General features: G+C 68.5%; 40 protein-coding genes and 3 pseudogenes. 21 read left to right on the forward strand and 22 right to left on the reverse strand.

Features of this window, described 5'->3' with window-relative positions:
* A pseudogene (locus ABDV68_RS03190) lies at positions 1-153 on the forward strand (L-rhamnonate dehydratase); the annotation flags it as partial.
* Positions 154-165: 12 nt separating this feature from the next.
* Here the strand turns inward: ABDV68_RS03190 and ABDV68_RS03195 are convergent.
* On the reverse strand, positions 166-1,599 hold the full coding sequence (locus ABDV68_RS03195; protein WP_343518206.1) for a glycosyl hydrolase family 28-related protein: 1,434 nt from the start codon (positions 1,597-1,599) through the stop codon (positions 166-168).
* A 111-nt stretch (positions 1,600-1,710) separates the two neighbouring features.
* Between ABDV68_RS03195 and ABDV68_RS03200 the strand changes: the two genes are divergently transcribed.
* From ABDV68_RS03200 to ABDV68_RS03210, 3 genes are all read left to right on the forward strand, one after another.
* On the forward strand, positions 1,711-2,376 hold the full coding sequence (locus ABDV68_RS03200; protein WP_343518207.1) for a DUF6250 domain-containing protein: 666 nt from the start codon (positions 1,711-1,713) through the stop codon (positions 2,374-2,376).
* A 177-nt stretch (positions 2,377-2,553) separates the two neighbouring features.
* Entirely contained in the window at positions 2,554-4,443 is a 1,890-nt protein-coding gene (locus ABDV68_RS03205; RefSeq protein WP_343518243.1) for a rhamnogalacturonan lyase, read from the forward strand.
* A 31-nt stretch (positions 4,444-4,474) separates the two neighbouring features.
* Entirely contained in the window at positions 4,475-7,228 is a 2,754-nt protein-coding gene (locus ABDV68_RS03210) for a Tat pathway signal sequence domain protein (protein ID WP_343518208.1), read from the forward strand.
* A 332-nt stretch (positions 7,229-7,560) separates the two neighbouring features.
* Here the strand turns inward: ABDV68_RS03210 and ABDV68_RS03215 are convergent, their stop codons facing one another.
* From ABDV68_RS03215 to ABDV68_RS03245, 7 genes are all read right to left on the reverse strand, one after another.
* Positions 7,561-9,087: an MFS transporter gene (locus ABDV68_RS03215; protein WP_343518209.1), complete on the reverse strand. Its 1,527-nt coding sequence runs from the start codon at positions 9,085-9,087 to the stop codon at positions 7,561-7,563.
* A 62-nt stretch (positions 9,088-9,149) separates the two neighbouring features.
* Positions 9,150-10,268 carry a glycoside hydrolase family 88 protein gene (locus ABDV68_RS03220; protein WP_343518244.1) on the reverse strand — a complete coding sequence of 373 codons (1,119 nt, stop codon included), beginning with the start codon at positions 10,266-10,268 and terminating at the stop codon, positions 9,150-9,152.
* Positions 10,261-11,532 (reverse strand): glycosyl hydrolase 53 family protein, encoded by a 1,272-nt coding sequence (locus ABDV68_RS03225; protein ID WP_343518210.1) that lies wholly within the window; start codon positions 11,530-11,532, stop codon positions 10,261-10,263. Before ABDV68_RS03225 ends, ABDV68_RS03220 begins: the two co-directional genes overlap by 8 nt.
* Entirely contained in the window at positions 11,529-11,822 is a 294-nt protein-coding gene (locus tag ABDV68_RS03230; protein ID WP_343518211.1) for an L-rhamnose mutarotase, read from the reverse strand. The genes ABDV68_RS03225 and ABDV68_RS03230 overlap by 4 nt, the downstream gene beginning before the upstream one ends.
* Before the next feature lie 113 nt (positions 11,823-11,935).
* Positions 11,936-12,895, reverse strand: coding sequence for an alpha/beta hydrolase (locus tag ABDV68_RS03235; protein WP_343518212.1), 960 nt, complete (start codon positions 12,893-12,895; stop codon positions 11,936-11,938).
* A complete protein-coding gene (locus ABDV68_RS03240) occupies positions 12,895-14,115 on the reverse strand; it encodes a rhamnogalacturonan acetylesterase (RefSeq protein WP_343518213.1) in 1,221 nt (406 codons plus the stop codon). Before ABDV68_RS03240 ends, ABDV68_RS03235 begins: the two co-directional genes overlap by 1 nt.
* 64 nt (positions 14,116-14,179) lie before the next feature.
* Entirely contained in the window at positions 14,180-14,926 is a 747-nt protein-coding gene (locus ABDV68_RS03245) for a FadR/GntR family transcriptional regulator (protein WP_343518214.1), read from the reverse strand.
* A gap of 142 nt (positions 14,927-15,068) precedes the next feature.
* Between ABDV68_RS03245 and ABDV68_RS03250 the strand changes: the two genes are divergently transcribed.
* Positions 15,069-18,128, forward strand: coding sequence for a DUF4982 domain-containing protein (locus ABDV68_RS03250; protein WP_343518215.1), 3,060 nt, complete (start codon positions 15,069-15,071; stop codon positions 18,126-18,128).
* A 43-nt stretch (positions 18,129-18,171) separates the two neighbouring features.
* Here ABDV68_RS03250 and ABDV68_RS03255 read toward each other — a convergent pair whose 3' ends face one another.
* Together ABDV68_RS03255 and manD are read right to left on the reverse strand one after the other, a co-directional pair.
* Positions 18,172-18,972 (reverse strand): sialate O-acetylesterase, encoded by an 801-nt coding sequence (locus ABDV68_RS03255; RefSeq protein ID WP_343518216.1) that lies wholly within the window; start codon positions 18,970-18,972, stop codon positions 18,172-18,174.
* Positions 18,969-20,177: a D-mannonate dehydratase ManD gene (gene manD, locus ABDV68_RS03260; protein WP_343518217.1), complete on the reverse strand. Its 1,209-nt coding sequence runs from the start codon at positions 20,175-20,177 to the stop codon at positions 18,969-18,971. The genes ABDV68_RS03255 and manD overlap by 4 nt, the downstream gene beginning before the upstream one ends.
* A 245-nt stretch (positions 20,178-20,422) precedes the next feature.
* Here manD and ABDV68_RS03265 point away from each other — a divergent pair, with 245 nt between their 5' ends.
* Positions 20,423-21,193: an IclR family transcriptional regulator gene (locus ABDV68_RS03265; protein ID WP_343518218.1), complete on the forward strand. Its 771-nt coding sequence runs from the start codon at positions 20,423-20,425 to the stop codon at positions 21,191-21,193.
* 221 nt (positions 21,194-21,414) lie between these two features.
* Here the strand turns inward: ABDV68_RS03265 and ABDV68_RS03270 are convergent, their stop codons facing one another.
* The 4 genes from ABDV68_RS03270 to ABDV68_RS03285 are packed head-to-tail and all read right to left on the reverse strand — an operon-like array spanning position 21,415 to position 27,151.
* Positions 21,415-23,010, reverse strand: coding sequence for a family 43 glycosylhydrolase (locus ABDV68_RS03270; RefSeq protein WP_343518219.1), 1,596 nt, complete (start codon positions 23,008-23,010; stop codon positions 21,415-21,417).
* 24 nt (positions 23,011-23,034) lie between these two features.
* Positions 23,035-24,060 (reverse strand): alpha/beta hydrolase, encoded by a 1,026-nt coding sequence (locus ABDV68_RS03275; RefSeq protein WP_343518220.1) that lies wholly within the window; start codon positions 24,058-24,060, stop codon positions 23,035-23,037.
* Positions 24,061-24,074: 14 nt separating this feature from the next.
* The gene (locus tag ABDV68_RS03280; protein ID WP_343518221.1) at positions 24,075-26,957 is read right to left on the reverse strand and encodes a TonB-dependent receptor; all 2,883 of its coding nucleotides are present in this window, start codon (positions 26,955-26,957) and stop codon (positions 24,075-24,077) included.
* Between the two features lie 14 nt (positions 26,958-26,971).
* Positions 26,972-27,151 carry a hypothetical protein gene (locus tag ABDV68_RS03285; protein WP_343518222.1) on the reverse strand — a complete coding sequence of 60 codons (180 nt, stop codon included), beginning with the start codon at positions 27,149-27,151 and terminating at the stop codon, positions 26,972-26,974.
* Between the two features lie 148 nt (positions 27,152-27,299).
* Between ABDV68_RS03285 and ABDV68_RS03290 the strand changes: the two are divergent.
* From ABDV68_RS03290 to ABDV68_RS03305, 4 genes and pseudogenes are all read left to right on the forward strand, one after another.
* Positions 27,300-27,962 (forward strand): annotated as a pseudogene (locus ABDV68_RS03290) (ThuA domain-containing protein); the annotation flags it as partial.
* Positions 27,963-27,995: 33 nt separating this feature from the next.
* Entirely contained in the window at positions 27,996-28,349 is a 354-nt protein-coding gene (locus ABDV68_RS03295; RefSeq protein ID WP_343518245.1) for a cupin domain-containing protein, read from the forward strand.
* Complete coding sequence (locus ABDV68_RS03300; protein ID WP_343518223.1) at positions 28,346-29,926, forward strand: pectate lyase; 1,581 nt, start codon at positions 28,346-28,348, stop codon at positions 29,924-29,926. Before ABDV68_RS03295 ends, ABDV68_RS03300 begins: the two co-directional genes overlap by 4 nt.
* 18 nt (positions 29,927-29,944) lie before the next feature.
* Complete coding sequence (locus tag ABDV68_RS03305; protein ID WP_343518224.1) at positions 29,945-31,321, forward strand: DUF4861 family protein; 1,377 nt, start codon at positions 29,945-29,947, stop codon at positions 31,319-31,321.
* A gap of 137 nt (positions 31,322-31,458) precedes the next feature.
* Here the strand turns inward: ABDV68_RS03305 and ABDV68_RS03310 are convergent, their stop codons facing one another.
* The 7 genes from ABDV68_RS03310 to ABDV68_RS03340 form a co-directional block, all read right to left on the reverse strand.
* On the reverse strand, positions 31,459-33,003 hold the full coding sequence (locus tag ABDV68_RS03310) for a carboxylesterase/lipase family protein (protein ID WP_343518225.1): 1,545 nt from the start codon (positions 33,001-33,003) through the stop codon (positions 31,459-31,461).
* 13 nt (positions 33,004-33,016) lie between these two features.
* Positions 33,017-34,027: a sugar kinase gene (locus tag ABDV68_RS03315; RefSeq protein WP_343518226.1), complete on the reverse strand. Its 1,011-nt coding sequence runs from the start codon at positions 34,025-34,027 to the stop codon at positions 33,017-33,019.
* A gap of 25 nt (positions 34,028-34,052) precedes the next feature.
* The gene (gene kduD, locus ABDV68_RS03320) at positions 34,053-34,808 is read right to left on the reverse strand and encodes a 2-dehydro-3-deoxy-D-gluconate 5-dehydrogenase KduD (RefSeq protein ID WP_343518227.1); all 756 of its coding nucleotides are present in this window, start codon (positions 34,806-34,808) and stop codon (positions 34,053-34,055) included.
* A 5-nt stretch (positions 34,809-34,813) separates the two neighbouring features.
* A complete protein-coding gene (gene kduI, locus ABDV68_RS03325; protein ID WP_343518228.1) occupies positions 34,814-35,656 on the reverse strand; it encodes a 5-dehydro-4-deoxy-D-glucuronate isomerase in 843 nt (280 codons plus the stop codon).
* A gap of 23 nt (positions 35,657-35,679) precedes the next feature.
* Positions 35,680-37,119 (reverse strand): glucuronate isomerase, encoded by a 1,440-nt coding sequence (uxaC, locus tag ABDV68_RS03330; RefSeq protein WP_343518229.1) that lies wholly within the window; start codon positions 37,117-37,119, stop codon positions 35,680-35,682.
* 275 nt (positions 37,120-37,394) lie between these two features.
* A complete protein-coding gene (locus ABDV68_RS03335; protein ID WP_343518230.1) occupies positions 37,395-37,589 on the reverse strand; it encodes a hypothetical protein in 195 nt (64 codons plus the stop codon).
* 3 nt (positions 37,590-37,592) lie between these two features.
* On the reverse strand, positions 37,593-37,742 hold the full coding sequence (locus tag ABDV68_RS03340) for a hypothetical protein (protein ID WP_343518231.1): 150 nt from the start codon (positions 37,740-37,742) through the stop codon (positions 37,593-37,595).
* Positions 37,743-38,060: 318 nt separating this feature from the next.
* Here ABDV68_RS03340 and ABDV68_RS03345 point away from each other — a divergent pair, with 318 nt between their 5' ends.
* The gene (locus ABDV68_RS03345; protein WP_343518232.1) at positions 38,061-38,246 is read left to right on the forward strand and encodes a hypothetical protein; all 186 of its coding nucleotides are present in this window, start codon (positions 38,061-38,063) and stop codon (positions 38,244-38,246) included.
* A gap of 83 nt (positions 38,247-38,329) precedes the next feature.
* Here the strand turns inward: ABDV68_RS03345 and ABDV68_RS03350 are convergent, their stop codons facing one another.
* Positions 38,330-39,349 carry a LacI family DNA-binding transcriptional regulator gene (locus ABDV68_RS03350; protein ID WP_343518233.1) on the reverse strand — a complete coding sequence of 340 codons (1,020 nt, stop codon included), beginning with the start codon at positions 39,347-39,349 and terminating at the stop codon, positions 38,330-38,332.
* A 73-nt stretch (positions 39,350-39,422) separates the two neighbouring features.
* On the opposite strand from ABDV68_RS03350, the gene ABDV68_RS03355 reads away from it, so the two are divergent.
* From ABDV68_RS03355 to ABDV68_RS03400, 10 genes and pseudogenes are all read left to right on the forward strand, one after another.
* Positions 39,423-40,895: an altronate dehydratase family protein gene (locus ABDV68_RS03355; RefSeq protein WP_343518234.1), complete on the forward strand. Its 1,473-nt coding sequence runs from the start codon at positions 39,423-39,425 to the stop codon at positions 40,893-40,895.
* Positions 40,892-42,331: a mannitol dehydrogenase family protein gene (locus ABDV68_RS03360; protein ID WP_343518236.1), complete on the forward strand. Its 1,440-nt coding sequence runs from the start codon at positions 40,892-40,894 to the stop codon at positions 42,329-42,331. The genes ABDV68_RS03355 and ABDV68_RS03360 overlap by 4 nt, the downstream gene beginning before the upstream one ends.
* A 67-nt stretch (positions 42,332-42,398) precedes the next feature.
* Positions 42,399-43,193, forward strand: a complete 795-nt coding sequence (locus tag ABDV68_RS03365; protein WP_343518237.1) for a 2-keto-4-pentenoate hydratase — start codon at positions 42,399-42,401, stop codon at positions 43,191-43,193.
* Positions 43,194-43,283: 90 nt separating this feature from the next.
* Positions 43,284-44,510, forward strand: coding sequence for an MFS transporter (locus ABDV68_RS03370; RefSeq protein ID WP_343518246.1), 1,227 nt, complete (start codon positions 43,284-43,286; stop codon positions 44,508-44,510).
* Positions 44,511-44,594: 84 nt separating this feature from the next.
* Complete coding sequence (locus ABDV68_RS03375) at positions 44,595-45,047, forward strand: MarR family transcriptional regulator (RefSeq protein ID WP_343518238.1); 453 nt, start codon at positions 44,595-44,597, stop codon at positions 45,045-45,047.
* A 74-nt stretch (positions 45,048-45,121) separates the two neighbouring features.
* Positions 45,122-47,221 (forward strand): malate synthase G, encoded by a 2,100-nt coding sequence (locus ABDV68_RS03380; RefSeq protein ID WP_343518239.1) that lies wholly within the window; start codon positions 45,122-45,124, stop codon positions 47,219-47,221.
* Between the two features lie 33 nt (positions 47,222-47,254).
* A complete protein-coding gene (locus tag ABDV68_RS03385) occupies positions 47,255-47,572 on the forward strand; it encodes a hypothetical protein (protein WP_343518240.1) in 318 nt (105 codons plus the stop codon).
* Positions 47,573-47,631: 59 nt separating this feature from the next.
* A complete protein-coding gene (locus ABDV68_RS03390) occupies positions 47,632-49,602 on the forward strand; it encodes a TonB-dependent receptor (protein ID WP_343518241.1) in 1,971 nt (656 codons plus the stop codon).
* A 100-nt stretch (positions 49,603-49,702) separates the two neighbouring features.
* A complete protein-coding gene (locus ABDV68_RS03395) occupies positions 49,703-51,895 on the forward strand; it encodes a BamA/TamA family outer membrane protein (protein WP_343518242.1) in 2,193 nt (730 codons plus the stop codon).
* Positions 51,896-51,930: 35 nt separating this feature from the next.
* Positions 51,931-54,169: pseudogene (locus ABDV68_RS03400) on the forward strand (hypothetical protein); the annotation flags it as partial.

Raw genomic sequence — 54,169 nt, forward strand, 5'->3', positions numbered from 1 at the left:
CCCACCGAGGTCGTCCCCATGTTCGCCCCGCAACTCCTCGGCGAACCCGTGCCCCAGAACGGCAAGATCCGCGCCAGCGAACTCGACAAACCCGGCTTCGGCGTCACCCTCAACCCTGACATCGCGCTACACCGGCCCTATCCCAGCGATTGAGCCAGCCCGGCGCTAGGTCCGTTCGATCTCCGCGTCTTCGGTAACGATCTCGTGGCGCGCGTCGTGCGTTTCCGTCGCCAGCCGCACGTCGCGCAGGCGGACGCCCGCCGCGTGGCGGACCCACAGGCCCCAAGCGGGGGTGATGCCGAACATGCTGGGTTCGGGATAGGCGTGGGGCAGCGTCGGCGGACGCCGCTCGCCGTCCGCGACGGTCCCGCCGCCGGCATAGGTCAGGTCGATGTCGCGCAGCGCGACATCCTCGATCCGCGCACCGGGGAGGCCGGCGATGGTCGCGGCGAAGCGGTGGTCGATCCCGCTCGCCTCGACCCCCTCGATGGTCACCCCGCGGATCGCGCCGACGCCGGTACCGACCGGGCCGCGCCCGCGGTCGCCGAGGCGCAGGAACAGCGGCGCGGTGGTCACCTCGCGCAACGTCAGGCCCGATACCGTCACATTCTCGATCAACCCGCCGTCGACCGTCTCGAGCGCGAGGCCACGCGAGCGCTCGAACCGGCAGTTGCGGATCACGATGTTGCGGAAGCCGCCATTGGATTCGGTGCCGAGCTTGATCCGCCCGGTCACGCGGTCGCGGTCGGGCGCGAGCTGCTGCGTGCGCCCGCGCGTGCCGTCGAGCAGCGTCCCGGCGTCGTAGCCCGAAACGGTGCAATCCTCGATCACCACATCGTCGCAGGCGATCGCCGCGCCCAGCGCATAGCTGCTCTTGAGCACGATCGCATCGTCGTTGGGCGAGTTGACCCGGCAGCCGCGAACGCGCGTCCGCGTCACGCAATCGAGATCGATGCCATCGCGCTCGGTGTCGATCGTCAGACGCTCGATCAGAAGCTCGTCGATGCCGGTCGCGAGGATCGCGAAATGCCCGCCCTTGGCGATGGTGAAGTCGCGCAGCGTGACGCGGCAGCAGTTCTTGAGCGCGATCGCCTTGTTGCCGCGGCCGATCATCGCCTGCTCCTCGGGCTCGAGCGCGCGGATCTCCGCCTCGCTCATCCCGGTCATCGACAGCGGACGCTCGCCAGTATCGCGCCGCCAGCGCGCGCCCGGTCCGTCGCGCGTGAGGCCGGTGCCTTCGATCCGGCCCGGACCGACGATCGCCACGTCGTGCAGATCGATCCCCCAGATCAGGCTGTTGCGCCAATGGCTGTGCCCGAAGTCCTGGAACAGCTCGCCGGTCGCTTCCTCGGGCAGGTCATAGGCCCCGCCGTGCCGGGCGGGATCGGCCGCCTCGATCACCGCGTCTTCCGAAAGGAGCAAGGTGACTCCGCTGGCGAGACGGATCGAGAAGCAAAGGAAACGGCCGGCGGGGACGACCACCGTCCCGCCGCTCCGCGCCGCCCGCGCGATCGCGGCATTGATCGCGTCGGTGTCGAGCGCGCGGCCGTCGCCGCACGCGCCGAACTCCCGGACATCGAATAGCGGCGTGGCGGACATGGCGGCTCCCGAGGAATTGACCGCCCATTCCACATGAGGGATGTTTGGATCAAGATGTGGGACGGGGTGCGTGTGGATCAGAAGCGCAGGCAGGTTATCGTCGGACTCGGCATGGCAGTGCTGGCCCCGGCATGCGCGGGGGCGGGCAGACGTGGCGAGCGCGTGATCCATCGCGACGATTTCCGGCACGGCCTCGGGCAATGGATCGTCGAGGCGGAGCGGCCGGGACGCTTCACCGCCACGGACGGCGTGCTCGACATCGACAGCCCGGCGGGCGTGACGCTCTGGTTCCGCGAGCCGCTCGAAAGCCCGGTGGCGATCGAATATGTCGTGACGGCGGTGGCGGCGGGCGGTCCCAACGACCAGGTCAGCGACATCAACTGCTTCTGGATGGCGACCGATGCGCGCGCGCGGACGGGGGACATCCGCGCGCATCCGCGCAGCGGCGCCTTCGCCGACTATGATGCGCTGCGCACCTATTATGCCGGGATCGGCGGCAACCGGAACACGAGCTCGCGCTTCCGGCGCTATGTCGGCCGCACGGGCGACCGGCCGCTGCTGCCCCAGCACGATCTGTCGGCGCCGGCCGACCTGATCGAGGCGAATCGCGCCTATCACATCCGGCTCGAGGCCCTTGGCAGCCGGATCACACTGCTGCGCGACGGGCGGCCGATGTTCCGTCTCGACGACGCCGCGCCTTATACGCGCGGGCATTTCGGATTGCGCACCACCGCCAGCCATTTGCGCGTGAAGGATTTTCGCGTGTTGAGACCCTGACAAGGCGCCGCAGCGGCAAGCTTTGATCGCCTCCCTGGCATATTTTGATACAAAATGGGCTTTGTATTCAATATATGGGAATGATACGGCGCATCCAAGATGCCCGACCAGTTGCGGCGGGCCAGCAGGAGGGGAAGCGCCATGTCGTCCGGAGTCCGTGAAACACCCGCGCGGCTGATGCTGTCTCTGCTCGCCGTCTCGTGCAGCGGCGCGGCGCTGGCACAGACCGTCACTGCCGAGCGGCTCGATCGTGGCGTGGTCGCGGTCGCCGGCGAAGGCGGGCTGTTGGTGAGCTGGCGCAGCCTCACGAGCGATCCTGCGGGAACGACGTTCATCCTCTATCGCGACGGCAAGCCGGTCACGCCGGCGCCGATCGCCGCCACCAACTTCCTCGATGAGGCGGGGACACCGCGCTCGCGTTACACGGTGAGCGCGGTGAATAACGGCCGGACCGGCGCGCAGAGCCCGGCGGGGCCGGTCGCGGTGGAGGGCTATCTCGCGATCCCGCTCGACCTGCCGGCGCCGCGCACCGCGCCCGACGGCACGCAATACACCTACGAAGCCAATGACGTGAGCGCGGGCGATCTCGACGGCGACGGCCGCTACGAACTGATCGTGAAATGGTATCCGAGCATCGCCAAGGACAATGCCTTTGCCGGCCATACCGGCAACACGCTGTTCGATGCCTATACGCTCGACGGCAAGAAGCTGTGGCGGATCGACATGGGCCCGAACATCCGCTCGGGCGCGCACTACACCCAGTTCATGGTGTTCGACTTCGACGGCGACGGCCGCGCCGAGCTGGCGGCGAAGACCTCCGACGGCACGATCGACGGCACCGGCAAGGTGATCGGCGACGCCAAGGCGAACTGGATCGAGGGCGGCGGCGCCGAGCCGAGCGGGGACCGCACCGGATCGACCGAGCTGCCGGACGGGCGCCGGGTGGCGCAGCTCACCGGCCGTATCCTCAAGGGCCCCGAGTTCCTGACGGTGTTCGACGGGCGCACCGGCCGCGCTCTCGCCACCGCGCCCTATGATCCCCCGCGCCACCCCGACACGGCCAACCCGGACGGCGAGCAGCTCAAGGCGGTGTGGGGCGACGGCTATGCCAACCGCTCCGACCGCTATCTCGCCGGGGTCGCCTATCTCGACGGCAAGCGGCCGAGCATCATCATGGGCCGCGGCTATTATGCGCGCTCGACGATCGCGGCATGGGACTATCGCGGCGGCAAGCTCGTCAAGCGCTGGCTGTTCGACAGCGCGGCGCCGGGCAACGCGAAGTTCGGCGGGCAGGGCAACCACCAGCTGAGCGTCGCCGATGTCGATGGCGATGGCCGCGACGAGATCGTCTATGGCTCGATGGTGGTCAACGACGACGGCAAGGGGCTGTGGAGCTCGGGCCTCGGCCATGGCGACGCGATGCACGTGTCCGACCTCGATCCTTCGCGGCCGGGGCTCGAGAAATGGGGCGTGCACGAGAATGTCCGCAACAATGGCGGGATCGGCGGCGCGATGCTCGACGCGCGCACCGGCGAGGTCCTGTGGAAGACCATGGCGGACAAGGACACCGGCCGCGGCGTCGCGGCGGACATCGATCCGCGCCATCCCGGCGCCGAGGCGTGGGGCAGCAACACCAGCGAGCTCTATGACGTCAAGGGCCAGGCGGTCGGGCCGCGGCCGCGCCAGATGAACTTCGCGATCTGGTGGGACGGCGACCTCTCGCGCGAGCTGCTCGACGGCACGCGCATCTTCAAATGGGACTATGAAAAGGGCGCCAGCGTGCCGCTGCTCGAGCCGCAGGGCCTGATGTCGAACAACGGCACCAAGGCGAACCCGGCACTGAGCGCCGACCTGCTCGGCGACTGGCGCGAGGAAGTGGTGTGGCGCACGGCGGACAACCGGTCGCTGCGCATCTATGTCACGCCTTATCCGACCGAGTTCACGCTGCCGACGCTGATGCAGGACCGCGTCTACCGGCTCGGCGTCGCGTGGCAGAACACCGCCTACAACCAGCCGCCGCACACCTCATACTTCCTGGGGACCGGCATGAAGATGCCGCGGCGCTGAAGGCAAAGGCATATCGATCGAGGAGGACGGGATGGCGGTCAGCAGGCGCGGGTTTCTGGCGCGGACGGCGTTGGGCGGAGCGGTTCTCGGCGTGCCGCTGGGCACGGCGCGGGCGAAGGTCAGGCGACCCGCGCCGGCGCTGGTCGATGCGCCGGTCCGCTGGCTCGACGGCGCGCCGGCCGTGCGGCATGACGGCCTGACCTGGGGCGTGCCGTGGCCGCGCGGGACCAAGCGCGCCAATGCCGCCTTCGCGTTGCGCGACGGCGACGGACGCGCGCTGCCGGTGCAGAGCTGGACCACCGCCACCTGGCCCGACGGCTCGATCAAATGGACCGCGCATGCGATTCCCCCGGCGGCAGCTCCCGGCGCGAATGCCAGGCTCGGACCGGGCAAGCCGGGCGCGCCCGCCGAAGCCCTGCGCGTGACCGAACAGGCGGATTCGATCGAGGTCTCCACCGGGCCGGTGCGCTGGCGCATCGCCAGGGGTGGCGAGAACATCATCCTCTCCGCGCACCGCGGCGAGACCGAGATCCTGCGCAATGTCGGCCTCGCCGCGACCGCGCAGGACAAGCCCGACAGCGACGGCGCGGAGACCGTCACGACGCGCGCCTATCGCGGCCGCGTGACGCACGCCATGGTCGAGCAGCGCGGACCGGTGCGCGCGGTGGTCAGGGTCGAGGGCATGCACGCCGGAGAAGGGCGCGAATGGCTGCCCTTCTCCATGCGCCTCTATTTCTACGCCGGGTCGGACGCGGTGCGCATCGTCCACAGCTTCATCTTCGACGGCGACGAGACCAGGGACTTCATCCGCGGCCTCGGCCTCACCGGCGTGGTGCCGCTGCGCGACCTGCCCTATGACCGCCATGTCCGTTTCGCCGGGACCGGCGACGGCGTGTGGGGCGAGGCGGTTCAGCCGCTCACCGGGCTGCGCCGCGATGCCGGCAGGCCGTTCCGCGACGCGCAGGTCGCCGGGCTCAAGGTACCGCCGGTCGAGCAGCTCGCCGGGCCGGTGCGCAACGGCCTCAAATACATCCCGCAATGGGGCGATTTCACGCTCTCCCAGCCCAATTCGGACGGCTTCGCGATCACCAAGCGCACCAAGCCAGGACATGGCTGGATCGACGTCGACAGCGGCGCGCGCGCGAACGGCCTCGGCTTCGTCGGCGGCGCATCGGGCGGCGTGGCGTTCGGTCTCGGCGATTTCTGGCAGCGCTGCCCGGTGCGGCTCGACATCCGCGATGCCCATACCGACGCGGCGAGCTTCACGCTGTGGCATCACTCGCCCAGCGCTCCGGCGATGGACCTGCGCTTCTATCACGACGGCATGGGCATGAACGACCACGCCGCCGAGAATGACGGCCTCGACATCACCTATGAGGATTACGAGAAGGGCTGGGGCACGCCGCACGGCATCGCGCGCACCACCGAGTTCACGCTGTGGGCGCTCGGCGCGACCCCGGCGCGCGACACCTTCGCGGCGATGGCGGCGACGGTCGCCAAGCCGCCGCGGCTGGTGACCACGCCGCAGCACCTCCATGCCGCGGGCGTGTTCGGCGACTGGAGCCTGCCCGACCGCTCGACCCCGGCCAAGCGCGCGATCGAGGAGCAGAACGACTTCCTGCTGCGCTTCTACCGCGAGCAGGTCGAGCAGCGCCGCTGGTACGGCTTCTGGAACTATGGCGACGTCATGCACAGCTACGATGCCGACCGCCATGTCTGGCGCTACGACATCGGCGGCTTCGCCTGGGACAATAGCGAGCTCTCGCCCGACCTGTGGCTATGGTACAGCTTCCTGCGCTCGGGCGACGCGCAGGTGTTCCGCCTGGCCGAGGCGATGACGCGGCATACCGGCGAGGTCGACGTCTATCATCTCGGCCGCTTCAAGGGGCTCGGCACGCGCCATTCGGTGCAGCATTGGGGCGACAGCTCGAAGCAGCCGCGCGTCTCCAACGCGATCTACCGGCGCATCTACTACTATCTCACCGCCGATGAGCGGGTGGGCGACCTGATCCGCGACCTGCTCGACAGCGATCGCGCGCTGATCACCGTCGATATCGGACGCAAGGTCGGCGCGCGCTCGAGCGCCGAGCCGGGCAATGGCGCGACGGTGGATTCGAAGCCGAAGCAGGGCGAGGTCTCGATGTCGTTCGGGACGAGCTGGTGCTCGCTGGTCGGCGCGTGGCTGACCGAATGGGAGCGCACCGGCGACCGCAAGTGGCGCGACCGCATCCAGAACGGCATGGCCTCGATCGGCGCGCTGCCCAAGGGCTGGTTCGCGGCGGGCGCCAATTTCGACCTTGCGACCGGGCGCTTCACCGGGCCGGGGGACAAGGTGAGCATCAGCCACCTCAATTCGGTGTTCGGCGCGGTCGAGATCAATTCGGAGCTGTTCGACCTGTTCGACGTGCCGGCGTACGAGAAGGCATGGCTCGACTATTGCGTCGCCTATAACGCGCCGGCGGCGCAGTTCACCGCGATGACCGGCGCGCCGGGGCGCGGGCGCAATCTGCGCCAGGGCCATTCGCGCCTCACCGCCTTCGCCGCCAAGCATCTGTCCGATCCGGCGCTGGCGAAGCGGGCGTGGCAGGAATTCTTCTCGGGCGATGCCGGGCTCGACATGGGTCTTGCCGCGCGGGCGAAGAAGATCGCCGGGCCGGCGGTGCTCAAGCCCGTGGACGAAGCGCCGGTCTCGACCAATGGCACCGCGCAATGGGGGCTGGCAGCGATCCAGAACCTCGCGCTGGCGGGCGAGGCGGCGGAAGCGGTGTTCGTCGCGGGAAGCTAGGCGAAGCGATTTTCAGCTTTCCAAAGCCATCCAGGCGGCGTCCGGAAAATAACCAAATGGGTTTCACGTGAAACGCGTGGAAAGTGGCGGGAATCTGCGGTTTCCGGCTGGGACAGGGTCGGCCTGCAAGAGTGGAAAGTGGAACATGTAGCACAACATGTTGGCTTTTGCCGCCGAGCGGATTCACCTTTCCGGTGAGGACGCGGGAAAAGGGCGAATCCCGAGCGGACGAGGCGCGCCGCCGCCATTGGACCGCGCGGAGGCGAAGAGGCGAAGCCGCTGCCGATCGCGTTCCGGGCGGTCTGGACACTCGAACATGCCGCCCCCGGCGCTCAGCCGCGTTGGCCCGCGACCGGGTTGTTCCCCCACAGCTGCTCGTAGCGCCAGCCCGACAGATCCTCGACGATCGCGCGGTTCTCGGGCGAGATGCCGGTCTCGCCGCGCTTCAATCGATCGATCTCGTCCATCAGCACGTCGTGCGTGCCGGAGTTGAGCTTGAAGCGGCTCGAGACGAGGATGCCGAAGAACAGCATGCCGATCGTGCCGATGCCGAGCACCAGGGCGAGGGTGAGGATCGCGCCCTCGCTCTGCGCCTTGGCGCCCGAGACGAAGCCGCCGGCGCTCATGATCGCGGTGACGCCGGCGACCGCGGCCGATTGGGTGAGCTTGCGCACGAAGGTCATGACCCCGGCGAAGGCGCCCTCGCGGCGGCGGCCGGTGACGATCTCGTCGACATCGGCCATGTAGTTGTAGGTCGCCCAGGGGATGTAGTTGAGCGCGCCGCGGCCGAGCCCGGCGAAGACGATCGGCACCCACAGCAGCCAGTCGCCCGAGCGCACGCCCATGTTCCACATCACCAGCAGCCCGATCACGCCGATCGCGAAGCTGATCGCGGCGAGCTGATAGGCGCGCGCGGGCGAGGAGCGCAGCGCGAGGTTGATCGCGATGAGCACCGCGACGAACTGGACGATGTACATCGTGCCGAGCAGCGACGAGGCGATGGTGATCGAACCCGCCAGCGCGAACACCACGAAGAAGGTGAAGGCGGCGTTGAACACGTCCTGGCTGATATAGCCGCCGAGATACATGCCGAGATGCAGGCGGAAGGCGCGGATGCGCAAGGTCGAGAAGAGGTTGCGGTAGAGCGCCTTGATCGCGGCGCCGAGGCTGGGCCTGGCCTCGCCCGGCGGGCGCAGCGCCGCGACTTCGGACGGCGGCCGTTCCCAGCTCAGCAGGAACAGCAGGGCGGCGGTGATCATGAACAGCGCCGAGAAGAGGATGCCCATGTAGAGGAAGGTGTCGGCGCTGTCCTTGCCGAGCGATTCGATCAGCATCGCGGGCAGGAAGCCGGCGAGGATCGCGCTCGCCTGGGCGAACAGGATGCGGATGCCGGCGAACTTGGCCTTGGTCCGGTAATCCTTGCCCATCTCCGCCGCGAGCGTCTCGTACGGGATGATCTCCATCGCGTAGACCAGCTCGAACAGGACATAGGTGACGAGGTAGAACCAGAAGCCCTGACCCGCGATCCACATGATCGCGAACGAGGGCAGCAACGGGATCGCGGCGAGGATGAAGAAGCGCCGCCGCCCGAATTTCCGGCCGAGCCAGCTATTGCCCATATTGTCCGAGATATGGCCGATGATCGGCGAGGCGATCGCGTCGAGCACGCGCGCCACGGTGAAGATCAGGCCCGCCTGCCACGCCTCGAGCCCGCAGAAGGTGGTGTAGAAGAACAGCACCCAGCCGCTGATGACCGCCATCGAGCCGGCGCCGAGGACGTCGTTCGCGCCATAGGCGGCATAGTTGTACCAGCGGACCGGGCGGGTGCCGGTGGGGGCGAAGGCGCCGGTGACGGCCATTCGGATATCCTCCTCAAGCAACGGCCGTCCGCGCCTCTGCCGGGCGCTGACGGCCGACAAGATCAGTCGTAGGTGCGCAGGAACTCGGCGAGCGCGAGCACCGCGAGGCTCTGGCCGTAGGGCATCGAGGTCAGCGCGATGTCCTTGTAGAACTGCAGCGTGTCGCCCATCGCGGTGCCGAACGAGACCTGCTTGAGCTCGCCGGTCGCGTCGATATTGGCGAGCACGCCCTGCACCGCGCGGATGCCGACGGCGCCATATGCCGCGGGCAGATAGCCCTTCCGCACCGCCTTGAGGATGCCATAGGCGAAGCCCGCCGTGGCCGAGGCCTCGAGATAGCTGGTCGGATCGACCACCAGCGTATGCCACAGCCCGCTCTCGTGCTGCGTCTCGGCGAGCGTCTTCACCTGCGCCGCGAGCGTATCGATCAGGAAGGTGCGCAGCGCGTCGCCTTCGGCCAGGTCGAGGATCTCGATGATCTCGGGGATCGCGATCGTCACCCAGCAATTGCCGCGCGCCCACAACGCTTCCGCGAAATTGTGGCGGCCGTTGAAGTCCCAGCCGTGGAACCACAGCCCCGTCTTCTTGTCGAAGAGATACTTGATGTGGACCAGGAACTGGCGCTTGGCCTCCTCGACATAATGCGGCCGGTCGAGCAGCAGGCCGATCTTGGCGAGCGGGAGGACCGACATCATCAGCGTGTCGTCCCACAGCTCGCCGGGATTCTCGTCATTGTAGACGATGTGCTGGAAGCCGCCATCCTCGGTCTTGGGCAGACCGTCGGGCGCCATCAGCCATTCGGCCCATTCGTCGAGATAGGGGATGTTGGCGGGATCGGGCTCGCGCTCGTGGAGATAGGCGAGCGTGATGAACGGCGCGACGGTGTTGATGTTCTTGGTCGTCTGCCCCTCGGCGAAGCGGTCGACGAACCACTGCTTGATGATGCCGAGCGCCTTGGCGTCGCCGGTCTGCTCGTAATAGCGCCACATGCCGAACAGGCCGACGCCGTGAGTCCATTCCCAGCCGGCCCAGCCCTTGGTGTCGATGATCCGGCCGTCTTCCAGGTGCAGCAGGAATTCGCCGGTCTCGTCCTTGATGTTGACGAGATTGTCGATCAGCCGGTCGATCGCGTCCGTCACCTGCTGGCGCGGAACATCGTGCTTGGCGGGCACATCATGCATGAGCGAAGCCACTTATTATCTCCTGTCGAGGCTGAGCGGCGCGCTGCGGGACCGTGAGGCCATAGTCGCGCGCCATGGTGCGATAGAGGTCGAGGAATTCGGGATCGGCGTCGTAGCGGCCGCCATGGTCGCGCCGCCGCGGCGCGGGCTGCGCGGGTGCGGGTGCCGCGCCGGGCGCCTCGGCGGCGTTGAGCCCTTGCGCGAGCAGGTCGGGGCGGGGGCCTTCGCCCGCGCTCGCGCCGTCCTTGCGGAAGATCGCCTCCTGGTGGCGCGTCGGCTCCCAGATATAGCTGCCCCAGCCATTGGGATGGGCATGGACGAGGTCGTTCACGTAGCGCTTGCGCGACGAATATTCGAGCGCGAGGAAGCCGAGATCGGGATAGCGGCGGCTGAATTCAGCGAAGGTGCGCGCCCAGTCGCCCTGCGCCGCCTGCTGGTAGCAGGAGAAGCCGAGCGCATCGAAGCGCACGCCGCGCGCGACAAGGCTGTCGGTCCAGTGCCGCACGATCTCCCAGTGGCGGCCGAGATGGTTGTGCAGCGCGACCGGCACGCCCGGCAGCTGCGTGCGCGCCGCGGCGATGCCGGCCTCGAGCAGCGTCGCGAACCGGTCGTAGCCGCCCGCGCCGGGCGCCGACATATGTTCCTTGTCGGTGAGCGGATTGCCGGTCGGGATGGTCAGCGGTACGCGCCCGTCGGGCCACAGCATGCCGAAGGTCGTCTCGTTGCCGAGGATGACCAGGTCGGGCGCGACCCCCGCCGCCCTCATCGCCGCGAGCACCTCATCGGTATGGCGGTGCACGGCGTCGACCAGCCTGGGGAAGGGCAGGGCGGCCCAGGCGGCGGGCTTGGCCTGTTTCTGCGGATCGGCCCAATTGTCCGAATAATGGAGCGTGAGCGACAGGTGCATGCCCGCCGCGCGGACGCGCCTGGCGAAGGCGATGGTCGATTCGACGCCGCCCCACGGCCCGCCCGGCTTGCCCTTCGAATAGCCGTTGGCGGGATCGACGAAGGTGCGCAGCTTGATCGCGTTGAAGCCCGCGCCCTTGAGGATCGCGAGCGGATCCTTGCGCGCGCCATCCTCGAAATAGGTCGCGCCGGCCGCCTCGTCCTCGGGCACCCAGGTGATGTCGGCGCCGATCAGATAGGGCCCGCGCCGCTTGCCCGATGCCGCGCGCGCGGAGACGCCGGCGGCGAGCGTCGCGCCCGCCACCGCCGCGCCGAAGCCGCGCCGCGTCAATCCGTTCGGGAGGCGGCCTTGGTTCATGCGAGATGGAACATCGGTTCGAGCGGCCATTCGCGCGGCCGGTTGCCGGGCTCGACCTCCATGATGTCGGCCATGTGATCCCACCAGCGCCGCATCACGGGGTGGCCGGGCAGCGTATCGCGCTGGTTGTCGGGGGCGAGCTTCAGCGTCGCGAACAGCGCGCCGGTCCCCGGATCGAGGAAGATGCGGTAGTCGCTGATCCCGGCATCGCGGAGCAGCGCGGCGAGCTCCGGCCAGATCTCGTCGTGCCGGCGGCGATACTCCGCCGCCATGCCTGGCTTGAGCTGCATGCGAAACGCAAGCGCCTCGGGCTCCATCTGGCTCTCTCCTGTCCCCTTTGCCCCTATCCCTATGCCGCACGGGACGAGGCTTGAACAGTCATATTTTGAGAGTTGATCCCGTATTATGAGATAGGTTCGAGCTTCTGGCGCCGCAGCCAGTCCTCGAACAGATCGGGCCAGAAATGGCCGGGACCGGACGGGTCGCCGGGCTTGCCGAATCCATGCCCGCCGACGTCGAAGACGTGGAGCGCGCTCGGCACCTTCTTCGCGCGCAAGGCGGAGAAAAGCATCAGGCTGTTCTCCGCAGGGACGGTGCGGTCGTCGGCGGCGACGGTGACGAAGCTCGGCGGCATGTCGGCGGGGATGTTCTGCTCGACCGACCAGCGCGCGATGCGCTCGGGCGTCGGGTCCTGGCCGATCAGGTTGCGGCGCGACTGGCCGTGGGCATAGGGCGCGGCCATCGTCACCACGGGGAAGAACATGCCGGCGAAGGCGGGGCGGGCGGAGGTCCGGTCGAGCGCGTCGAGCGGCGCGTAGCTGGCCTCCGCGAACCGGCTGGCGAGGCTGCCCGCGACATGGCCGCCGGCCGAGAAGCCGATCACGCCGGTCTTGACCCCCGGCCCCGCTTCGCGCGCGAGCAGGCGGAAGGCGCGCTGGGCGTCCTGGAGCGGCGCGTCGGGGCCGGCCGCCCAGCCATCATAGGGCAGGCGATAGATCAACGTGCCGACGAGGAAGCCGCGGCCGGCGAGGAAGCGCGCCATCCCGCCGCCGCTCGGCGCGGAGGCGACGCGCTCGTAACCACCGCCGGGCGCCATCAGGAGCGCATAGCCATTGGGCCTGGCGGGCCGGACGATGCCGAGCGTGGGGCGAGTCACGCCGTACCAGGCGACGTCTTCCGGGCCGGACGTGGCGCTGCGCGGCACGGCGCGCTGCTGGACGGTGACCTTCTCGCCGCCCGGCGCGCGGTCCGGCCAGAGCGGGATGATCCGGGCTGGCGCAAGGGCGGGATCCGCGGCCTGGGCGACGGCGGGAAGCGCGACGCTTGCGGAGCCGGCGGCAAGCAGGTTGCGGCGGTTGATCATCAATTCCCCTCCGGCCGGCGGTCGCTGCGCAAGCCGCTCGCGGGCAGCGCGAACTGCTCGGGCGGCAGCGGGCGCGCCGGGTCGTAGCTTCGCCCCTCGGGCAGGACATGCGCGGCGATGTCCGGCACGGCGCTGGAAAGCTGCGACGCGACCATGTGCGCGAGCTCGTACGCGCCATAGTTGTTGTGATGCGTCTTGTCCTTGCCGCCGTCGTTGAACGCGAGCGGCGCGCGCGCCGGGCCGAGCGCCTCGTAGAAGGCGATCGTCATCGGCGTGAGGTCGATCAGCGCGACGCCTTCCTCGCGCGCGACGCGGCGCACCGCGTCGGGATAGTCGCCATGGCTCGGCTCGATCCGGCCCGCCGCGTCGAAATTGCGCCGCTCGGGCGAGGTGACCAGCACCGGCGTCGCGCCGCGGCGCCGTGCCTCGGCGACATAGGCGCGCAGCCAGGCGGGGAAGGTGTGGACCGGATCGGCATAGGTCTGCGGCCATTGCGCCTTCTGGTCGTTATGGCCGAACTGGATCAGCAGCACGTCGCCCTTGCGCATGCGCGACAGCGCCTTGTCGAGCCGCAACCCGGTGACGAAGGACTTGAGCGTCTCGCCCGACTTGGCATGGTTGGCGACCGCGATCCCGTCGTCGAGGAAGCGCGGCAGCATCTGCCCCCAGCTCGCCGCGGGCTCGGCGCGCTGGTCGGTGACGGTCGAATCGCCGACGAGATAGACGGTCGGCACGTCGGCGGGCTCGACCGTGACGCGGCTGACATGCTGCGAACTGCCGAGGAATTCGAGCGTGAGCTTGTCGTCCCAGGTCGCGGTGGCGGCCTCGCCCTCGGGCAGGCGCACGGCGGTGCCGCCGGGGGCGTTCGCGGGCGGCGGGGTCAGTTGCGGCGTGCGGATGTTGACGACGAAGCTGCGCGTCACGGTGCGGCCCGCGGGCGTGCGCACGGCTTCGAGCATCAGCCGCCGCGCCTCGGCCTTGACCGTGGTCTCGGAGGCCTGCTTGCCGCCGAGCACCAGCGTCACCCGGTAATTGCCCTCGGGCAGCTTGACCGAGAAGCGCGCATCATCCTCCCAGCCATAGCCGCGCGCGGGGTCATAGCGGACGCCGGTGGCGACCCGGACATGGCCCTCGGCTTCGCGGTCGAACGCGAAGCGTGCGGTCTGGGCCGCGGCGGACGAGGCGAGCGACAGGGTCAGCATGGCGATCAGCAATCTCATGAAGGTCCGCTCTGCGAAGGGTGGAGGCGCATCGCCGCGTGTTTGGTCAGGCCAATTCGCGCGATCAGACGCCGGTGCGCGCGACGACTCGGCTGCGCTGCGCGTGGAAATCGGCTTCGGCCTGCTTCATCAGTTCGAGCCGGGTGGCGTCGAGCAAGTCCGCCGTCACGCGCCGCAAGTGGCTGCGCATCGCTTCGCGGGCGGCCTGGGGGTCGTGCGCTTCGAGCGCGTCGACGATCAGGCGATGCTCGGCGACGCGGGGGGTCACGCCTTCGCGGCGCGCCTGAGCGAACATGCGGATGCACAAGGGCGAGCGCTCGCGCACGTCCCACAACGTCTCGATCGCCGAGCGGATCAGCGTGTTGCCCGTCGCCTCGGCGATCACCAGGTGGAAGCGCCGGTCGGCGTCCACCGCCTCGGGCGCGTCGGCGTCATGCTCCATGACCTCGAGCAGGTGGCGCAGCTCGGCCAGCGTCTCGGCGTCGATCGAGGCCGCGGCGAGCGCCGCCGCTTCGCCTTCGAACAGGGTGCGCGCCTCGATCAGCTCGAACGCGCCGACGTCGAGCTCGGCATCGGCATCGTCGCGCACGGGCGGGGCCTGGGTGACATAGATGCCCGATCCCTTGCGCGCCTCGACCAGTCCGCGCATCTCGAGCGCGATCATCGCCTCGCGGATGGTCGGGCGGCTGACGGCGAATTCCTCGGCGAGATCGCGTTCGCTGGGCAGACGCGCGCCGGGCGCGAAGCGGGCGTCGGCGATCGCGGTTGCGATGTCCTCGGCGATCCGCTGATAGAGTTTCTGGGCAGGCATCATCGCTTCAATTTCCCTCACCGACCGCAACGAAACAAGCGAAAAGCTGCTCGACCATTTGGCCTTGCCAATTTGCCGCGGTTGGTCAACAATGTGAGACATTGTTCCGTATTGCGGAAAATCGATCAAATGGGGAGGATCTATGCGGAGTCTGGCGGCCGGCACATTGTTGGCGATCACGGCGTTGACGCCCGCGGGTACGGCGTTCGCGCACGATGCGTCGACCGTCGTCGCGTCGGGCCGGCAGACCTATAATCTCAACCCCGATTGGCGATCGACGACGGGCGACGTCGCCGGCGCCGAGCAGCCCGGCTTCGACGACGCCGGCTGGCAGCCCGTGACCTTGCCCAACGCGTTCAACGAGAAGCAGGCGTTCGCGCGCGACATCCGCGAGCTGTCGACCGGCATCACCTGGTACCGCAAGCGCATCACGCTGCCGGCCGGGGCAGCGGGGCGCCGGGCGTTCCTCGAGTTCGAGGGGGTGCGCCAGGCGGCCGAGGTGTGGGTCAACGGCAAGCCGGTGGTGCTGTCCGAGCACGGCGCGATGGCGTTCGGCGCGGACATCACCGACGCGTTGCGGCCGGGCGGGAACGTCATCGCGGTGCGCGTCGACAATGACTGGCGCTACAAGGAGCGGGCGACGGGCAGCGGCTTCCAGTGGAACGACCGCAACTTCAACGTGAACTACGGCGGCATCACCAGGAATGTCCGGCTGCACCTGACCGGACCGGTGTACCAGACGCTGCCGCTCTACTCGTCGCTCGGCACCACTGGCCAATATGTCTGGGCCGACCAGTTCGACATCGCGCGGCGCGCGGCGACGGTGCATGCCGAGAGCCAGGTGCGCAGCGCGGCGGGGGCCGACCGCCGCGTGACGCTGCGGGTCGAGGTGCGCGATCGCGACGGCAAGCGCATCGCGAGCTTCGACGGCGCGCCGGCGGTGGTGAAGGCGGGCGAGACGCGCACGCTGTCCGCCGCGCAGCGCCTGACCGGGCTCCATTTCTGGAGCTGGGGCTATGGCTATCTCTACACCGTCACCACCAGCCTGATCGAGAACGGCAAGGCGATCGACAGCGTCGATACCGTCACCGGCTTCCGCCAGACCCGATTCGCCGACGGCATGGTCGAGCTCAACGGCCGCGTGATCCAGGTGCACGGCTATGCCCAGCGCACCTCGAACGAGTGGCCGGCGGTGGGCGTCTCGATCCCGCCGTGGATCAGCGACTTCTCCAACGCGCTGCTGGTCGAGAGCGGCGGCAACCTCGTCCGCTGGATGCACATCGCGCCGTCGAAGCAGGACGTCGAATCCGCCGACCGCGTGGGGCTCATCCAGGCGATGCCGGCGGGCGACGCCGAGCACGACGTGGAAGGACGCCGCTGGGAGCAGCGCAAGGAGGTGATGCGCGACGCGATCATCTACAACCGCAACAACCCGTCGATCCTGTTCTACGAAGGCGGCAACGAGAGCATCAGCGAGGCGCACATGGCCGAGCTGAAGGCGATCCGCGACCAGTACGACCCGAAGGGCGGCCGCGCGATCGGCTCGCGCGAGATGCTCGACAGCAAGCAAGCCGAATATGGCGGCGAGATGCTCTACATCAACAAGAGCGGCGACATTCCGATGTGGGCGATGGAATATAGCCGCGACGAGGGCGCGCGCGCCTATCAGGACGAGTTCACGCCACCCTTCCACAAGGATTCGCCCGATTACAACCGCAACCAGGACAGCCACGCCGCCGAGGATGTGCGGCGGTGGTGGGACTATTACCGCGTGCGGCCGGGCACCGGGAAGCGCGTGAGCTCGGGCGGCGTCAACATCATCTGGTCGGACAGCAACACGCACTTCCGCGGCGACAACAATTATCGCCGCTCGGGCGAGGTGGATGCGGTGCGCCTGCCCAAGCAGGGCTTCTATGCGCATCAGGTGATGTGGAACGGCTGGGTGGATCCCGAGAAGCCCGCGACGCACATCATCGGCCACTGGAACTATGCGCCGGGCACGGTGAAGGACCAGATGGTGGTGTCGAACGGCGAGAGCGTCGAGCTGTTCCTCAACGGCCGTTCGCTCGGCAAGGGCGCGCGCAGCCATGGCTTCCTGTTCACCTGGCCCAAGGTGGCGTGGCAGCCGGGCACGCTGCGCGCGGTGGCGACTCATGCCGATGGCCGCAAGTCGGCGTTCACGCTGGAGACGACCGGCGAAGCGGCCGCGCTCAAGCTGACTCCGCGCACCAGCCCGCGCGGCTTCGTGATGGACGGGGCGGACATCGCGCTGGTCGATGTCGAGGTGGTCGACGCCAAGGGGCGGCGGGTGCCGACGGCCTACAACAAGGTCTCGTTCGACCTCGCCGGGCCCGCCGAATGGCGCGGCGGCATCGCGCAGGGCGATTCGACCGGCAAGGTGCGGCCGGACAAGCCGATCGCGCAGGAATCGATCCCCGGCACCACCAGCCATCCTGGCACCGCGCGCGCCGAGGACAATCATGTCCTGTCGCGCGAGCTTCCGGTCGAGGGGGGCGTCAACCGCGTGCTGCTCCGCGCCGGGACGCGGCCCGGCGCCGTCCGCGTGATCGCTAGGACCGATGGGCTCAAACCGGCGGAACTCACCATTCCCGTGGTGATGCCCAAGGCGCCGTCGGGCGGGCTCTCGCTCGATTTCCCCGAGGCATATCAGCACGGATCGCTGGTGCGCGGCCCGACGCCGTCGACGCCATCCTATCGCGTGACGCGGACGACCCATGTGCCGGCGCAGGTGGTCGCGGGCGACAATGGCGCCGAGGCCGCGAAGTCGATCGACGACAACGAACTGTCGCGCTGGTCGAGCGCGGGCAAGCCCGACACGGCGTGGATCGAGTATCGCTTCGACACGCCGGTGACGCTGAGCGAGGTCGAGCTGAAGCTCGTCGGCTGGCGCACGCGGGCCTATCCGCTGCGCATCCTGCTCGACGGCAAGACGGTGTGGGAGGGCCTGAGCGACAAGAGCCTTGGCTATATCGGCATTCCCTTCGCGCCCGCGACCGGGCGCGTGCTGCGGATCGTCCAGACCGGACCAAGCGCCGATCGCGATGCCTTCGGAAACATCGTAGAGCTTGCCACCGCGCGGCAGGCGGGCGACACCGGCGCCAACGAGGTGTCGCCCGGCTGGCGGCTCGGCATCGTCGAGGCGGATTTCCATGGGCCCGTCGGGGGCCGCGGCCGGAAGTAGCGAGAAGGGGGCGGGGCGGCTGACGGCAGAAAGGGCAAGAGCCCTAGCCGCAGCCGCCCTTGCGCAGTCCCTCCATCGCCACCGCCAGCCGTTGGCCGAGCGCGCGCTGGCCGGCGGTGGAAAGGTGAAGCTCGTCGGCGTTGAGCGTCAGGCCCTTCGCCGGGACCATGTGCGTGCAGCCGAGCGAAACGGCCGCCTGCGCCTGCTGCACGGTCGCCCAGGCCGGATAGCGCGCCGCGCGCTCGGGGCTGGTCGCGCGGTCGGCGAGCTGGACGAACACGACCGGCAGCCTGGGTGCGGCGAGGTCGCGCCGCAGGCTTGCGACCAGCGCGGCGAACCGCGCTTTCCACGCAGCCGCCTTCTCATCGGAGCCGGTGTCGCTCTCGCCCTGGTACCACAGCACACCCGCGATCCGGCCGCCCGCCTCGCGCACCCGCGCCAGGCAGGCGCCATAGAGCGTGTCGCGCCCGCCGCCCGGCGCCCAGCGGCCGATCGAGCTGCCGCCCTTGGCGCAGGGCACCAGCAGGATCGGGCGGGTGCGCCGCTTGAGCATCGCGCGCGCGAAGAACAGGCCGGGGCCGACGCCAGCTTGCCGGTCTTCGGCCACCGCATCGACTTGTCCTGCGGCATCGTCGAGCGGCTCGGCCGCGATCCGCCATTTGCCGTCATTGCCGTAGAGCCGGATGCAGGGATCGAGCGCGCGCTCGGCCTCGCTCAGCTCGGCGAGCTCGCCGCGGCCCGACATGTTCGACTGGCCGGCGAGGAGATAGACGTCCGGCGTTTCCTCGCGCGCCGCGCCACCGAGCAGCAGCGCGCCGATGAGGAGGCCCGCGGCGCGGCTCACCAGCTCCACATCGTCCCGTCCTCGAGCCGCGCGACGGGCAGATAGGCGGGCTTGTAGGGATATTTGGCGGCCAGCGCCTCGTCGATGTCGACGCCATGGCCCGGCGTCTCGCCGCAGTGCAGGTGACCGTCCTCGAAGTGATAGTCGTGCGGGAAGACCGCATCGGTCTCCTCGGAATGGCGCATATATTCCTGGATGCCGAAATTGGGCACCCAGGTGTCGAAGTGCAGCGCGGTGCCCATCGTCACCGGCGACAGGTCGGTCGCGCCGTGGCAGCCGGTGCGCACCTGATAGAGGCTGGCGAGATCGGCGATGCGGCGCAGATGCGTGAGGCCGCCCGCGCCGACGATGGTCGCGCGGATATAGTCGATCAGCTGGTTCTGGATCAGGTCCTTGGCGTCCCAGATCGTGTTGAAGATCTCGCCCACCGCGAGCGGGGTGACGGTGTGCTGGCGGATCAGCTTGAACGCTTCCTGGTTCTCGGCCGGGGTCACGTCCTCCAGCCAGAACAGCTGGTAGGGCTCGAGCATCTTGCCGAGATTGGCGGCTTCCTGCGGGGTGTAGCGGTGATGGCCGTCGTGCAGCAGGTGATGGTCGAAGCCATAGGTCGCGCGCAGCTTGTCGAACAATTTGGGGACATAGTTCAGCGACTTGCGCGTGTCCCAGCCGGTGACGCTGGGCAATGCGGCGTCGGCCGGCTCGTAGTACATGGTGCCGCGGCCCACGCCGTACGCGTCCTTGATCCCGGGCACGCCGGTCTGCGCGCGGATCGCCTTGTAGCCCATGTCGATATAGCGGCCGACCGCCTCGACCGTCGTGTCGATGTCCGATCCGTTGGCATGGCCATAGACCATCACGCGCTCGCGGCTGCGCCCGCCGAGCAGCTGGTAGAGCGGCATCCCCGCCATCTTGGCCTTGATGTCCCACAAAGCGACATCGACCGCGGCGATCGCGCGCATCGTCACCGGGCCGCGCCGCCAATAGGCGCCCTTGTAGAGATACTGCCAGATATCCTCGATCCGCTGCGGGTCCATGCCGATCAGGCACGGCGCGACATGATCCTGAAGATAGGAGACCACCGACAGCTCGCGGCCATTGAGCGTCGCGTCGCCGATGCCGTAGACGCCTTGGTCGGTCTCGATCTTGAGCGTCACGAAATTGCGCCCGGGGCAGGTGACGATGACTCGGGCAGCGGTGATCTTCATGGTGGCCGTTTCCAGTTGTGAGAGAGTGACGCTTAGCAGCTACCTTGCCAATATCAACGTTATTGGTAAGGCCAAAATGACGCATCGGGCGCATTCGCCATTCCGCAGCGATGCGCTAAATACCGATGGCATTCCGCGTCGGTTATCCCATATATTGATATCGACGTTCCACAACGTGCCGCCCAGTCGGGCGGCTGAATCGCCGGTGCTCGATCGCACCGGGCAAGGGCAGAGGCAGGACGAGGATGGTTGCAGACGAGAAAGAGGCATCGGCCGGGCTCAAGGGCGTGCAGACGCTGATGCGCGGGCTCGACATCCTCGACCAGGTGATCGACGGGCCGGTCAAGGTCACCGACCTCGCCCGCAATCTCGAGCTCACCAAATCGACCACGCACCGGCTGGTGCAGGCGCTGCGCGCGCGCGACTATCTCTCGATCACCACCGACGGCTATTCGCTCGGCCCCAAGCTGCTCCAGCTCGGCACGATGGCGCACGAGCAGGTCGACTATGTCCGGCTCGCGCGCCCGCACATGGAGGCGCTGTCCGAGCAGACCGGCTATTGCGTGTTTATCGGCAAGCGCGAGGGCGACTGGTCGCGCCATCTCGAGCGCGTCACCGGCCGCCAGCGGCTGCGCGTCGCCACCGCGCCGGGCGACCGCCGGCATATCGTCGAGACCGGCCTGGGCAAGGCGCTGCTGCTCGACGAGGATACCGAGACGCTCACGCGGCTGTTCCGCGCGGCGCGGCCCGATGCCGACGCCAAGCGGCTCAAGACCTGGCTCGGCGAGATGGAGGCGCATGCCAAGCGCGGGGTCGTGATGCACGAGAGCGAGGCCGGCGACGGCGTCCGCTCGGTCGCCGCGCCGATCCGCGATTCCAAGGGCAAGATCGCGATCGCGCTCAGCATCGCCGGCGCCGCCGTCTATCTGACCGACGAGGTCGTCGAGAACCTGCTCGCGCCCGTGCGCAACACCGCGGCGGACGTGAGCGCGGTGCTCGGCCACGCGACGCGTTAGCGTTTTTTCGCCTGGGTTGAACCGGTTGCGGTGCCACTCCGCTCGCATCCCGTCATCCCGGCCTTGAGCCGGGGCTGGGCTAATCTTCCTCGACCGAAGTCGAAAGAAGCCCTGGCCCGGGTCGAGCCCGGGCTGACGAATGGGGCAATCCGGGCTGACGAGTGGGGCGGGGAGCGGGCTGGTGCTGCGTTCGGCGCAGCTGATCTTGCTCCCCGCCGCGATCAAGCGAGCGCCTCGAACTTGAAGTTGGTGAAGCGCGCCTCGCCCTCGCCCGCCGAGTAGAGGCCGGGGCGCAGCATCAGGAAGCCGCCGCGGACATTGTGGTGGTAGCCCGACACCTCCATGCCGCGGTCGAAGCGGATCCACGTCCTCCCGCCGTCGCCGCTCGTGTCGTAGGTCACGATGTGGCGGTCGTTGGTGACGCGCATGCGCATCTTGCGCCCGTGCGGATTGGCGGGGCGGCCGCGCTCGATGCCATATTGATGCGTGACGAAACGGCGCTCGTCGAAGCCGAGGCCGCAATAGAGTTTCTCGTCGTAGAACAGGATCAGCCCGGCGACGCCGCCCGGCGCGATCTCGATATCGCATTCGAAGCGATAGGCCGGATCGCCCGCGATCAGCAGCAAAGGTGACGAGGTCGAGGGCGCCGCGCCGCGCGCCTTGAGCACAAGCGACCCATTCTCGACGCGGGCGCGCGTGCGTTCGTCGGCGGCGGGCTTGAAGAAGTTCCACTTGGTGCCGAGCGCGAGAGTCTTGAAGTCGTCCGACAGCGCCATGCCGTGCGGCCCCGCCTTCTCGCCGCCCCGGGGCTTGGCGATCGGCCGCGAGAGGTCGCCGCCCTTCATGCGGAACCAGCCGTCCGCGGTCCACTCCACGGGATCGAGCAGGGTCTGGCGGCCGAGCGTCCAGAACCCGTTCTCGAAGCCGTGATAGACCGCCCACCAGCCGCCGTCCGGCCCCTCGACCAGCGTGGCGTGGCCGCGCGACCACCATTTCTCGTCGATCGAGGTGGTGCGCACCAGCGGGTTGTGCGGGCAATTCTCCCACGGCCCGTTGATCGACTTCGAGCGCGCGGCGATCACCATGTGCCCGGTCGGCGGACCCGCGGTGCCGCCCACCGCGGTGATCATGTAGAACCAGCCATTGTGGCGGGTGATCTTCGGGCCCTCGGGCGCGAAGCCCTCGACGATCCAGTCGCTGGGATAACGCCACGGATCATAGACATGCTCGGGCTCGCCGACGCGGCTGAGACCGTCGTCGGACAGCCGCACGCGATCGCCGCCCGACAGGAACAGCCAGCGCGAGCCGTCCTCGCCCACGGCGTGGCCGGGATCGATATGGTTGGGGAGCTTGAGATCGATCGGCTCGCTCCACGGCCCGTCGATCCTGTCGGCCCAGATCACCCAGTTGGTCGTCGGGTTCTTGGTCGGAATGTAGAGATAGTAGCGGCCCTTGTGCTTGCAGAGTTCGGGCGCCCAGACCGAGCCGATGTTCGTGGTCAGCGCCGCGCTGATCGGGCGCCAGTTGATCAGGTCACGCGAGTGCCAGATGACCAGCCCGGGATAGGATTCGAAGGTCGAGAAGGTCATGTAATAGTCCTTCCCGTCCTTGAGAATCGTCGGATCGGGATGGTCGCCCGCCATCAGCGGGTTGAGGAAGCGCCCGTCGCCGAGATCGGGGATGCGCTGATTGTCGAAGCCGCGCTTCCAGTCGGGTGCCGGCGCCTGCGCGGCGGGGCGCGCCCCCGCCGTGCCCGGGGTCAGAAGCGTGCCGCCCGCAAGCGCGGCGCTCATGATGTCGCGTCGGTTCAGATGCATCCCGTGATCCTAAGGTGAGTGAGTTTAGGCGAGGACCTTCGCGGCCCAGCCGGCGAACAGCTCGGGCCAGATGGCGACCGGCTTGCCGGCGGTGTTGCGCAGGCCGAAGCCATGGCCGCCCTGGGCGAAGAGATGCGTGTCGACCGCGATACCCCTGGCGCGCAACGCCGCGCGGAGCAGCAGCGCGTTCTCGACCGGGACCGAGGCGTCGTCCTCGGCATGGAGGATGAAGGTAGGCGGAGCGTCGGCAGGGACGTTGAGGTGCGGCGAATGCGCCCGCTCGAGCGCGGGGCGGGCGTCCTTGCCGACCAGCAGTTCGCGCGAGCCGGGATGCGCCGTGGGCGCGGTCATGCTGATCACGGGATAGATCGGCGCGGCCGCGGCGGGACGCGCCGGAAGGGCGTCGGCGGCATCTACCGGGTCGTAGGTGCGCGTCGCGAAGCGGGTGAGCAGGTCGGCGCAGAGATGACCGCCCGCGGAGAAGCCCATCGCCGCGACCCGCTCGGGATCGACGCCATAGTCGCGTGCGCGGTGGCGGATCAGCCGCATCGCGCGCTGCGCGTCGGACAGAGCGACGTTCGGGCCGGCCGCCCAGCCGTCGCCCGGCAGGCGGTAGAACAGCACGAACACGGTGAAGCCGCGCGCGGAGAGCCAGCGGCCGAGCTCATGGCCTTCCTTGTCGATCACCACCCAGCGATAGCCGCCGCCGGGCATGATCATCACCGCGGCGCCATTGGGCTGTTCCGGGCGGAACACGGCAAGGCGCGGTCGGGTGATGCCCTGCACCGAGCGGTCGTGGAAGGTGGGATCCTTGCTGCGCTCGTTGACGATCTCGACCGGCGGCTTGGCCGGCATGCCGGGCGCGCCGTTCGGCCACAGCTCGATCGTCTCGGCCGGATCGGATTGCCGCGCCGGCCCCGGCGTTCCGGTGGCCGGCGGGGCGGTCTGGCCGAAGGCGGCGGAGGCGAGCACCGCCCCGCCGCCCGCGGCTGCGAGAAAAGCACGGCGGCCGGGCCGAACCAGGCCGTCCAGGTCGTTCCGGTCCGCCATGCTCCCCCTCTCGGTCACATCTTCACGCGCGCGCCGAACAGGATGGTGCGGCCGAAATGGTTGTTCTCGTAAGCGAGCCCCGTCTCTTCGGAGACGTAGCGCGTGCGGTAGGTGTCGAGCAGGTTGCTGCCCTCCACCGACAGCTCGATCATGTCGGTCAGCTTGTAGCGGATCGAGGCGTCGAGGTTGGTGTAGCTGTGATAGCCCTCGAACACGTTGCTGTTGCCGCTGATCGAATCATTGAACGGCCCGCGATAGGCGACCGAGGTGCGCGCGCTGAACCGGCCATCGTCATAGTAGAGCGTCGCGTTGAACGCCTTCTTCGACAGGTTGAGCAGCGTGGACGTGTAGTCGCCCACCACCGGGGGCATGGTGCAGGCTGCGGTCGGGTTCGCCCGGACGCAGTCGTTGATCGCCGGACCGGGGATGCGATAGGTCGCTTCCGAATCGATCAGCGTCGCGTTTGCCTGCATCCCGAAGTGCTTCAGCATGCCCGGCATGAACGAGAACGGCATCTGCACCGCGACCTCAATGCCCTTGAGGCTCGCGCCCACGCCGTTGACGAATCCGCTGATCGTCCAGTCCGGCACGTCCTGCAGAGCGGGGTTGATCGAGGCCGGGTCGGACGGGCTCAGCACCGATGCAGGCAGACCGGTCGAGGTGAACGATCCGGTGCGGCTCTGGCGGATCGAGAAGCTCTCGATATCCTTCTTGAACAGCGCGACCGAGATCACCGACTCCGGACGGAAATACCATTCGAGCGACACGTCATAGGCGGTGCCGCGCGTGGGATCGAGGAGCGGGTTGCCGAAGCTGACCGTCTTGGCGAAGCCCGAGGCCGAGCCGCCCGGCGTAAGCTCGCCCAGCGAGGGCCGCGTCATCACCCGGGCGATGGCGCCGCGGAGGATGACGTTGCGCGACGGATAGAGCGCCAGGTTCATCGACGGCAGCCAGTCCTCATAGTCGCGCTCGACCGTGATCTGCTGGCCGTTGTTGACGCCATAGGAGGATTGCTCGGTGCGGACATAGCGCATGCCGGCGTTGAGCGCATAATCGATGCCGAGCAGTTCACCCTTTACGTCGAACTGGAGATAGGCGCCCTTGGTCGTTTCCTGGACACCACGGACATTGGCATTGTCCACCACCAGCGCGCGGCTGTAGAGCTTGGTGAAGTCGGTCGCGGCCGGGAAGGCCGGAATGAGCCACTGCACGGTGGTTCCGGCGGGCTGCCCGGCGTCGGGCAACGTTACCAGCTCCGACAGCGCCGAGGTCACCGGGAAGCCATAGACCGCGCCTGGCCCGAAGGCGCTGGACGGTGAGCAGGTGATCGTGCCGAGCACGAGGTCCTGACCGCCATTGCCGCACACCGGCGTGTTGCGCGTCGCCGCCCACAGGTCGAAATTGTAGCGGCGCCAGACCGCGCCGGCCTTGACCTGGAAGCCCTCGGTCACGTCCCATTCGGTGCGCAACTGGGCGGTCTTGAACTTGTTGGTGTTGTTCGAGAGCGCGTCGCGCAGTTCGGCGAGCTGGAAGTTCGCCGGATCGGTGACGCTGGTGCCGTAGGTCAGCACCGGATGGTCCATGTCGGTATAGTCGAACTTGTAGCCCTGCGCGTCGCGATCGTCGAACATGAGCGTGGTTTCGACGGGGATGTCGGCGTTCGATTTGGAGAAGCCGCCGAGCAGGGTGAAGCGGAAGCTGTCCGAGAGCTCCTGATCCCAGGTGCCGCCGAGCTGGTAGAACTCGGTCTGCGACTTGCGCAGATAATGCTCGGTGCGGACATAGACGTCGTTGAGCGTGGCCGAGATCATGTTGCCGTTGTCGTCATAGACCGGATTGACGACGTCGACCGCGCGCTCGTTCGAACGCAGCAGCACCTCCAGCCATTTCTCCTCGCGCGTTTCCTTAAATTTGGAATAGAGGCCGTCGATCGAGATCTTGGTCCGGTCGGTCGGCGCGAACTGGATCGAGCCGGTGAGGCCCAGCCGCTCGCGGTCATGCCGGACGATGCCATAGCGCGGGATGCGGGCATGGAAGGCGAGCGAGGCCGGCGTGCAGGCGGCGCTGGGACGGTAGAACCCGCCGGTGTTGGACACCGGCGTCCCCCCGGTCGCTTCGCGCACCGAGTAGAAGCAGGGCGTGCCGTTGACCGAATCGAAATAGGCCTGCGCCCAGCGCACGGTGTTGTTGCCGACCTCGAGCGTGTCGGTCTTGGAATAGGCGGCCGAGACGGCCGCGCCGAAGGTGCCCGCCTCGTTCCGCCAGCTCAGCAGCCCGGCGACGCGGGGCCCGACATTCTTCGACAGGTCGTTATACGATCCCTGGACCGAGGCGACCGCGGTGAGGCCGGCCTTGCCGGCAAGCGGGTTGCCGGTGTTGAGGTCGACCACGGCGCCGAGCGAACCTTCGTCGAGGCTCGCTTCGGCGGTCTTGCGCACGACGAGGCTCGAGAAGAGCTCGGAGGCGAACACGTTGAAGTCGAACGCGCGCTCGCGGTTGGCGGAGGCGCCGTCCGTGGTCGTGGTGATCGTCTCGAGCCCGTTGACGCGGACGCGGGTGAACTGGGAGCCGAGGCCGCGCACGGTGATCGCGCGGCCCTCGCCGCCGTCGCGCTGGATCGCGATGCCGGGGATGCGCTGAAGCGATTCGGCGAGGTTCTGGTCGGGGAACTTGGCGATGTCCTCGGCGACGATCGCATCGACCGCGGCGACCGACTCGCGCTTGACGTTGAGCGCGGCGTCGAGCGACGCGCGGAAGCCTGAGACGACGATCTCTTCGGGCTCCTCCGCCGCCGGCTCGGCGGGCTGGGTCTCCTGCGCCTGGACGGCGGTAGCGATAACAAGAGCCGAGGCGGCGGCAAGCAGCCGGGCTCCCGGGCGGCGATGAAGGACTCGCATTCGAACTTCCCCTCTCAATCGGTGTCGATGACACCGGTGGCTATCTTCGCCTGCTGCTCTTCGGCAGCGAACGAAATGACGTCGGGGAGGGGTGCCTCTGCCGCGATTCGCGGCGAAATCAGCGCGATCCTCCCGTTTTCGCCGCGTTGTCGCGGTCTCCACCGGTCGTTTTCTGCTTGAGAAACCGGTGTCATTGGCACATTGTTCGCTTCAGCCGCCCGTGTCAAGAAGGCGCGCCTGGAAGAAACGGGTTATGGGTTTGCCGCCCTGACGGCAGCGAGAGGGGATATCGGGATGCGGGCGATTCTGCTGCTGCTGGGGGCGATGTTGCTCGGAGCCGCCATGCCGCCGCCACCTGCCGTGCTGATCTTCAGCCACACCACCGGCTTCCGCCACGCCTCGATCGAGCCGGCGCGCGCGGCCATCGCCAACGCGGCGCAGGCCAAGGGCTATGCCGTCACCGCGAGCGAGGATCCGGCGCTGTTCGACGACGCCGCGAAGCTCAGGGGATTCGCGGCGATCGTGCTGGTGAGCACCACCACGCGGCCCAAGGAGAATGACTCGGGCGAATGGCTGGTCGGCCCCCGGCGCGAGGCGCTCCAGGCGTTCGTGCGCGGCGGCGGCGGCATCGTCGGCATCCATGGCGCGGCGGATTCGCACTATAGCTGGGACTGGTACGGGCGGATGATCGGCGGCCGCTTCGCACGGCACCCGTCGGGCACGCCCGAGGGAGCGGTGACACGCGCCGAGCTCGATCACCCGTCGATCCGCGGGCTGCCGGCCAATTTCGAGCTGGTCGACGAATGGTATTGGTTCGACGATCTCGATCCGCGGCTGCGGCCGCTGCTGATGCTCGATCCGTCTTCGATCGGGGAGAAGGGCGCGAACCCGCGTCCGCTCGCCTGGGCGCATGACTTCGAGGGCGGACGCGTGTTCTACACCGCGCTCGGCCACACGCCCGAGGCCTGGTCCGATCCCCGCATCCTCGGCCATGTCATGGGCGGGCTGGACTGGACGATCGGGCGCGGCGCGCGGCCGATGATGGTGATCGACGAAGCCGCCAGGAAAGTCGAGGAACCGCCGCCGCACGGCAAGATCGGGATGAGCACTGCGTGGCGCATCACCGACGGCGTGCCCGGGCGGATGATGGAATATCGCAAGCGCTCGCTCCATCCCGGCGCCGCGATCGGGGTGCATCCGATCGCGCATGACGAGATCTATGCCGTGGTCTCGGGCGAGGGCGAGGTGGTGTCCGACGGGGTCACCGCCAAGCTCAAGCCGGGCATGACCGCCTATCTCTACACCGGCGCCCAAGTCGGCATCCGCCAGACCGGCACCGCGCCGCTCGTCCTCATCATCAGCTATCCGCTCGAGAAGGTTCCCCAGAAATGATCGCACGCCGTACTCTGCTTGCCGCCTCCGCCACGCTCGCGCTGACGCCGGGGGCGGCGCTGGCGCAAGGCGTGTCCAAGGCCGAGGTGACGGCGGCGATGAAGCGCGCGACGCGCTTCATGGTCGAGAAGATGGCCTATTGCGGCGGCTATGTCTGGTCGTACCTCCCCGACCGCTCGCGCATCTGGGGCGAGCTCGAAGCGTACAAGACGATGGTATGGGTGCAGCCGCCGGGCACGGCGACGATGGGACACCTCTATCTCGACGCCTATCATGCGACGGGCGACGAATATTACTACCGGGCCGCGGCCCAGGCGGCCGAAGCGCTGATCGCCGGGCAGCTGCCGCAGGGCGGGTGGAATTACTTCATCGACTTCGGCGGGCCGGAGTCCACGAAGCGCTGGTACGAGACGATCGGGCGCAACGCCTGGCGCATGGAGGAATTCCAGCACCATTGGGGCAACGCCACCTTCGACGACGGCGGCACCGGCGAGGCGATCCGCTTCCTCATCCGCATCTATGTCGAGAAGCGCGAGGCGCGCTTCAAGCCGGGGCTCGACAAGGCGATCGACTTCATCTTCGCGAGCCAGCTTCCGAACGGCGGCTGGCCGCAGCGGTGGCCACGCGTCGCCGATGGCGGGCTGCACGGCAAGCCCGACTATACCGGCCTGATCACCTTCAACGACGGGGTGATCCACGACAATATCGACGTGCTGCTGACCTATCACCAGGCGATCGGCGACCCGCGCATCCTGCCCGCGATCCGGCGCGGCATGGACATCTATCTCGCGACCCAGCAGCCCGCGCCGCAGGCCGGGTGGGGGCTGCAGCATACGATGGACCTGAAACCCGCCGGCGCGCGCACCTATGAGCCCAAGGCGCTGGTCACGCACACCACCGCGTCGAACATCGAGCAGCTGATGAGCTTCTATCGCCTGACCGGCGACGCGAAATATCTCGCGCCGATCCCGGCGGCGCTCGCCTGGCTGGAGAGCGTGCGGCTGCCCAAGGCGCTGCAGGAGGGCGGGCGGCAATTCCCGACCTTCGTCGAGATCGGCACCAACAAGCCGCTCTGGGTCCATCGCCGCGGCTCGAACGTCGTGAACGGCGAATATTATGCCGATTACGATCCGGCCCACACGATCGGCCACTACAACGCCCGTCGCGGGATCGACACCGCGAAGCTGCGGCGCGAATATGAGGAGCTCAAGGCGACGCCGGGCAAGGCCGCGTCCAGGGATTCCGCGCTGCTCAAGGGGCGCCAGCCGCTCAAGAAATACTGGATGGCCGAGGTCGAGGCGGGGTCGGACATGAATGCCACCAAGGGCGGCAAGGATGCCCGGTCGCTGGTCGGATCGCTCAACGCCGAGGGCTGGTGGCCGACTCAGCTGCGCGCGATGAGCCATCCCTATGGTGGGCCGGGCTCGAAGACGGTGACGCCCGGCGACTTCCGCTCCACGCATGTCGGGGACAGCACCGACACCTCGCCCTTCGACGTCAAGGACGGCCCGATCGGCATCTCGACGGGCACCTATATTGATCATATGATCACACTTATTAAGGCGCTTCAGCGATAGTCTTGGACAGGAGATGGCATGACCCGGCGGTTGGCTTGCGTATCGTTGCTGGCACTGGCCGGCACAGTTCCCGCCGAGGCTGCCTTCTCCGATCCCTGGTATGTCCGCGAGGACTTCAAGCCGGTGCGGCGCATCGCGATCCGCATCGCCAACGATCTCGACCAACCGCGCAAGGCGACGCCGGTGGTGATCACCCCGGCGCAGATTCCCGAGCTCGCCGGGATGCACGAGCTGACCGTTACGCTGGTCGATCCGGGAGGCGTTCCGCGCCCGGTGCCGACCAAGGAGCAGCTCGCGCAGATGGGGCCGCACGGCATCCGGCAGGAGACCAATGGCCGCCAGCTCGACATGCAGATGGACGATCTCGACAAGGACGGCGTGTGGGACGAGCTGTTCTTCCAGGCCGACCTCAAGCCGCGCGAGACACGCACCTATTACCTGTATCTCGGCTTCCATCAGCGCGGCTGGAACCCGCACGGCGCCGCGGCTGTGATCGGCAGCTATTCGCGGCACATGGTGCCCTTCTGGGAATCGGGCAATGTCGGGTGGAAGCTATGGTTCCCCGACAGCGCCGACGTCTACGGCAAGCGCAAGAGCATCCTGATCGCGCCGCAGATCCTGTCCAACAACTGGGACGGCTATGCGGTGTCCTATATCGACCCGGCGTACGGTTCCGACATCATGTCGGTCGACGACAGCTTCGGCGGCGGCGGGATCGGGCTGTTCGAGACGCCGGGCAGCGACTTCGTCTCGCGCCCGCGCTTCTCGCCCAACGCCGATGCGGCCGAGCGGTGGAACACCAACCAGCTCAAGGACACGCGCTACGCGTTCGAGGTGATCGTCAACGGCCCGCTGCGCTCGATGGTGCGCGTGAAGACGATGAACTGGAACACCGGCAAGGGCCGCTATGCGCTCGAGCAGGTCTACACCGCCTATGCCAACCACAATTACGCGACCGCGAAGGTGCAGTTCAGCCAGTGGGAGCCCGGCGCGAGGGGCGTGCAGTTCGCCGCCGGCATCCGCAAGAAGGCGGGCGAGACCCTCGGCTATCGCCAGGGCGGCGTGGTGGTGACCACCGCGCCCGAGGCGATCCGCAACCCCGACGACACCGATTCGACCCAGAACGCGCTGACCGTCGGCTATGCCGGGATCGGGCTGGTGGTGAAGGACGGCTATGGCGCGAAGCATGTCGCGGTGGCGCAGCAGCAGGGCAACGAGCTGTTCCGCTTCCCCGAGCGCGCCGACGGCAAGTATGAGTATATGCTCGCCGCGGGGTGGAGCGAGGGCGAGGTGCTCAAGACCGCGGCCGAGTTCCGCGACTATGTGGTCGGGGTGGCGAAGGAGTATAATTCGCCGGCGCGGTTGGTGGGGTTCGACGTGCAGGAGCGGGAGTAGCGCTCAGCCGATCTGCATTCATTCGTCATCCCGGCCTTGTGCCGGGATCCACCGGGAGGCGAGTGACGGACAAGCGACTCAGGGGCATCGCTAACGGCGCCGTGGATCCCGGCACAAGGCCGGGATGACGGCTAAAATTATGTCCCCGGCTGCACATAAGGCACCCGCGAGAACAATTCGCGCTGCCACTTGCGCGGGTCGTTCACCACGCGGCTCTGCGCATCGAAGACCATCGTCTGCCGCTGCGGCAGCGTATGCTTCGGCCATGCCGGCACGCCCGCGCCATTGGGATCGCCCTTGGCCGCGAGGTTGACGAAGCCGCGCATCATCGTGGCCGAGGCCGCCTGCGCCGCGGGGCCGGTGCCCGACACGGTGCCCTCGGCGCCGATCGTGCCGAACACCAGCGGGATGTCGTGGGTGTGCGCGGCGCCACGCTGGGGCGCGACGGGGGAGGCAAAGTCGAGCTGATAGACCCAGGCCGGGGCGCCGGCCTTCGCGCGCTCCTCGGCCTCGATCACCTGACCGCGCCAGCTGCGGCCGGCGGTGGTGGCGGCGTAGAAGACCTCGGTGACCGACCAGCTCGGGAACTGCTTGCGATACTCGGCCACCACCCATTCGGGATGCGCGTCGATGCGCAGGCGCGGGGCGATGCGCTCGGCGAGGTTCGACCAGTCGAGCGTGCGCACCACCTCCGAACTGGGGTCGTCGAAGGCGCGGGTCTCGTCGCGAGTGTTTCCGAGGATCAGCGGGATGCTATTGCCCAGCGGATTGGCGTCGGGCCAGAAGGGGTGGCGGGTCAGCCACTTCATGTCGAGCACCGGCCCCATATAGACCCCGCCGCCGAGGATCGGGTCCTCGGCGCGCAGGCCGTCGATCAGTCTTTCGACCGGCATGTCGAGCAGGTCGCCGGGCCTGGCCTTGAGCCGGTCGAGCAAGGCCTGCGCGCGGCGCGTGGCGTTGAGCGGGCCGCTCGCGGTGACTTGCTGGCCGGACATGGTCGCGGCGCGGTGGAACAGGCCCTTGGCGGCGGGCATGCCCATCAGGGTCGCGATCTTGGCGCCGCCGCCGGACTGTCCGAACAGCATCACCCGCTTCGGATCGCCGCCGAAGCCCGCGATATTGTCGCGGATCCATTGCAGCGCGAGGATCAGGTCGAGCTGGCCGTTATTGCCGCTGTCGGGAAAGCGCGGGTCGAGCCGCGCGAGATAGAGATAGCCGAGCGCGTTGAGGCGGTGGTTGACGGTGACGACGACCACATCGCCCTTTTCGGCGAGCGTCTGGCCGAATACCTGCGGCTCGATCACGCTGCCGTTGGAATAGGCCCCGCCGTGGAAATAGACCATCACCGGACGGCGCGCATTCGCGTTGGTCTCCGGCGTCCACACATTGAGGAACAGGCAGTCCTCGCGCTGGCTGACCGCGCGGCCGGTCTGCGGGCAACTCGCGGCGAACTCGGTGGCGGTGAGCGTGCCGCGTGACGCTTCCGGCGCGGTGGCGGGGCGGAAGCGGGTGCGGCTGGTGTCGTTGCCGTAGCGGATGCCGAGGAACGCCTGAACCGCGCCGTCGCGCTTGCCCCGCCAGCGTCCGGACTTGCCGGTGGCGAGCGGATCGGACTGGGCGAACGCGGCAGAGGGCAGGGCGGCCAGCGCCGCGCTCGCCGCCAGCAGCGTCCGCCGCTGCATCACCGGCGCCCCTTCACCGACGAACGTCCAGGCCGCCTTCGAGGAAGGCGTCGATATCCGCCTGGCGGAACAGGCTGGCATCGCCGGGCAGCGAATGCTTGAGGCAGGTGAGCGCGAGGCCCGAGGCGACCGTCGCCTCGAGATCCTGGCCCGACAGCACGCCGTGCAGGATGCCCGCGGCATAGGCATCGCCGCCGCCGATGCGGTCGATGATCCCGGCCACCACCACTTCCTCGGTCTGATAGCCGCGCTCGGGCGTGTCGACGCGCGCGGCGATGCGGTGGCGGTCGGCGTCGTCGACATGGCGCGCGGTCGAGGCGATGCGCTTCAAGTTCGGGAAGGCGGCGAAGGCGGCCTCGGCGGCCTCGCGGCGGCGGTCGGCACCGTCGCCCGAGAAGGACTTGCCGAGCAGCAGCGAGACGTCGCGATGGTTGCCGAACATCGTGTCGGCGAGGCTCACCAGCTCGGTGAGGACGGCGCGGGGATCGCTGTCCCACGCTTCCCACAGGCGGGCGCGATAGTTACCGTCGAAGCTGATGGCGACGCCCAGTTCCTTCGCGGCGCGCGCGGCGCGCAGCGCGGCCTCGGCCGTCGCCGGGCCGAGCGCGGGGGTGATGCCCGACAAATGCAGCATCGCCGCGCCGTCGAGCAAAGTCTTCCAGTCGAACGCATCAGCCGGGGCCTTGGCGAAGGCCGAGTCCGCGCGATCATAGACGATGTCCGACGCGCGCAGGCCGGCGCCCTGAGTCAGGAAATAGAGGCCCATGCGGCCGTCGCGATACTGCACGCCGCTGGTGTCGGCGCCCTGCGAGCGCACGAACTGCACCGCGGCGCGCCCCAGCGCATTGTCGGGCACCGCGCTGACCATCGACACCGAATGGCCGAGATTGGCGAGCCCGATACCGACATTGGCTTCGGCTCCGCCCACCACCACGTCGAGCCGCGGCGTCTGCAGCATGAGCTCGCGCCCCGGAGCGGTCAGGCGGAGCAGCAATTCCCCGAAACAGACGATACGGCCGGCCATGATGTCTCCTTGAACTCGCCGGCGCTCAGCGCGCCAGCCAGCCGCCGTCTACCGCGAGGATATGGCCTTGCACATAGTCCGACGCCGACGAGGCGAGGAACACCGCCGCGCCGCCGAGGTCCGCGGGGTCGCCCCAGCGGCCGGCCGGGATGCGCTCGAGGATCTGGCGGTTGCGCGTCTCGTCCTTCTGCAGTGCGTCGGTGTTGTTGGTGGCGATGTAGCCCGGCGCGATCGCGTTGACGGTGATGCCCTTCGACGCCCACTCATTGGCCAGCAGCTTGGTGAGGCCGCCGACGCCCGACTTGGACGCGGTGTAGCTCGGCACGCGGATGCCGCCCTGGAAGGTCAGCATCGAGGCGATGTTGATGATCTTGCCGCCGCCATTCAGGATCATGTGGCGCGCCGCGGCCTGGCACAGGAAGAACACCGACTTGAGGTTGGTGTCCATCACCGCGTCCCAGTCCTCCTCGGTGAAGTCGACCGAGTCCGCGCGGCGGATGATGCCGGCATTGTTGACGAGGATGTGCAGCCCGCCGAGCTTTTCCACAGTCTCGTCCACAACCCTTTGCACAGGCTCGATCGTCGACAAGTCGGCGCTGACGATCTCCGCCTTGCGGCCGAGCGCGCGGATTTTCTCGACCGTGTCGGCCGCGGCCGAGCGGCCGACCGCAGCGATGTCCGCGCCCGCCGCGGCAAGGGCCAGGGCGATGCCCTGGCCGATGCCGGTGTTGGCGCCGGTGACGACGGCGACGCGGCCGGTGAGGTCGAAGGGGTTGGTCATCGCGCTTACGCCAGCTGGCAGATGTCGAGGACGTTCATGTCGGTATAGTCCTGGTTCTCGCCGGCCATCGCCCAGATGAAGGCATAGGCCTTGGTGCCCGCGCCCATGTGGATCGACCAAGGCGGGCTGATTACCGCTTCCTCATTCTGCATCACGATGTGGCGAGTCGCTTCGCCCTCGCCCATGAAGTGCATCACGCGATCGGTGTCGAGATTGTCGAGCTCGAAATAGAAATAGATCTCGCTGCGGCGCTCATGGATGTGCGGGGGCATGGTGTTCCACACCGAGCCGGGCTTGAGCACGGTCAGGCCCATGACGAGCTGCGCGCTGTCGCACACGCCGGGGATGACGAGCTGGAAGATGGTGCGCTCGTTCGATTCGGCGAGGCTGCCGCGCTCCAGCGCATTGGCGTCGGCGATGCCGAGCTTGCGCGTCTGGAAGCCCTTATGCGCCGGGCACGAGGCGATGTAGAAGCGCGCGCCCTGACCGGCGAACTCGACGTCGGTCGCGCCCATCGTGACGTAGAGGCAGTCCTTGTTGCCGAGCGTGAAGCTCTCGCCGTCGACGGTGATCGTGCCCTCGACGTTGCCCACGTTGACCACCGCCATCTCGCGGCGCTCGAGGAAGGGGTGGCCCTTGGCCGAGGCCGGCTCTTCCTGCGCGGGGAGCTTGACCGGAGCAGCGCCCACCGCGACGCCGCCGATCACGAAGCGGTCGGCATGGGTGTAGTTGAGCACGACCTCGCCCTCGCGGAACAGGCCCTGGATCAGGTAGCGGTCGCGCAGCTCCTCGTTGGAGACGCACTCCATCATGTCGGGGTGGGTGGCGTAATAGGTGCGGTCGAACATCGGGTGTGGCTCCGGTTGTGGTTTCAGGCCGCTTCGGCGACCGGGAGGGTTTCGTCGAGCTTGTAGGCCTTGCGGACAAGGCCGTTGGTCAGCTCATAAGCGAGTTCGGCGGCTTCCCAATCCTGCATCCGCCCCTCGGCGACGAGGCGGGCGAGGAAGGCGCAGTCGACGCGGCGCGCGACGTCGTGGCGCGCCGGGATCGAGAAGAAGGCGCGGGTGTCGTCATTGAAGCCGACGGTGTTGTAGAAGCCGGCGGTCTCGGTGGTCATCTCGCGGAAGCGGCGCATGCCCTCGGGCGAGTCGTGGAACCACCAGCTCGGGCCGAGGCGCAGGCACGGGTAGTGGCCGGCGAGCGGCGCCAGCTCGCGCGCGTAAGTGCTCTCGTCGAGGGTGAAGAGGATCACCGTCAGGTCGGGCTCGTTGCCGACAATGTCGAGCATCGGCTTCAAGGCCTGGACATAGTCGGTGCGGGTCGGGATGTCCGCGCCCTTGTCGCGGCCGTGGCTCGCGAACAGCCTGGCATTGTGGTTGCGGCAGGCGCCGGGATGGATCTGCATCGTCATGCCATCCTCGACGCTCATCTTCGCCATCTCGGTGAGCATCTGCGCGCGGAACAGCTCGGCATCGGCCGCGTCCCACTTGCCGGAGATGATGCGCCCGAACAGCGCCTCGCTCTCGGCGGCCGAGAGGTTGGCGGTCTGCGCGGTGGCGAAGCCATGGTCGGTCGCGGTGGCGCCAGCGACGCGGAAGTCGGCGCGGCGCTTGCGATGCGCGGCGAGATAGCCCTTCCAGCTATGCACGTCCTCGCCGGTCAGGTTGGCGAAGGCCTCGAGCGCGCCCTTGAACGCCTCATGCTCGACGTCGATCACCGAATCCGGGCGATAGGTGGTGACCACGCGGCCCTGCCAGCCCGACTTGCGGATCGCGGCGTGATGATCGAGCGGATCGTCGGCGCCTTCGGTCGTGGCGAGGAAGTCGATCTTGAATCGCTCGAACAGCGCGCGCGGGCGATAGTCCGGAGTCGCCAGCGCTTCGTTGATCGTGTCGTAATAATGGTCCGCGGTCGAGGCATCGAGCAGCCGGTCGATCCCGAACACTTCGGCGAAGACATGGTCGAGCCACATGCGCGAGGGCGTACCGCGGAACAGGTGATAGTTGCTCGCGAACAGCCGCCACGCCGCGCGCGGATCGGTCGCCGGCACCCCGTCGAGCCGCGGCACGCGCAGCGCGTCGAGGTCGACGCCCTGGCTGTAGAGCATGCGGAAGACATAGTGATCGGGCGCGAGGAACAGCTCGGTCGCATTCTCCCAAGCCTCGTCGGTCGCGAACCACGCCGGATCGGTGTGGCCGTGCGGGCTGACGATCGGGAGGTCGGCGATCTCTTTATAGAGCGTGCGCGCGATGCCGCGGGTGGTGGGGTCGGCGGGGAACAGCCGGTCGGGATCGAGTGCCAGGGGACGCATCACGGACTCCTCAAAAGTCATATTATTTTGGCCTTACCAACAACGCACGGCTTGGCAAGGCGAGTGCTGACCGCCCAGTGACTGGGGTGATATGGTAACCGGTGTCAGGTTCGATTTCAACTGGAGTCTGGGTGTGCCGTTGCAGAAGGTGAATCTTTGGACGCGCAGGCTGTCCGCACCACAGCTCCCAGCGGGAGGAGGCGCGGCGAGGCAGGCAATGCCGGTGCGTGAGGACGAACACATTCGATTGGCGGAACCCTCGACCAGCCGACGGCCTACCGCGGCGGATCGGCGCGACTCATATATAGCTGTGCGAGGCGCCTGCCGACCTCATTCCACCACTTCGCCTGCTCGAAGGCGCCCTTCGATTTCAAATCCGCAATCTTGCGCCTGATCACCTCCGGCCCGTCCTCGCCATTCTCGCGGTCGAATTCGAGTGCGTCGACCCAGAGGGCGAGTTCGCGACCCAAGGGCTATCGCCGCCACCAGCCAAGCAACCGCTGGCGTCGACCGGTGGAATTGAGGTGCGCGCGGCGGCGGTCGCGGGCGCGGTGGAAGGCGGTCATGCCAAAGGTCATGATGATGGCGATCAATGCAATGACGATCGCATAGGCGAAACTCAAACGGGGATCGATGGCGCATCTCCGGCTGGTAAGCGGGAGCGCGCAAGGTCTCTCAGCCAGCGGTGCTTACGAGACGAAGGTCCGCTGATGCAGCCAGCTTAGCAGCCCCGAATGCGCGGGGCCAGCGAAAGCCGGCCTTCGGTCGAGGATTTCGTGTACGGCGGTATTCATGTCGGAAATATAGTTATTTGATCCGAGGACGTATTGAAAATGCTGCTCTCAGTGTCCATTTCCAGAACATCGCCGAAAGATTTTTTCGTAAGCTTCAGCGACTGAGAGACTTGTCGTGCTCCCGCTTACAATGGCCGGAGCGAATTCATGGATCTCAACGAATTATTTTATCGTCATCAGACGTCACTCCTGTGCGCCGAAAACGCTTCGTGCGCGGAGGCGCGCATCGTTCACGAGGGACTGGCCGAGCTTTATGCCGGTCGCATTCGCGATCTGCGCCGGAAATCCCCGGACAGCGCGCCCCTGGTATTGGGTGTCCAGCAGGCCGGCTGAGATCTGGCGGAGTCGTTTCCGCGCGAACGCCTCAAATCGGGCCTTCGCCTACCTCGCGCGGAGGAAGGCGCGCTTGCCGCGTCTCACTCCACCGGCGGCGCCACCGAAGCCCTGCGGATCAGCGTCGAGACGAACAACGACTCCCCGCTCTCCTCGTCCTCCCCATCGCCGATCAGCTTCAAGGCGGCCGCCCGCGCCATCGTCGCGATCGGCCAGCGCACCGTGGTCAGCGGCGGCCACAGGTAGGACGCGATCGAGGTGTCGTCGAAGCCGACGATCGACAGGTCGCGCGGCACGTCGAGCCCGCGCTGGCGCGCGGTGTGCAGCACGCCGGCCGCCATCGCGTCGTTCGAGCAGAACACCGCGGTCGGGCGCGGCGACAGGTCGAGCAGGCGCTCGGCCGCGCGCATCCCCGATTCGAACGTATAGTCGCCCTGCGCGATCAGCGTGCGCTGCACCGGAATGTCGGCATCGTCGAGCGCCGCCTCATAGCCCCGGCTGCGCTCGTGCGCCGAGCGGAAGCCGTGCGGCCCGAGCACCAGGCCGATGCGCTTGTGCCCGTTCTCGATCAGGTGGGTGACCGCGCCGCGCACTACCTCGCGGTCGTTCGACGCGACCATATGCTCGGCATCGTCGAACGAGGCCGAGCCCATGCGGACGTAACGCGCGCCGATCTCCTGGCACAAGGCCGCGAGCGAATCATTCTCGCTGATCGGCGGCAGGATCATCACGCCATAGGGCCGCTGGCGCTCGAGGAAGCGGCGGATCTCGTCGAGCATCGTCGTCGAGCCGCGATCGACCGGGTGGACGATCAGCTCGAACTCGGTGTCGCGCAACACTTCCAGCAGTCCCTGCTGGACGTTGAGCACCATGTGCGGGTTGGGGTTGTCGTGGATCAGCCCGATCAGGAAGTTGCGGCGCAAGGCCAGCGCGCGCGCCTGGGGGTTGGGCACATAGCCGATCTCGGCGATGACCTTTTCGACCCGCTCGCGCGTTTCCTCGTTGAGCAGGGGGGAGCGGTTGATCACGCGGCTGACGGTCTTCTTGGATACCCCCGCCAGCCGCGCTACATCGTTGATTGTCGCCTGCGCGCCTTTTTTCATGCGCGATGCATAGCGCGCAGACGAGGCCTAGCCAATTGCGGGCTGTTGCTCTAGGCGCTGCTGAATTCGTATGATGATTCCTGCTGCTCTCCAAATCCACCCCAGCGACAGCGTGGCGACCGCGCTGCGCGACCTCGAATCCGGCGAGACGGCGCTCGGCGTGACGCTGCGCGACGCGGTGCCGCGCGCGCACAAATTCGCGCTGGTGGCGCATGCGCCGGGCGATCCGGTGCTCAAATATGGCTTCCCGATCGGCCGCGCGACCGCACCGATCGCGGTCGGCGAGCATGTCCATGTCCACAATGTCGCGACCGCGCTGGCGGGCGAGGCGAGCTATGGCGGCGGCGCGGCGGCGGCGAAGGGGCAGAGGGCCGCTTCGGCGATCCGCTGGCGCGGCTATGCGCGCGCCGATGGCCGCGCGGGCACGCGCAACGAGATCTGGGTGCTGCCGACCGTCGGCTGCGTCGGTCGCACCGCGCAGAAGATCGCGGCCAAGGCCGAGCTGCTGCTGCCCGCCGGGGTCGACGGCGTGCATGCCTTTGCCCATCCGTTCGGCTGCTCGCAGCTCGGCGGCGACCTCGACGGCACGCGCGACATCCTCTCGGCGCTGGCGCAGCATCCCAATGCCGCGGGCGTGCTGCTGGTCGGGCTCGGCTGCGAGTCGAACCAGCTCTCGGCGCTGCTCGAAACCTTACCGCCGCAGACGCGCGGCCGCATCCGCACCGTCGGCGCGCAGGCCGCGTCGGACGAGATCGCCGAGGGCGTCGCCGCGGTGCTCGAACTCGCCGAGCAGGCCGCGCTGGCCAAGCGCGAGGAGATGGGGCTCGACCGCATCGTGCTCGGGGTGAAGTGCGGCGGGTCGGACGGGCTGTCGGGGCTCACCGCCAACCCGCTGGTTGGGCGCATGGCCGACCGCATCACCGATGCCGGCGGCTCGGCGATCCTGACCGAGATCCCCGAGATCTTCGGCGCCGAGCAATTGCTGATGGCGCGCGCCGCCGATGCCGCGACGTTCGATGCGATCGGCGAGCTGGTCAATCGCTTCAAGCGCTACTTCATCGACCATGGCGAGCCGGTGTCCGAGAACCCGTCGCCCGGCAACATCGCCGGCGGCATCACCACGCTGGAGGAGAAGAGCCTCGGCGCGGTGCAGAAGGGCGGGCAGGCGATCGTCACCGACGTGATCGACTATGGCGAGCGCGTGAAGCGCACCGGGCTGACGCTGCTCGAGGCGCCAGGCAATGACGCCGTGTCGTCGACCGCGCTGTCGGCGGCGGGGGCGAACGTGATCCTGTTCACCACCGGCCGCGGCACGCCGCTCGGCTTCCCCGCGCCGACGCTCAAGATCGCGTCCAATTCCGATCTCGCCGCGCGCAAGCCGGGCTGGATCGACTTCGATGCGGGGCAGGTGCTGAGCGACGGCATGGACATCGCCGCCGATGCCCTGCTCGCGCGCATCGCCGCGATCGCCTCGGGCGAGGAAGCCGCCGCCGAGCGCAACGGCGAGCGCGAGATTGCAATCTGGAAGCGAGGCGTAACGCTGTGAATCGACTGTCCCTGGAAACGCTGCGGGACTTGCCTGCGGCGGTGAGCAAGCCTGCCTATGATCCGGCGCAGGTGTCGACCGGCGTGGTGCATTTCGGCCCCGGCGCGTTCCATCGCGGGCACCAGGCGGCCTATTTCGACAGCGTGCTGGCGAGCGACCCGCGCTGGGGCATCGCCGCGGTCTCGCTGCGCTCGCCTGGCACGGTCGAGGCGCTGGCGGCGCAGGATGGGCTCTACACGCTGGCGATCCTCGACCGCGAGCCGTCGATGCGGGTGATCGGCGCGCATCGCGAATGGATCGGGCCGGGCGGCGGTGCCAAGGTCGCGGCGCTGCTCGCCACCCCGCAAGTGCGCATCGTCACCTCGACCGTGACCGAGAAGGGCTATTGCCTCGCGGGCGACGGCACGCTCGACATGAGCCATCCCGACATTGTCGCCGACCTCGCGGGCGGCGAGCCGCGCAGCTTCGTCGGCTGGCTGGTGCAGGGGCTTGCGGCGCGGCGCGCGGCGGGTGGCGACCCGTTCATGGTGCTGTGCTGCGACAATCTCTCGGGCAATGGACGCAAGCTGCGCGCGGCGACGATCGCGCTGGCTGAGCGGCGCGACGCCGATCTGGCGAAGTGGATCGCCGACACCGCCGCCTTCCCCGACACGATGGTCGATTCGATCACTCCGGCGAGCGACGACGCGCTCTATGCCCAGGTCGCGGCCGAGCTGGGTGTCGAGGACCGCGCGACGGTGCAGCGCGAGGCGTTTACGCAATGGGTGATCGGCCCGTACCAATTCGCCGACGGGCCCGACCTCGCCGCGGCGGGGGCGACGCTGACCAGCGACGTCGGCGGCTATGAGCGCGCCAAGCTGCGCATCCTCAACGGGCTGCATTCGAGCCTCGCCTATCTCGGCCTCGCCCTGGGGCTGGAGACGGTCGCGGACGCGATGGGCGAGCCGGCGCTTGCGGCCTTTGCCGAGCGGCTGGCGCTGCAGGACATCGTCCCGGCGCTCGATCCCGTCGCCGGGCTCGATCATGCCGGTTACACGCAGGCGGTCCTCAACCGCTTCCGCAACCCCGCGATCCGGCATCTGCTGTCGCAGATCGCGTGGGACGGCTCGCAGAAACTACCCTATCGCCTGCTGGACACGACGGCAGCTGCAATCCGTGCGGGACGGCCGGTCGAACGGCTCGCGGTGCCGGTGGCGGCGTGGATGCACTTCATCGCCCGGCGCGCCGCCGAGGGCGTGGCGATCACCGATCCGCTCGCCGGTCCGCTGACCGAAGCGGCCGCCGGCGCCTCGCCGGCCCAGCTGGCCGAGCGGCTGTTCGCCTTCGATTCGGTGTTCCGCCAGGAGATCGCGGGCAATGCGAGCTTCCGCGCGGCGGTGACTGGGGCGGTGCAGGCGCTCGCCGAACGCCGGATCGAGACGCTGCTCGCCCGGTGATCGGGGGCTCTTGTCACTGACACCGGTTTCCATTACCGCTCGCGCAATAGATCAAAGCGAGGGGTGGATGAACGAACTGGACGCGATCGCCGAGGCATTCGTCGCCGCACGCCGCGCCGCGACCGGGCTTCCCGACTATCCAGGCACGCCGCCGTCCTCGCTGGCCGACGCCTATGCGATCCAGGACCGCGCGCTGGCGCTGAACGGCGGGCAGGTGGCAGGATGGAAGGTCGGAAAGATCGGCCCGCCGCTCGACGGCGCGCTCGGCACCAACCGCCTGGCCGGCCCGATCTTCGCGGATTCGGTCCACGATGGCCGCGGTGTCAGCCCCGCAATGCCGGTGTTCGCCGATGGTTTCGCCGCGGGCGAGGCCGAGTTCCTGCTGCGCGTCGGCCGCGCCCCCGATCCGGCCAAGACCAGCTATACGATGGACGAGGCGGCGGACCTCATCGACGCGGTGCATGTCGGCATCGAGATCGCGAGCTCGCCCTTTCCCGGCATCAACGCGCTCGGCCCGCTCGTCACCATTTCCGACTTCGGCAACAATTACGGGCTGGTGATTGGCGAGGCGATCCCGGACTGGCGCAATTCGGGCCTCGAAAATTGGCCTGTCCAACTGTTGATTGATGGTCAGGAAGCTGGCAGGGCTGTCGCCCGGGACATGCTCGACGGCCCGCTCGGGGCGGCGCGTTTCCTGTTCGAGGCGCTGGCGGCGCGCGGTATCGCGCTCGAGCCGGGGCAATGGATTTCCTCGGGCGCCGTGACCGGCGTGCACGAGGTGAGCGTGGGCGCGACGGTGACGGCGACGTTCGCGGAGATGCAGGTGAGCTGCTCGATCGAGGCAGCCAGGCCCGCAGCGTAACGGGAGAAGACGATGGACGGCACGCAGGCACCGGTCGGGGCTGACGGAATTCGAGCCCAGGCGGCGGCCAATGCCGGCCGCTATCGGTGGATGATCGTGGCGCTGCTTTTCGCGGCGACCGTGATCAACTATATCGACCGCCAGATGATCGGCGTGCTCAAGCCGACGCTGATGGAGGACCTCAAATGGTCCGAGCGTGACTTTGCCGGCGTCATCATCTGGTTCCAGTTCGCCTATGCGATCGGTTACATCGGCTTCGGCAAGTTCGTCGACATGGTCGGCGCGCGCGTCGGCTATGCCGTCGCCTTCGTCATCTGGCAGCTCGCGCACATCGCGCATGGCGGCGCGCATTCGATGACTCAGTTCGCGATGGCGCGCTTCGGCCTCGGCATCGGCGAGTCGGGCAACTTCCCGGCGGGCATCAAGGCGGTGACCGACTGGTTCCCGGCCAAGGAGCGCGCGCTGGCGATCGGCATCTTCAACGCCGGTGCCAATATCGGCGCGGTGGTCACGCCTCTGGTCGTGCCGCTGATGGTGGTCGCCTGGGGCTGGCGCATGGCGTTCGTGATCACCGGCGTGGTCAGCTTCGTGTGGCTGATCGCCTGGTGGACGATGTACCGCAGCCCGCGTCAGCACCCCAAGGTCAGCGAAGGCGAGCTCGCCTGGATCGAGCAGGACCCGGCCGACCCGGTCAAGCCGATCGGCTATGCCACGGTGCTCACGCGCCGCGAGACCTGGGCCTATGCGCTCGGCAAGTTCTTCATCGACCCGATCTGGTGGTTCTTCCTGTTCTGGCTGCCGGGCTATCTGTTCAAGCAGTATGACCTCAACCTGCTGACCTTCGGCCTGCCGCTCGCTGCGGTGTATCTGATTTCCGATGTCGGCAGCGTCGCGGGCGGCTGGTTGTCCTCGCGGCTGATGAAGGCGGGCAAGTCGGCCAACTTCGCGCGCAAGGTGACCATGCTGATCTGCGCGCTGGTGATCCTGCCGGTGGTGTTCGCCGAATCGATCTCGAGCGTGTGGGTCGCGGTGCTGGTGATCGGCCTCGCCACCGCGGGGCACCAGGCCTTCTCGGCCAACCTCTATGCGCTGCCCTCCGACCTGTTCCCGCGCGGCGCGGTCGGCTCGGTGGTCGGCATCGGCGGGACGGTCGGCGCGGTCGGCGGCATCCTGATGGCCTTCTATGCCGGCGAGGTCCTCGACCGCCTCGGGGTCTATTGGCCGCTCTTCTGGGTCGCGGGCGGCGCCTATTTCCTCGCGCTGCTGGTCGTCCACCTGCTGTCGCCGAAGCTGGAGCCGGTCAAGGTCGAGGCTTGACACTTTCTGTCTCAAGTCCCGATTTGGGCGCAATGAAGTAATCCTGTCATTGCGCCCGGATCGGGTTCGGGGCATCACTGTCCTATGACGGCAACACTCAAGCTCGACGCCTTCCTGCCCTACCGGCTGTCCGTGGCGTCCAACCGCGTCTCGGGGGCGATCGCGGGGGCCTATCAATCGCTGTTCGGACTGCGCATTCCCGAGTGGCGTCTGGTCACCGTGCTCGCCGAGTTCGGGGCGATGAGCCAGCAGGCTTTGTGCGGGCGCACGCAGATGGACAAGGTGACGGTGAGCCGCGCGGCGATCTCGCTCTACGAGCGCGGGCTGGTGACGCGTACGCCCAACCCGGACGACCAGCGCTCGCACCTGCTCGAGCTCAGCATCGACGGCTGGGCGCTCTATCGCCAGGTCGCGCCCAAGGCGCTCGAGCTCGAACGCCGTATCTTCGAGAGCCTGTCCGACGACGAACAGGCGCAGCTGCGCACGATGCTCGAGCGTGTCGAGAACGCCGCGGCGGCGATCGGCCCGGGGGGTTGATCGAAGCCGCCCCGCTCGACTAGTCAGACACCGCCTCCCCAGGGCATGTGCACACATCACCCAGGAGGATTCCAATGACCGCTTATCAGTCGCGCGCCGGGCTTTCGGTGGCGGAGCCGCTCGCGCGCTTCGTCGAGGAGCGCGTGCTGCCCGATCTGGGCATCGCGGCGGAGGCGTTCTGGGCGGGCGCGGCGGCGATCTTCGAGCGGTTCGCCCCGGAAAACCGCACGCTGCTCGCCAAGCGCGAAAATCTCCAGGCGCAGATCGACGCGTGGTGCGCCGAGGATCCCGCGCGGGCGGCGGACCCGGTCGCGCAGGAAGCGTTCCTCCGCTCGATCGGCTATCTCGTCGACGAGCCTGATGCGTTCACGATCGGCACCGCGAACGTCGACGCCGAGATCGCGACGATGGCCGGCCCGCAGCTGGTGGTGCCGGCGCTCAACGCGCGCTTCGTGCTCAACGCCGCCAACGCGCGCTGGGGCAGCCTCTACGATGCCTTTTACGGCACGGACGCACTGCCGGGCGAGGCTAGGGCTGGCGGCTATGACGCGGCGCGAGGCGCGCAGGTGATCGCGGCGGCCAAGGCCTTCCTCGACGAAGCGGTGCCGCTGAGCGGGATGAAGTGGGCGGATTTCGCCGGCGGCGATCTGCCGCTCGCCGATCCGGGCCAACTCGTCGGTACGCGTGGCGACTCGCTGCTGTTTCGGCATCACGGCCTGCATGTCGAGGTGGTGGTCGACCGCGAGCATCCGATCGGTCGCACCGATCCCGCCGGGATCGCCGACGTCGTGCTCGAGGCTGCGCTGACCACGATCGTCGATCTCGAGGATTCGATCGCGGCGGTCGATGCCGAGGACAAGGTCGCGGCCTATGCCAACTGGCTCGGCCTGATGCGCGGCGACCTCGAGGAGAGCTTCGACAAGGGCGGCCGTACGATGACCCGGCGGCTGGCCGCGGACCGCGTCTACCGCCGTCCCTTCGCGAGCGACCTGACGCTGCCCGGCCGCTCGCTGCTGTTCGTGCGCAATGTCGGGCATCTGATGACCACGCCGGCGGTGCTGATCGACGGTGAGGAAGCGCCCGAGGGTATCCTCGACGCGATCGTCACGGTCGCTTGCGCGCTCCACGACCTGCGCGGCCTGGGCCAGTATCGCAACAGCCGCGCCGGCACCGTCTATATCGTCAAGCCCAAGATGCATGGCCCCGAGGAGGCCGGCTTCACCAACCGCCTGTTCGACGCGGTGGAGGATCTGCTCGGGCTGGGCCGCCATACGGTCAAGGTCGGGGTGATGGACGAGGAGCGCCGCACCTCCGCCAACCTCGCCGCGTGCATCCATGCGGTGAAGGACCGCGTCGCCTTCATCAATACCGGCTTCCTCGACCGCACCGGCGACGAGATCCACACCAGCATGCGCGCCGGGCCGATGATCCCCAAGGCGGAGATGAAGGCGTCGAGCTGGCTCAAGGCCTATGAGGACCGCAACGTCCGCATCGGCCTGCGCCACGGCCTTTCCGGCAAGGCGCAGATCGGCAAGGGCATGTGGGCCGCGCCCGATCGCATGGCCGAGATGCTCGACCAGAAGATCGGCCACCCGACGAGCGGCGCCAACACCGCCTGGGTGCCCTCGCCGACCGCCGCGACGCTGCACGCGATGCACTATCACAAGGTCGATGTGTTCGCCCGCCAGCGCGAGATCGCAGGCGAGGCAGTACCGGGCCTGACCCCGCTGCTGACCATCCCCGTCGCGCAGGGCCGCAACTGGACGGCGGAGGAGGTCGCGCGCGAGCTCGATAACAACGCCCAGGGCATTCTCGGCTATGTCGTTCGCTGGATCGACCAAGGCGTGGGCTGCTCCAAGGTGCCCGACATCCATGACATCGGGCTGATGGAGGACCGCGCGACGCTGCGCATCAGCTCGCAGCACATGGCCAACTGGCTGCTCCACGGCGTCGCGACCGCGGACGATATCGATGCCGCCTTCGCGCGCATGGCGGTCAAGGTCGATGCGCAGAATGCGGGCGACCCGCTTTACCGTCCGATGGCGGGGAATGCGGACGCCAGCCTCGCCTTCCAGGCGGCGCGCGCGCTGGTGTTCGAGGGCGTCGCCCAGCCCAACGGCTATACCGAGCCGCTGCTGCACCGTTTCCGCGCCGACGCGAAGGCGCGCGGCTAGGCAGCCGGACCACGAGCCGCTAAAGGTGCGGCGATGCGACCGCTGCTGCGCCTCGTGCTGATATTCACGCTGATCTGGTGCGGCCTGCATATCCCGGAGCCGGCGCAGGCGCATGGCGGGCCGGTGGCCGAGCATGCGCTGCTCGACCCCGCGGGGGATGAGGGCGAGGATCGCCAGCAGCCGGGCGAGCCCGCGCATGCCAGCCATCATCATTGCCCCGTCGCGCCCGACCAGGCGCTTCGCGATGGCGGCAACGCCTGGGCGAATGGTGCCGCGCCGATCTTCGCGCCACGCGTCGCGGCGCTGCGCTCGCACGCGCAGGCGCCACCGCTCCAGCCGCCCTCCACCTGACCTGACCTCGCCGCGCGGCCTCCGCCGTGCCGTTGCTCGTTCAGTTCAGGAAATCCAACATGAAACGTTCCATTTCGTGCGCCCTCCTCGCGGGGGTTTCACTGCTTGCCGCCTGTCCCGTGTCCGCCAAGACCGGCGCCACACCGCCTTCAGTCGAAGCCGAGGCGGAAGGCGAGGAGATCGTCGTCCAGGCGACCCGTTCCAACCGCCGCGTGCAGGACGAGCCGGTCCGGGTCGAGGTGCTCAATCGCGAAGAGATCGAGGAGAAGATCCTCATGCGCCCCGGCAACATCGCCATGGTCCTTGCCGAGACCGGCGGGTTGCGCGTTCAGGTCACCGCGCCGGCGATGGGCGCCGCCAATATTCGTGTCCAGGGGATGGACGGGCGGTTCACCCAGCTGCTCGCCGACGGGCTGCCGCTTTATGGCGGCCAGGCCTCGTCGCTCGGCCTGCTCCAAATCCCGCCGACCGATCTCGGCCAGGTCGAGGTGATCAAGGGCGCCGCTTCGGCGCTCTACGGTCCCTCGGCGCTGGGTGGCGTCATCAACCTCGTCTCGCGCAGGCCGCGCGACGAAGCCGAGGGGGAGTTGCTGTTCAACGCCACGACGCGCGACGGGCAGGATGTCACCGGCTATGCCGCGACGCCGCTCGGCGAGGGGTTTGGCGGGTCGATCACCGGCGCTTGGCACCGCCAGCGCCGCCGCGACCTCGACGGCGACGGCTGGATCGACATGCCGGGCTATGAGCGCTGGACGGTGCGCCCGCGCCTGTTCTGGGCGGATGGCGCCGGCGCGAGCCTGTTCCTCACCGGCGGGGCGATGGGTGAGCAGCGGCGCGGCGGCACGCTCGACGGCCGCACCGCGCCCGACGGGAACCCCTTCCGGCAGGACCAGAAGACCGACCGGCTCGACGCCGGCCTCGTCGCGAAGCTGCCGCTCGGCGGCGATCTGGCAGCGCATGTCCGCATGGCGGGCATGACTCAGGGCCATGTCCACCGCTTCGGCGATGTCGTCGAAGACGACCGCCACGGGACGGTGTTCGCCGAGGCCTCGCTGTCGGGCAGGACGGGCGGCACCAGCTGGGTCGGCGGCGTCGCGTATCAACGCGACAGCTTCCGGTCGAAGACCTTCCCGCTGTTCGACTACACCTATGACGTGCCCGGTGTCTTCGCACAGGTCGAACAGGACGTGGCGCCCCAGCTGACTCTGGCAGGCAGCGCCCGGCTCGACTTTCACAATGAATATGGCACCCAGTTCAGCCCGCGCCTGTCGTTGCTCTACAAGCCCGGCCCGTGGACGGTGCGCGTCTCGGGCGGCCGCGGCTTCTACGCGCCGACGCCGTTCGTCGAGGAGATCGAGGCGGCGGGCCTGTCGCGGCTCGAACCGCTCGGCGCGCTGGAGCCGGAAACGGCCACCACCGCCTCGCTCGACATCGGCTATGCCCGGAGCGGGGCCGAGGCCAACGTCACGCTGTTCGGCTCGAACATGGACGACGCGACCCGGCTCGATACGGTCGCGCCCGACCGCGTGCGCCTCGTCAACGTCGCGGGCCAGACCCGTATTCGTGGCTCGGAGCTGCTGCTGCGCTACCGCTGGGACGCGTTCGTGGTGACCGGGAGCTATCTCTATCTCGACGCGACCGAGCCCGACCCGGCGAACGGCGGGCGGCGCACCGTGCCGCTCACCCCGCGCCACAGCGCCGGCGTGGTCGCGATGTGGGAGGATCACGACAAGGGCCGTATCGGGCTCGAGCTCTACTATACCGGCAAGCAGGAGCTCGAGGACAACCCGTATCGCCTTACCGGCAAGCCCTATTTCGAGCTCGGACTGCTGGCCGAGGCGGCGGTGGGCAAGGCGCGCCTGTTCGTCAATCTCGAGAACATCCTCAACGTCCGCCAGACGCGCTGGAACTCGCTGCTGCGGCCCAGCCGTACCTCCGACGGGCAATGGACCGTCGATGCCTGGGCGCCGACCGACGGCTTCGTGGTCAATGCCGGGGTGCGGCTGCGCTTCGGCGGCGGGAACCACTAGCTTCGCCTTGGAGCATCGGTCGAACCCTGCAAAAACGCGGTTGATGCCCCTTGAACCTTCCCCCCGCTCGCTCGTTGGGTTAGCGAGCGGGTACGCACATATGCGATCCCTTTGGGAGGACAGGGCAATTTCGGGCGTCGAACTGGGGATCCTGCTGCTGGCGAGCAGCGCGCTCGTGCCGGGCGCGGCCTTCGCACAGATCAGCGGCAGCGTCGGCCAGCCCGGCCAGAGTGCGCCCGCCGAAGACCCCAAGCCCGTCGAGACCCCGCAGCCGGGCACCGCGTCCGAGTCGGACGAGAAGCCGATCGTGCCCGACGAGGAGTTCGACAAGGCGCTTCCCCCGCTCAGCGACGACATGAACGCGCCGCTCGAACCGATGCGGCCCGTGCCGCCGGCAGAAGGCGCGACCGCCGAAGCACCGGTCGACCTGGACCCGCTCGATGCCGAGACGCCGCTCGGCCAAGGCGAGGCGGAGACCGAGCTCGCCGCGCCGCTGCCCCCGCTCAGCGAATTCGACACCACCCCGATCGCCGAGGCGATGCAGCTCAATGACGGGGATGCGGTCGAGATCCGCTATGCCACGCGCGTGACCGGTCTCAAGGAGATCGGACTGGAGGACGAATTCCGCGATCTCTCCGCCCTTGAGGACGGCGACGGCGAGGCGGCCAACGCCGCGATCATCGGGGCGCGGGCGCGTGAGGACGAGGCGCTGGCGGTGCGCCTCATGAAGTCGCTCGGCTATTATGACGCGACCGCGGTGGCGACGGTCGACCAGCCCGCCGCCGCCGGGCAGCCGACCACCGCGACGATCGCCGCGGTGCCGGGCCCGCTCTACAAGCTCGGCAAGATCGATATCCAGGCCGACCCGACCGTGCCGCCCAGCCTGATCGCCGACAATTTCCAGCTCAAGACCGGCGAGGCGATCGACGCGGTGCGCGTCCAGGCGGCCGAAGCGGCGGTGAGCGTCGCCCTGCCGCAGAACGGCTATCCCTTCGCCGAGGTCGGCCAGCGCGACATATTGCTCGACGAGACCACGCAGACCGGCGACTATACCCTGCCGGTAACGATCGGCCCGCGCGCGCGCTTCCGCAACATCACCACCGAGGGCAAGCTGGCATTCGACGCCAAGCATGTCGAGGTGCTCACCCGCTTCGACCGCGACGACCTCTACGACAGCCGCAAGGTCGACGACCTGCGCGACGCGCTGATCGCGACCAGCCTGTTCTCGACCGTCTCGGTCGAGCCGGTGAAGACCGGCGAGGCCGCCGCCGAGGGCACCGAATATGTCGACTTGCTCGTGCGCCAGACCGCCGGTCCGCCGCGCACGCTGGCCGGCGAGCTCGGCTATTCGACCGGGCAGGGGCTGCGCGCCGAGGTCAGCTGGACGCACCGCAACCTGTTCCCGCCCGAGGGCGCGCTGATCCTCTCCGCCGTCGCTGGCACGCAGGAGCAGGGCGCGTCGGCGACCTTCCGCCGTTCCAATGCCGGGCGTCGCGACCGCACCTTCCAGCTCGTCGCCTCGGCGCTGCGCACCGATGTCGAGGCGTTCACCGGCCTCACCGGCACGCTGTCGGCGACCGTGTCGTACGATTCGACTCCGATCTGGCAGAAGGAGCTGACCTACAGCTACGGCGTCGAGCTGGTCGGCACGAGCGAGGACCGCTACGACTTCAACCGCGGCGCGCGCGAACGCGGGGTCTATTTCATCGCCGCGCTGCCGTTGTTCGCGGGCTGGGACAAGTCCGACAACCTGCTCAACCCGACGCGCGGCTATCGCGTGAAGCTCAACCTCAGCCCCGAGACCTCGGTGCGCGGCGGGACGCGGCCCTATGCCCGCGCGATGCTCGAAGGCACCGGCTACTACCCGGTCACCGACAGCATCGTCCTCGCCGGCCGCGCCCGCTTCGGCACGATCCAGGGGATCGACCGGAACGCGCTGGCCCCGTCGCGGCGCTATTATGCCGGCGGCGGCGGATCGGTGCGCGGCTTCGGCTATCAGGAGCTCGGCCCGCGCGCGCCCGACGGCAAGCCGATCGGCGGACGCAGCTTCAACGAGTTCGCGATCGAGGCGCGGTACCGCTTCGGCAATTTCGGGATCGTGCCGTTCGTCGATGCCGGGCAAGTCTATGAGAGCGGCCTGCCCAAGCTCACCGACATGCGCTTCGGCTTCGGCATCGGCGGGCGCATGTACACCAATTTCGGCCCGCTGAGGCTCGACGTCGCGACACCGATCAACCGCAAGCCGGGCGAGAGCAAGATCGCGCTCTACATCTCGATCGGGCAGGCCTTCTGATGGCGGAGGAGACGCTCCCGCCCGGGAATGAAACCGTGATCGTCCGCACGCCGACATGGCAGCGGGTCGCGAAGTGGATTCTCATCGCGCTGATCGGCCTGGCCGCGCTGCTGCTGCTCGCGATCCTCGGGCTCAACACCAGCCCGGGCAAGCGCTTCGTCGCCGACCAGCTCGGCAGATTCACCACCGCTACCGGCCTAAACATCAAGGTCGGACGGATCGAGGGATCGATCTACGGCGCGATGGTGTTGCGCGACGTGCGGGTGAGCGACACCAAGGGCGTGTTCGCGACCTCGCCCTCGATCGCGGTCGACTGGCGGCCCTTCGCGTTCCTCAGCAACCATGTCGACATCCGCTCGGCGACCAGCCCGCTGGTGACGGTGCGCCGCCTGCCGGCGTTCAAGCCCGGCGACCCCAATGCGCCGATGCTGCCCGACATCGACATCGATATCGGGCGTCTTGTGATCGACCGGCTGGTGCTCGAGCCGCCGGTGGCAGGGCAGCGCCACATCGCGACGCTGACCGGCGAGGCGAATATCGCCGACCGGCGAGCGCGCGTGATCGCCAACGGCCGGACGCTGGGCGCGACGGGGGGCGACCGGCTCGCGTTGGTGCTCGACGCGGTGCCCGACGACGACAAGTTCGATCTGCGCGCCGACCTGAACGCGCCGGTCGGCGGCCTCGTCGCCGGGCTTGCCAAGCTCGAGGTGCCGCTCGTCGCGCGCGTCAGCGGGCGCGGCAGCTGGAGCAACTGGCAGGGCCGCGCGGTCGGCACGCTCGGCGGCGCGCAACTCGCCGATCTCGGCATCACCGCGCGCAAGGGGACCTTTCAGGTCCGCGGCACCGCCCAGCCCGGCCTCTACCTCAAGGGTCCGGTCGAGCGGCTCACTGCGCCCAATCTCCAGGTCGCGCTCGACGCCACGCTGAACGAGCGCCGCGCCGACACCCGCCTGCGTCTCCGCTCCAGCGCGATGGCGCTCGCCACCACCGGCACAATCGATCTCGGCAAGAGTGCGTTCGATCAGTTCCGGGTGGAGGCGGCGCTGCTCACCCCCGGCGCGATCGCCCCCAATCTCAACGGCCGCTCGGTGATCGGCGCGGTGGCGTTGAACGGTCCCTTCGCGACGCCGACGGTGGACTACAAGGTCCAGGCCGCCGCGATCGGCTTCGGCACGACGGTGCTCGAGCGCGTCTATGCAGAGGGGCTCGCGACGGTGAATGCCGACCGCATCCTCGTGCCGATCCGCGCCCGTGCCGCGCGCGTCTCCGGGCTCAACCAGGCGGCGGGCGGCCTGCTCACCAACGTCACGCTGGCGGGCGATCTCGCCATCACCGGCGACCAGGTCCTGTCGGAGAACCTCCGCATCCGTTCCGACCGGATTGACGCGACCGCGATCATCGCCGCCGACATCGGCAGCGGCCGCTACACCGGCGCGCTAAAAGGCCGGGTCAACGACTATACGATCGACGGCATCGGCATCGTCAACATCGAGACCGACGCCGATCTCTACGCCGCAGCGTCCGGCGGCTGGGGGATCAAGGGCCGCATCGTCGGGCGCAGCACGCGGCTGTTCAACAGTGGCGTGCGCGATTTCCTCGGCGGCAATGCGATCCTGCGGGTGAATGTCGGGCTCGACCCGAGCGGGATCATCACCTTCGACAATCTGAAACTCGCCGCGCCGCAGTTCAAGATCCTGCGCGGCTCCGGGCGCTACGATCCCAACGGGCCGTTGCTGCTCAACGCCGACGGCTATTCCAATGCCTATGGCCCGGTGTTCGCGCGCGTCACCGGCAGCCTGACCGCGCCGGTCGTCAACCTGCGCGCGCCCCGGCCGGGGCTCGGCGTCGGCCTCGCCAACCTCCAGGCGCGCATCCGCGGGCAGGGCGATGCCTATGCCGTGACCGCCACCGGCGCGACGAGCTATGGTCCGTTCACCGCCGACGTGCTGGTTCGCACCGGCCGCGCGCTCACCGTCGACGTGCGCAAGGCACGCTTCGCCGGCACCGACATCACCGGCAAGCTACAGCAGACCGCGGCCGGGCCGTTCGCGGGCGCGCTCGCCTTTGCCGGTTCGGGCATCAACGGCAATGTCGATCTCTCCGCGAACGGCAAATACCAGCAGGCGGTAGTCCGCGCGACCGCGACCAATGCGCAGATCCCGGGCGACATGGAGATCACCATCGGCCGCGCGATCATCAACGCGACCGCGGTGCTCTACGACGATGCGCCGTCGATCGTCGGTGAGGCGCAGGTCGCCAACCTGCGCAGCGGCG

The sequence above is a fragment of the Sphingomonas sp. genome (assembly GCF_039595165.1).
Lineage (GTDB): Bacteria > Pseudomonadota > Alphaproteobacteria > Sphingomonadales > Sphingomonadaceae > Sphingomonas.

What these genes read in the sequence shown, in the direction of transcription:
- ABDV68_RS03195 (WP_343518206.1), bottom strand. Translation starts at nt 1,599, where the DNA reads ATGTCCGCCACGCCGCTATTCGATGTCCGGGAGTTCGGCGCGTGCGGC.
- ABDV68_RS03200 (WP_343518207.1), top strand. Translation starts at nt 1,711, where the DNA reads ATGGCAGTGCTGGCCCCGGCATGCGCGGGGGCGGGCAGACGTGGCGAG.
- ABDV68_RS03205 (WP_343518243.1), top strand. Translation starts at nt 2,554, where the DNA reads ATGCTGTCTCTGCTCGCCGTCTCGTGCAGCGGCGCGGCGCTGGCACAG.
- ABDV68_RS03210 (WP_343518208.1), top strand. Translation starts at nt 4,475, where the DNA reads ATGGCGGTCAGCAGGCGCGGGTTTCTGGCGCGGACGGCGTTGGGCGGA.
- ABDV68_RS03215 (WP_343518209.1), bottom strand. Translation starts at nt 9,087, where the DNA reads ATGGCCGTCACCGGCGCCTTCGCCCCCACCGGCACCCGCCCGGTCCGC.
- ABDV68_RS03220 (WP_343518244.1), bottom strand. Translation starts at nt 10,268, where the DNA reads ATGCATGATGTGCCCGCCAAGCACGATGTTCCGCGCCAGCAGGTGACG.
- ABDV68_RS03225 (WP_343518210.1), bottom strand. Translation starts at nt 11,532, where the DNA reads ATGAACCAAGGCCGCCTCCCGAACGGATTGACGCGGCGCGGCTTCGGC.
- ABDV68_RS03230 (WP_343518211.1), bottom strand. Translation starts at nt 11,822, where the DNA reads ATGCAGCTCAAGCCAGGCATGGCGGCGGAGTATCGCCGCCGGCACGAC.
- ABDV68_RS03235 (WP_343518212.1), bottom strand. Translation starts at nt 12,895, where the DNA reads ATGATCAACCGCCGCAACCTGCTTGCCGCCGGCTCCGCAAGCGTCGCG.
- ABDV68_RS03240 (WP_343518213.1), bottom strand. Translation starts at nt 14,115, where the DNA reads ATGAGATTGCTGATCGCCATGCTGACCCTGTCGCTCGCCTCGTCCGCC.
- ABDV68_RS03245 (WP_343518214.1), bottom strand. Translation starts at nt 14,926, where the DNA reads ATGCCTGCCCAGAAACTCTATCAGCGGATCGCCGAGGACATCGCAACC.
- ABDV68_RS03250 (WP_343518215.1), top strand. Translation starts at nt 15,069, where the DNA reads ATGCGGAGTCTGGCGGCCGGCACATTGTTGGCGATCACGGCGTTGACG.
- manD (WP_343518217.1), bottom strand. Translation starts at nt 20,177, where the DNA reads ATGAAGATCACCGCTGCCCGAGTCATCGTCACCTGCCCCGGGCGCAAT.
- ABDV68_RS03265 (WP_343518218.1), top strand. Translation starts at nt 20,423, where the DNA reads ATGGTTGCAGACGAGAAAGAGGCATCGGCCGGGCTCAAGGGCGTGCAG.
- ABDV68_RS03270 (WP_343518219.1), bottom strand. Translation starts at nt 23,010, where the DNA reads ATGCATCTGAACCGACGCGACATCATGAGCGCCGCGCTTGCGGGCGGC.
- ABDV68_RS03275 (WP_343518220.1), bottom strand. Translation starts at nt 24,060, where the DNA reads ATGGCGGACCGGAACGACCTGGACGGCCTGGTTCGGCCCGGCCGCCGT.
- ABDV68_RS03280 (WP_343518221.1), bottom strand. Translation starts at nt 26,957, where the DNA reads ATGCGAGTCCTTCATCGCCGCCCGGGAGCCCGGCTGCTTGCCGCCGCC.
- ABDV68_RS03285 (WP_343518222.1), bottom strand. Translation starts at nt 27,151, where the DNA reads ATGACACCGGTTTCTCAAGCAGAAAACGACCGGTGGAGACCGCGACAA.
- ABDV68_RS03295 (WP_343518245.1), top strand. Translation starts at nt 27,996, where the DNA reads ATGATGGTGATCGACGAAGCCGCCAGGAAAGTCGAGGAACCGCCGCCG.
- ABDV68_RS03300 (WP_343518223.1), top strand. Translation starts at nt 28,346, where the DNA reads ATGATCGCACGCCGTACTCTGCTTGCCGCCTCCGCCACGCTCGCGCTG.
- ABDV68_RS03305 (WP_343518224.1), top strand. Translation starts at nt 29,945, where the DNA reads ATGACCCGGCGGTTGGCTTGCGTATCGTTGCTGGCACTGGCCGGCACA.
- ABDV68_RS03310 (WP_343518225.1), bottom strand. Translation starts at nt 33,003, where the DNA reads ATGCAGCGGCGGACGCTGCTGGCGGCGAGCGCGGCGCTGGCCGCCCTG.
- ABDV68_RS03315 (WP_343518226.1), bottom strand. Translation starts at nt 34,027, where the DNA reads ATGGCCGGCCGTATCGTCTGTTTCGGGGAATTGCTGCTCCGCCTGACC.
- kduD (WP_343518227.1), bottom strand. Translation starts at nt 34,808, where the DNA reads ATGACCAACCCCTTCGACCTCACCGGCCGCGTCGCCGTCGTCACCGGC.
- kduI (WP_343518228.1), bottom strand. Translation starts at nt 35,656, where the DNA reads ATGTTCGACCGCACCTATTACGCCACCCACCCCGACATGATGGAGTGC.
- uxaC (WP_343518229.1), bottom strand. Translation starts at nt 37,119, where the DNA reads ATGCGTCCCCTGGCACTCGATCCCGACCGGCTGTTCCCCGCCGACCCC.
- ABDV68_RS03345 (WP_343518232.1), top strand. Translation starts at nt 38,061, where the DNA reads ATGGATCTCAACGAATTATTTTATCGTCATCAGACGTCACTCCTGTGC.
- ABDV68_RS03350 (WP_343518233.1), bottom strand. Translation starts at nt 39,349, where the DNA reads ATGAAAAAAGGCGCGCAGGCGACAATCAACGATGTAGCGCGGCTGGCG.
- ABDV68_RS03355 (WP_343518234.1), top strand. Translation starts at nt 39,423, where the DNA reads ATGATTCCTGCTGCTCTCCAAATCCACCCCAGCGACAGCGTGGCGACC.
- ABDV68_RS03365 (WP_343518237.1), top strand. Translation starts at nt 42,399, where the DNA reads ATGAACGAACTGGACGCGATCGCCGAGGCATTCGTCGCCGCACGCCGC.
- ABDV68_RS03370 (WP_343518246.1), top strand. Translation starts at nt 43,284, where the DNA reads ATGATCGTGGCGCTGCTTTTCGCGGCGACCGTGATCAACTATATCGAC.
- ABDV68_RS03375 (WP_343518238.1), top strand. Translation starts at nt 44,595, where the DNA reads ATGACGGCAACACTCAAGCTCGACGCCTTCCTGCCCTACCGGCTGTCC.
- ABDV68_RS03380 (WP_343518239.1), top strand. Translation starts at nt 45,122, where the DNA reads ATGACCGCTTATCAGTCGCGCGCCGGGCTTTCGGTGGCGGAGCCGCTC.
- ABDV68_RS03385 (WP_343518240.1), top strand. Translation starts at nt 47,255, where the DNA reads ATGCGACCGCTGCTGCGCCTCGTGCTGATATTCACGCTGATCTGGTGC.
- ABDV68_RS03390 (WP_343518241.1), top strand. Translation starts at nt 47,632, where the DNA reads ATGAAACGTTCCATTTCGTGCGCCCTCCTCGCGGGGGTTTCACTGCTT.
- ABDV68_RS03395 (WP_343518242.1), top strand. Translation starts at nt 49,703, where the DNA reads ATGCGATCCCTTTGGGAGGACAGGGCAATTTCGGGCGTCGAACTGGGG.